This window comes from Embleya scabrispora (assembly GCF_002024165.1).
GTDB classification, from domain to species: domain Bacteria; phylum Actinomycetota; class Actinomycetes; order Streptomycetales; family Streptomycetaceae; genus Embleya; species Embleya scabrispora_A.
The window spans coordinates 805474-862397 of record NZ_MWQN01000004.1 but is presented as its reverse complement, the minus strand read 5'-3'; the positions used below and the strand labels follow the sequence as shown (position 1 = coordinate 862397).

Annotated in this window: 52 protein-coding genes (1 of these 52 running past the window's edge); 29 read left to right on the top strand and 23 right to left on the bottom strand. The window is 72.3% G+C overall.

All coding sequences use genetic code 11. The features are described 5' to 3' along the window. Positions 1-6: 6 nt before the first annotated feature. Positions 7-984, top strand: a complete 978-nt coding sequence (locus B4N89_RS44260) for a phosphotransferase family protein (protein WP_078982426.1) — start codon at positions 7-9, stop codon at positions 982-984. Between the two features lie 95 nt (positions 985-1079). On the opposite strand, the gene B4N89_RS50395 is transcribed toward B4N89_RS44260, so the two are convergent. Both B4N89_RS50395 and B4N89_RS44255 read right to left on the bottom strand, forming a co-directional pair. Next, positions 1080-1235, bottom strand: a complete 156-nt coding sequence (locus B4N89_RS50395; RefSeq protein WP_161501030.1) for a hypothetical protein — start codon at positions 1233-1235, stop codon at positions 1080-1082. A 10-nt stretch (positions 1236-1245) separates the two neighbouring features. After that, positions 1246-3453 (bottom strand): MMPL family transporter, encoded by a 2208-nt coding sequence (locus tag B4N89_RS44255; RefSeq protein ID WP_201261177.1) that lies wholly within the window; start codon positions 3451-3453, stop codon positions 1246-1248. A gap of 137 nt (positions 3454-3590) precedes the next feature. Between B4N89_RS44255 and B4N89_RS44250 the strand changes: the two genes are divergently transcribed. After that, positions 3591-3917 carry a PadR family transcriptional regulator gene (locus B4N89_RS44250; RefSeq protein WP_078982263.1) on the top strand — a complete coding sequence of 109 codons (327 nt, stop codon included), beginning with the start codon at positions 3591-3593 and terminating at the stop codon, positions 3915-3917. After that, on the top strand, positions 3914-4771 hold the full coding sequence (locus B4N89_RS44245; protein ID WP_078982262.1) for a hypothetical protein: 858 nt from the start codon (positions 3914-3916) through the stop codon (positions 4769-4771). Before B4N89_RS44250 ends, B4N89_RS44245 begins: the two co-directional genes overlap by 4 nt. A gap of 77 nt (positions 4772-4848) precedes the next feature. Here B4N89_RS44245 and B4N89_RS44240 read toward each other — a convergent pair whose 3' ends face one another. Continuing rightward, complete coding sequence (locus B4N89_RS44240) at positions 4849-5799, bottom strand: hypothetical protein (protein ID WP_201261176.1); 951 nt, start codon at positions 5797-5799, stop codon at positions 4849-4851. Positions 5800-6072: 273 nt separating this feature from the next. Here B4N89_RS44240 and B4N89_RS44235 point away from each other — a divergent pair, with 273 nt between their 5' ends. After that, entirely contained in the window at positions 6073-6927 is an 855-nt protein-coding gene (locus tag B4N89_RS44235) for a class I SAM-dependent methyltransferase (protein WP_078982260.1), read from the top strand. Between the two features lie 74 nt (positions 6928-7001). After that, the gene (locus tag B4N89_RS44230) at positions 7002-7589 is read left to right on the top strand and encodes a GNAT family N-acetyltransferase (protein WP_078982425.1); all 588 of its coding nucleotides are present in this window, start codon (positions 7002-7004) and stop codon (positions 7587-7589) included. A 73-nt stretch (positions 7590-7662) separates the two neighbouring features. Here B4N89_RS44230 and B4N89_RS44225 read toward each other — a convergent pair whose 3' ends face one another. After that, on the bottom strand, positions 7663-8073 hold the full coding sequence (locus tag B4N89_RS44225; protein ID WP_078982259.1) for a Fur family transcriptional regulator: 411 nt from the start codon (positions 8071-8073) through the stop codon (positions 7663-7665). A gap of 432 nt (positions 8074-8505) precedes the next feature. On the opposite strand from B4N89_RS44225, the gene katG reads away from it, so the two are divergent. After that, a complete protein-coding gene (gene katG, locus B4N89_RS44220; RefSeq protein WP_078982258.1) occupies positions 8506-10737 on the top strand; it encodes a catalase/peroxidase HPI in 2232 nt (743 codons plus the stop codon). 71 nt (positions 10738-10808) lie between these two features. On the opposite strand, the gene nadE is transcribed toward katG, so the two are convergent. Continuing rightward, positions 10809-11648 carry an ammonia-dependent NAD(+) synthetase gene (nadE, locus tag B4N89_RS44215; RefSeq protein ID WP_078982257.1) on the bottom strand — a complete coding sequence of 280 codons (840 nt, stop codon included), beginning with the start codon at positions 11646-11648 and terminating at the stop codon, positions 10809-10811. Positions 11649-11744: 96 nt separating this feature from the next. On the opposite strand from nadE, the gene B4N89_RS44210 reads away from it, so the two are divergent. Next, a complete protein-coding gene (locus tag B4N89_RS44210; RefSeq protein ID WP_078982256.1) occupies positions 11745-12326 on the top strand; it encodes a cysteine hydrolase family protein in 582 nt (193 codons plus the stop codon). 22 nt (positions 12327-12348) lie between these two features. On the opposite strand, the gene B4N89_RS44205 is transcribed toward B4N89_RS44210, so the two are convergent. After that, positions 12349-13620, bottom strand: coding sequence for a citrate synthase (locus B4N89_RS44205; protein WP_078982255.1), 1272 nt, complete (start codon positions 13618-13620; stop codon positions 12349-12351). Between the two features lie 112 nt (positions 13621-13732). Between B4N89_RS44205 and B4N89_RS44200 the strand changes: the two genes are divergently transcribed. Next, complete coding sequence (locus B4N89_RS44200) at positions 13733-14911, top strand: citrate/2-methylcitrate synthase (RefSeq protein ID WP_078982254.1); 1179 nt, start codon at positions 13733-13735, stop codon at positions 14909-14911. Between the two features lie 33 nt (positions 14912-14944). Here the strand turns inward: B4N89_RS44200 and B4N89_RS44195 are convergent, their stop codons facing one another. Next, positions 14945-15337, bottom strand: a complete 393-nt coding sequence (locus B4N89_RS44195) for a nuclear transport factor 2 family protein (RefSeq protein WP_078982253.1) — start codon at positions 15335-15337, stop codon at positions 14945-14947. A 118-nt stretch (positions 15338-15455) separates the two neighbouring features. On the opposite strand from B4N89_RS44195, the gene B4N89_RS44190 reads away from it, so the two are divergent. Then, entirely contained in the window at positions 15456-15899 is a 444-nt protein-coding gene (locus B4N89_RS44190; RefSeq protein ID WP_078982252.1) for a MarR family winged helix-turn-helix transcriptional regulator, read from the top strand. Positions 15900-15921: 22 nt separating this feature from the next. Here the strand turns inward: B4N89_RS44190 and B4N89_RS44185 are convergent, their stop codons facing one another. After that, entirely contained in the window at positions 15922-16440 is a 519-nt protein-coding gene (locus tag B4N89_RS44185) for a pyridoxamine 5'-phosphate oxidase family protein (protein WP_078982251.1), read from the bottom strand. A 466-nt stretch (positions 16441-16906) separates the two neighbouring features. Between B4N89_RS44185 and B4N89_RS44180 the strand changes: the two genes are divergently transcribed. Then, positions 16907-19609, top strand: coding sequence for an immune inhibitor A domain-containing protein (locus B4N89_RS44180; protein WP_078982250.1), 2703 nt, complete (start codon positions 16907-16909; stop codon positions 19607-19609). 147 nt (positions 19610-19756) lie between these two features. Further along, positions 19757-20602 carry an SAM-dependent methyltransferase gene (locus B4N89_RS44175; protein WP_414646478.1) on the top strand — a complete coding sequence of 282 codons (846 nt, stop codon included), beginning with the start codon at positions 19757-19759 and terminating at the stop codon, positions 20600-20602. A 31-nt stretch (positions 20603-20633) separates the two neighbouring features. Here B4N89_RS44175 and B4N89_RS44170 read toward each other — a convergent pair whose 3' ends face one another. Continuing rightward, positions 20634-22220 (bottom strand): phytoene desaturase family protein, encoded by a 1587-nt coding sequence (locus tag B4N89_RS44170; protein ID WP_235619343.1) that lies wholly within the window; start codon positions 22218-22220, stop codon positions 20634-20636. 278 nt (positions 22221-22498) lie between these two features. Between B4N89_RS44170 and B4N89_RS44165 the strand changes: the two genes are divergently transcribed. Further along, positions 22499-22726: a hypothetical protein gene (locus B4N89_RS44165; protein ID WP_078982247.1), complete on the top strand. Its 228-nt coding sequence runs from the start codon at positions 22499-22501 to the stop codon at positions 22724-22726. 89 nt (positions 22727-22815) lie between these two features. On the opposite strand, the gene B4N89_RS44160 is transcribed toward B4N89_RS44165, so the two are convergent. Further along, on the bottom strand, positions 22816-23418 hold the full coding sequence (locus B4N89_RS44160; protein ID WP_078982246.1) for a TetR/AcrR family transcriptional regulator: 603 nt from the start codon (positions 23416-23418) through the stop codon (positions 22816-22818). 111 nt (positions 23419-23529) lie between these two features. Between B4N89_RS44160 and B4N89_RS44155 the strand changes: the two genes are divergently transcribed. Further along, on the top strand, positions 23530-23940 hold the full coding sequence (locus B4N89_RS44155; protein WP_078982245.1) for an organic hydroperoxide resistance protein: 411 nt from the start codon (positions 23530-23532) through the stop codon (positions 23938-23940). Between the two features lie 14 nt (positions 23941-23954). On the opposite strand, the gene B4N89_RS44150 is transcribed toward B4N89_RS44155, so the two are convergent. Further along, positions 23955-24443 carry an Lrp/AsnC family transcriptional regulator gene (locus B4N89_RS44150; protein WP_078982244.1) on the bottom strand — a complete coding sequence of 163 codons (489 nt, stop codon included), beginning with the start codon at positions 24441-24443 and terminating at the stop codon, positions 23955-23957. A gap of 93 nt (positions 24444-24536) precedes the next feature. Between B4N89_RS44150 and B4N89_RS44145 the strand changes: the two genes are divergently transcribed. Further along, positions 24537-25424: an LLM class flavin-dependent oxidoreductase gene (locus tag B4N89_RS44145; protein ID WP_078982243.1), complete on the top strand. Its 888-nt coding sequence runs from the start codon at positions 24537-24539 to the stop codon at positions 25422-25424. 10 nt (positions 25425-25434) lie between these two features. Then, complete coding sequence (locus B4N89_RS44140) at positions 25435-25920, top strand: nucleoside deaminase (protein WP_078982242.1); 486 nt, start codon at positions 25435-25437, stop codon at positions 25918-25920. Between the two features lie 64 nt (positions 25921-25984). On the opposite strand, the gene B4N89_RS44135 is transcribed toward B4N89_RS44140, so the two are convergent. Together B4N89_RS44135 and B4N89_RS44130 are read right to left on the bottom strand one after the other, a co-directional pair. Continuing rightward, the gene (locus B4N89_RS44135) at positions 25985-26626 is read right to left on the bottom strand and encodes an NAD(P)-dependent oxidoreductase (RefSeq protein WP_078982241.1); all 642 of its coding nucleotides are present in this window, start codon (positions 26624-26626) and stop codon (positions 25985-25987) included. After that, positions 26623-27447 carry an SDR family NAD(P)-dependent oxidoreductase gene (locus B4N89_RS44130; protein WP_078982240.1) on the bottom strand — a complete coding sequence of 275 codons (825 nt, stop codon included), beginning with the start codon at positions 27445-27447 and terminating at the stop codon, positions 26623-26625. The genes B4N89_RS44135 and B4N89_RS44130 overlap by 4 nt, the downstream gene beginning before the upstream one ends. A gap of 145 nt (positions 27448-27592) precedes the next feature. Between B4N89_RS44130 and B4N89_RS44125 the strand changes: the two genes are divergently transcribed. Then, positions 27593-28183: a TetR/AcrR family transcriptional regulator gene (locus B4N89_RS44125; protein ID WP_161501029.1), complete on the top strand. Its 591-nt coding sequence runs from the start codon at positions 27593-27595 to the stop codon at positions 28181-28183. 38 nt (positions 28184-28221) lie between these two features. On the opposite strand, the gene B4N89_RS44120 is transcribed toward B4N89_RS44125, so the two are convergent. Beyond that, entirely contained in the window at positions 28222-29070 is an 849-nt protein-coding gene (locus tag B4N89_RS44120; RefSeq protein WP_078982238.1) for a TIGR02452 family protein, read from the bottom strand. Between the two features lie 184 nt (positions 29071-29254). Here B4N89_RS44120 and B4N89_RS44115 point away from each other — a divergent pair, with 184 nt between their 5' ends. From B4N89_RS44115 to B4N89_RS44095, 5 genes are all read left to right on the top strand, one after another. Continuing rightward, on the top strand, positions 29255-31657 hold the full coding sequence (locus B4N89_RS44115) for an ATP-binding cassette domain-containing protein (RefSeq protein ID WP_078982237.1): 2403 nt from the start codon (positions 29255-29257) through the stop codon (positions 31655-31657). 223 nt (positions 31658-31880) lie between these two features. Continuing rightward, positions 31881-32978: a winged helix DNA-binding domain-containing protein gene (locus B4N89_RS44110; protein ID WP_078982236.1), complete on the top strand. Its 1098-nt coding sequence runs from the start codon at positions 31881-31883 to the stop codon at positions 32976-32978. Between the two features lie 183 nt (positions 32979-33161). Beyond that, positions 33162-34190, top strand: a complete 1029-nt coding sequence (locus B4N89_RS44105) for a proline racemase family protein (RefSeq protein ID WP_078982424.1) — start codon at positions 33162-33164, stop codon at positions 34188-34190. 32 nt (positions 34191-34222) lie between these two features. After that, complete coding sequence (locus B4N89_RS44100; protein WP_235619342.1) at positions 34223-35104, top strand: ornithine cyclodeaminase family protein; 882 nt, start codon at positions 34223-34225, stop codon at positions 35102-35104. A gap of 102 nt (positions 35105-35206) precedes the next feature. Next, positions 35207-36706 carry an MFS transporter gene (locus tag B4N89_RS44095; RefSeq protein ID WP_078982234.1) on the top strand — a complete coding sequence of 500 codons (1500 nt, stop codon included), beginning with the start codon at positions 35207-35209 and terminating at the stop codon, positions 36704-36706. 101 nt (positions 36707-36807) lie between these two features. Here B4N89_RS44095 and B4N89_RS44090 read toward each other — a convergent pair whose 3' ends face one another. Together B4N89_RS44090 and B4N89_RS44085 are read right to left on the bottom strand one after the other, a co-directional pair. Continuing rightward, entirely contained in the window at positions 36808-37959 is a 1152-nt protein-coding gene (locus tag B4N89_RS44090; RefSeq protein ID WP_078982233.1) for a P1 family peptidase, read from the bottom strand. Continuing rightward, on the bottom strand, positions 37956-38636 hold the full coding sequence (locus B4N89_RS44085; RefSeq protein ID WP_078982232.1) for a TetR/AcrR family transcriptional regulator: 681 nt from the start codon (positions 38634-38636) through the stop codon (positions 37956-37958). The genes B4N89_RS44090 and B4N89_RS44085 overlap by 4 nt, the downstream gene beginning before the upstream one ends. Positions 38637-38737: 101 nt before the next feature. Here B4N89_RS44085 and B4N89_RS44080 point away from each other — a divergent pair, with 101 nt between their 5' ends. After that, positions 38738-40174, top strand: coding sequence for an APC family permease (locus B4N89_RS44080; RefSeq protein ID WP_078982231.1), 1437 nt, complete (start codon positions 38738-38740; stop codon positions 40172-40174). Between the two features lie 56 nt (positions 40175-40230). Here B4N89_RS44080 and B4N89_RS44075 read toward each other — a convergent pair whose 3' ends face one another. Genes B4N89_RS44075 through B4N89_RS44065 form a run of 3 tightly spaced genes read right to left on the bottom strand, consistent with a single transcriptional unit; the run spans position 40231 to position 44490 of the window. Further along, positions 40231-41343, bottom strand: a complete 1113-nt coding sequence (locus tag B4N89_RS44075; protein WP_078982230.1) for a C45 family autoproteolytic acyltransferase/hydolase — start codon at positions 41341-41343, stop codon at positions 40231-40233. Next, entirely contained in the window at positions 41340-43001 is a 1662-nt protein-coding gene (locus B4N89_RS44070) for an amidohydrolase (RefSeq protein ID WP_235619341.1), read from the bottom strand. The genes B4N89_RS44075 and B4N89_RS44070 overlap by 4 nt, the downstream gene beginning before the upstream one ends. A 55-nt stretch (positions 43002-43056) precedes the next feature. Further along, positions 43057-44490, bottom strand: a complete 1434-nt coding sequence (locus tag B4N89_RS44065) for a purine-cytosine permease family protein (RefSeq protein ID WP_078982229.1) — start codon at positions 44488-44490, stop codon at positions 43057-43059. Positions 44491-44578: 88 nt separating this feature from the next. Between B4N89_RS44065 and B4N89_RS44060 the strand changes: the two genes are divergently transcribed. From B4N89_RS44060 to B4N89_RS50390, 3 genes are all read left to right on the top strand, one after another. Then, on the top strand, positions 44579-45217 hold the full coding sequence (locus B4N89_RS44060) for a TetR family transcriptional regulator (RefSeq protein WP_201261175.1): 639 nt from the start codon (positions 44579-44581) through the stop codon (positions 45215-45217). Between the two features lie 79 nt (positions 45218-45296). Further along, positions 45297-45980: an RNA ligase family protein gene (locus tag B4N89_RS44055; protein ID WP_143658306.1), complete on the top strand. Its 684-nt coding sequence runs from the start codon at positions 45297-45299 to the stop codon at positions 45978-45980. Continuing rightward, positions 45968-46336, top strand: a complete 369-nt coding sequence (locus B4N89_RS50390) for a hypothetical protein (RefSeq protein ID WP_078982227.1) — start codon at positions 45968-45970, stop codon at positions 46334-46336. The genes B4N89_RS44055 and B4N89_RS50390 overlap by 13 nt, the downstream gene beginning before the upstream one ends. Before the next feature lie 81 nt (positions 46337-46417). On the opposite strand, the gene B4N89_RS44045 is transcribed toward B4N89_RS50390, so the two are convergent. The 3 genes from B4N89_RS44045 to B4N89_RS44035 form a co-directional block, all read right to left on the bottom strand. Further along, positions 46418-47581: a glycoside hydrolase family 19 protein gene (locus B4N89_RS44045; protein ID WP_078982226.1), complete on the bottom strand. Its 1164-nt coding sequence runs from the start codon at positions 47579-47581 to the stop codon at positions 46418-46420. Positions 47582-47871: 290 nt separating this feature from the next. Next, positions 47872-51759: a phosphodiester glycosidase family protein gene (locus B4N89_RS44040; protein ID WP_143658305.1), complete on the bottom strand. Its 3888-nt coding sequence runs from the start codon at positions 51757-51759 to the stop codon at positions 47872-47874. A 251-nt stretch (positions 51760-52010) separates the two neighbouring features. Further along, complete coding sequence (locus tag B4N89_RS44035; protein WP_078982224.1) at positions 52011-52517, bottom strand: VOC family protein; 507 nt, start codon at positions 52515-52517, stop codon at positions 52011-52013. 213 nt (positions 52518-52730) lie between these two features. Here B4N89_RS44035 and B4N89_RS44030 point away from each other — a divergent pair, with 213 nt between their 5' ends. Further along, positions 52731-54095, top strand: a complete 1365-nt coding sequence (locus B4N89_RS44030; protein ID WP_078982223.1) for a pyridoxal phosphate-dependent decarboxylase family protein — start codon at positions 52731-52733, stop codon at positions 54093-54095. A 236-nt stretch (positions 54096-54331) separates the two neighbouring features. On the opposite strand, the gene B4N89_RS44025 is transcribed toward B4N89_RS44030, so the two are convergent. After that, positions 54332-55000, bottom strand: coding sequence for a TetR/AcrR family transcriptional regulator (locus B4N89_RS44025; RefSeq protein WP_078982222.1), 669 nt, complete (start codon positions 54998-55000; stop codon positions 54332-54334). A 79-nt stretch (positions 55001-55079) separates the two neighbouring features. Between B4N89_RS44025 and B4N89_RS44020 the strand changes: the two genes are divergently transcribed. The 3 genes from B4N89_RS44020 to B4N89_RS44010 all read left to right on the top strand — a co-directional run. Further along, the gene (locus tag B4N89_RS44020) at positions 55080-55730 is read left to right on the top strand and encodes an O-methyltransferase (RefSeq protein ID WP_078982221.1); all 651 of its coding nucleotides are present in this window, start codon (positions 55080-55082) and stop codon (positions 55728-55730) included. A 401-nt stretch (positions 55731-56131) separates the two neighbouring features. Beyond that, positions 56132-56659: a hypothetical protein gene (locus tag B4N89_RS44015; RefSeq protein WP_078982220.1), complete on the top strand. Its 528-nt coding sequence runs from the start codon at positions 56132-56134 to the stop codon at positions 56657-56659. Positions 56660-56786: 127 nt separating this feature from the next. Beyond that, on the top strand, positions 56787-56924 hold the start of the coding sequence (locus tag B4N89_RS44010; protein WP_143658304.1) for a hypothetical protein. The gene runs 714 nt beyond the window's last position; the window shows 138 of its 852 coding nt (coding positions 1-138); the start codon lies at positions 56787-56789; its stop codon lies off the right edge, out of view.

Below are 56924 nucleotides of genomic sequence, written 5' to 3'. Positions count from 1 at the left end.
AGCAATGTGACACGGGATCAACTGGCGGGAGCGGTACGGGCCGCACTGGGCGGCGGGCGGCGGTTGGCGGGGATCGAGCGGCTCACGGGCGGTACCCGCAAGGGCGTGTACCGGTTGACGATGGACGACGCGACGTCGGTGATCGGGTATCTGTGGGCGGACTCGGAGAACTACTGGCCGGCGCACGAGGGCGACGACGACGTCGCCGATCCGTTCTCGCCGGGTGTCGGGCTCGACCTGTTCGAGGCGGCGCACGCCCGGCTGGACGCGCTGGGTCTGCGGGTGCCGAAGGTGTATCTGGTCGACCGCGACCGGGCGTACTTCCCGGCCGATCTCGCCATCGTGGAGGACTTCCCCGGCGAGGACCTGATGACCAGGTTCGAGCGCGACCCGCACGCGGCGGAGCCGACGATGGCGCGTCTGGTGGAAGGGTTGGCGGCGATGCGGGCGTATCGGGCGCCGACGTACGGCAAGGTGGCGCTGATCGACGGGGGCGGTACGGCGCGGGGCACCTCCTGCGAGGGCGTCGTGCTGGACTTCGCGCTGCGCAACCTCGCCGAGGCGGCCGGGCGCGACGCGAGGATCGCCGCGGCCCGGGACCGCCTGGAGGAAAGGCTGCGCGACCTCGCCTCGGCGGTACTGCCCCGCGCCGAATACTCGGTGATCCACGGCGAACTCGGCCTGGACCACGTCCTGGTGGATCGGGACGGCCATCCGGTGCTGATCGACATCGAGGACCTGATGTACTTCGACGTCGAATGGGAGCACGTGTTCCTGCGCATCCGCCTCCACGACGACTACCGCCGGGTGGCGGTGGACGACCTCGACGAGGCCCGACTCGCCCTGTACATGCTCGCCCAACGCCTGTCCCTGACGGCGGGCCCGCTACGCCTGCTCGACGGCGACTTCCCCAACCGGAAGTTCATGCAGGAGATCGCCGAACACAACCTCAACGAGGCCCTGTTGCTGGTCGCCCCCGCATAGGAGCCGACGCGCGTGGGCGGTCCTCCGGACCTCCGATCGCCCGGGCGTGGTGAGGTGTTTCGGGACTTTCGGGCCCCTCCGGCGGCGGGCCCGGGTCACCAATTGCTCGACGAGTTGCCGGGACGGGAGGTGTAGCGGCCGGTGCGCCGCCCCTCCCGTGCCCGGCGACCGAGCGTGGCGCCGAGCAGCGCGACGAAGGCGATCCCGATCACCATCGGCCCGACGACGACGAGGACCACCAGGAGCGGCATCGGCACGTGATCAGCCCGTTTCGGGTCGTGGGGGTTCGGCGTCGATCCGGTCCAGGGTACGGGCCGGGCCCGAGGCCACGCCAGGGTGCTCCGCGTGCTCCGGCCCGTCGACACCCCGGCCTCCGCGAGGGCCACCCGCGTGGTGTGGGAACCACCAGTTGGCCCGCCCCATCAGGGTCACCAGCGCGGGCGCGAGCACCCCTCTGACGATCGTCGCGTCCACCACGATGCCGACCCCGAGAGCGGTGGCCAGGATCTTCACGTCGGTGACCGGGACGGTGGACAACGCGACGAAGGCCAGGAACAGGATCAGCGCGGCCGAGGTGACCAGCCTGCCGGTACGGCCGATGCCGATCACGACGGCCTCCTCGGTGGTGTCCCGGACCCCTCGGGCGGCGAGGTCGAGGTGCGCCTCGCGGATCCGGGTCAGGATGAACACCTCGTAGTCCATGGACAATCCGAACAGGAACGCGAACACCGCCATCGGCACCCACACGGTGATCGCCCCCGTGGCCGGGGTGTCGAAGAGCAGTTCGCTGCCGTAGCCCTTCTGCCAGATCAGTACGACCGCGCCGTAGGCGGCGGCCACCGACACGGTGTTCAGCACGAGGGCCTTGACCGGCAGCCAGATCGAGCGCAACGACCGCATCAGCACGAGGAACGTGAACACCGCGATCGCCGCCAGGACCAGCGGCAACGCTCCGTAGACGGCGTCCGCGAAGTCGCGATCCTGCGCCGGGCCGCCACCCGCGTGCACCCCGGGCATGGCGCGCGCCGCGGCCAGGACGCGGCCCACCGCGGCGCGACCCGCGTCGGTGGCGGGGTCCTCGGCCGTCCACACGTCCACGACGCGCAGGCCCCCGCTGTTCCACCCGGCGGGGGCGATCGTGCCGGCCACGCCGGGTTCGGCCGCCAACCGCCGGGCCAATGCCTCCGGTTCGCCGTCGGTCGCCACCTCGATCGGCTGGGCGATCCCCGTGCCGAAGCCGGCACCGTCGATCGCGGCGAACACCCGCGCGGGTTCGCCGCCGCGGCCGAGCGCCGTCACCTGGGGCTGCCCCACCCGCATGGTCAGTGCGGGTGCGGCGAGGGCGAGCAGCAGCGCGCCGCCGAGCACCGCGGCCAGGACCGGCCGGCGCGTGGTGGCCCGGGCGATCGCCGACCACGCTCGGCCCTCCGGACGCCGGGTGCGGCGCGGCACGTCCAGCCGGGCGCCGCACACGTACAGCAGCACCGGCAGCAGGGTCAGCGTGACCGCGACGCTCACCAGCGGCATCAGCAGACCCGCGTAGCCGACGCTGCGCAGGAACGGAACGGGCAGTACGACCAGCGCGGCCAGGGACAGTGCGACGGTCGCGCCGCTGAGCAGGACCGCGCGGCCGGCGGTGGTCGCGGCGCGCACGATCGCCTCGACGCGCCCGGCCGGATCGGGACCGCCCGCGCGGTCGCGTTCCTCGCGCCATCGGGTCGCCACGAGCAGCGCGTAGTCGATCGCGATGCCCAGGCCGATCAGGGCGACCAGGTACTGCACGATGAACGACACGTCGGTGACCCGGGTGAGGCCGCCGACGAGCAGGAACGTCGTGGGGATGGCGATCGCGGCGGTCAGGAGCGGGATCAGGGCCAGGCCGCCGGCGAAGGTCAGGCCGAGTACGACCAACGCGCCCAGCGCGCCGAGCAGGGTCTCGGCGATCGGGCTGCGGGCGGCGCCGTTGTCGCGTCCGGACAGCAGCGGCCGGCCCGTGACCCCGACGGGCGCGCCGGCGATCCGGACCCCGGCCACCGCCGCCCGCACCCGGGCCGGCGCGTCGCCGTACGCCTTCGGGCCCTCGCCGCCGGGCGGGTAGACCAGGGCCACCGTGCTGCGCCCGTCGGCCGAGATCAGCGCCGGGTCGCCGGTGGACGCGAACGACGCGTGCCGGCCGCCGGGCGGGGTGGCGCGTCGCACGGCCGCGTCGAACGCGTCGCGCACCTCGGCCTCGTCGGCGCGGCGGCCGTCCGGGACGGTCACCTCGACGAGCAGCGGGGCGTTGCGGCCGCCGGTGCCGCCGAAGCGCTCCCGGATGAGGTCGTTGGCCTGTTGCCCGGGCCGGCCGGGCAACTCCGAGCCCTGGCTCAGCCGATCGACGGTGTCGCCGACGGTGGCGATGCCCGCCGCGGCGAGCACCAGCCAGACCAGGATCACCAGGCGCCGGTGTCCGAGGACCCAACGCGTCATCGTCTCCACGACGGACGCCCCCCGTTTCGCATGGATAGGCACGCTACTCATGCGGCGGGAGTCTATACATAACGTCGCTACCTATCGGCGAGGGGCGTGTAGTCTCGCTACGCATCGCCGGTGTAGCCTGCCGACCCATGAAGGCCGAAGTGCTCAAAGGGCATCTCGAAGGCATGCTCCTGGCCGTGTTGGAGTCCGGCGAGCAACACGGCTACGCGATCGTCGAGGAGTTGAAGTCCCGCAGCGGCGGGCACATCACGCTGCCGACGGGCACCGTGTATCCGGCGCTGCACCGGCTGGAGACGGCGGGTCTGATCGCCGGACGGTGGTCGGTGCACGGGGGGCGGCGCCGGCGCAGCTACACGCTGACTCGGGCGGGGAAGCGAGCGTTGAGCGAACAGCGCTCGTCCTGGCGGGAGTTCGCCGACGTCGTATCCGGCGTGCTGGGGGTCGAGCCCGCGTGAGTCCCGCTCCCGCGCCCGGCGATGGGTACGAGTCCGAGCCCGATGCCGCGCCGGCGGCCGTACACGCGGCCGAGCCGGACGCCGTGTCCGACGTCGCGCACGCGGCCCTGCCCGACGCCGTGCTCGGCGTCCGGCTCGCCGTCGCGTCCGACGCCGTACTCGGCGTGCGGTCCGCCGTCGTGTCCGACGCCGTGATCGACGACTATCTTCGCCGTGTCGCCGCCGAGTTGACCGGCACGCGGGCTCGGCGTCGGGCGATCCTCGACGAGGCGCTGGACGGACTGCTCGCGGCGGCCGAGGCGCACCTGGAGGACTGCGGCGACCCCGAGGAGGCCGGCCGCCGTGCCGTGGCCGAGTGGGGGTCGCCGACCACCGTGGCCGAGGCCTACAACGCCGCCACCGGCCGACGGCGGGCGCGGCGACAGGTCCTGACCGCGCTCGGAGCGCTGCCGGCGCTGGCGAGCGTATGGTCCACCGCCATGCTGACCGGTCCGGCCGGCCCCTGGGAGCGGCGGCCGCCCGTCCTGGACGCGGGTCTGGGGCTGCTCGCCTTCGGGACCGTCCTGGCCGCGGCCTCGGCGCTGTCCGGGCTGCGCGCGGCGACCGGTCCGCGGGCCGCCCTGCCCGACGCGGCCCCGCCGCTGCGCGAGGCGGCGACCGCCACGTTCGGCGTACTCCTCGTCCTGGCCACCCTGCTCATGCTGGTCGTCAACCGCGGCGTCACCGCCCCCGCCTCGCTCGCCTGGCCGCTGATCGCACCGGCCGCCGTGCTGAACATCGCCCTCGCCGCACACCTGACCGGCACCTGGCGCCGCCTACGCGCGCACCGCCCCGTGCGTCCCCGCCGGCCCTGACGGTTCACCGCCGAGGACGCGTGGGCCGGGGAGGGGCGGGCCACCGGGCGTCGGCCCTGTGACCCACCCCTACCGGCTCAGCGCTTGCGCTTGAACTCGTACACCGTCGCGCGCGCGGCGCAGTCGCGCGGCGGGATCATCTCGACGCGCAGCACACCGGTGTGCCGGTCGTAGTCGTTGCCCTCGGTCTCGAAGTCGACGGCCGTGCCGGGGCAGGCGCTGAGCTGCGGAAGCGCGCCGAGCGAGGTCACGTGCCCGGTGACGGTGCGACCGTTCAGCGCCTTCTTCAGGTCGATCTGCAACAGCGGCTTGGCCTCGGGGAACAACTTGCGGTCGGAGTCGTCCGACGCGCACAGCAGCCGCTTCGCGTCCAGGAACGTACAGCCCTGGATGTCCTTGACCGGACGGTCCAGTTCGATGGTGCCGGCGAGCGCGAGGTCGCCGCCGGTGCGCGCCGTGGCGGGGTTGAGCAGCGGGGTGGGGAAGACGAGCAGGCGGTTCATCGTGTCCCATTCGCCGGAGACCATCCAGCGGCTGTCGGGGGAGATCGCGGCGAACGAGTTGTTCATCGCCTCGCCGGCCGCGAGCGGGTGCACGTACTCGTAGGCCGCGCCCGACGGCGTGGTCACCCGGAACATCTTCGCCGTCGCGTCGCCGCCGCCCTGGTACGCGTCGAACAGGTAACCGCGAGAGGAGTCCGGGTCGCCGATGTGCGACCAGCCGCGCTCGCGCACCGGGGCGGGGATCGAGGTGTTGCCCGTGTAGTACAGGTACGGCTTGGCGCCGTGCGGACGCACGTTGGCCAGTCCCTGGGCCTGCGACGCGGCGTCGATCTCGTACCGCCCGATCGGCTGCCACCCCTTGATCGAGGACGGGAACGCCGGCTTCGCCCGCGCCGCCTGCTCGTCGGACGCCTCCGCCGCGTGCGCCGTGCCCGTGAGCCCGACCGTCGCACACAGCGCGACGCACGCCGCCCCGGCCGCCACGCCGCGTACCGCCGACCGCAAACCTCGGACCATCGACCTCATGTGCACCGAACTCCTCTGCCGTGCCAGTGCCGTACCGACAGGTCCGGCCGCCAAGACCCTGGCGCAACGCGATGGCCGCCGGGCACCGCACACCTGAACACCGGCCGACCAATGCCCCACGTTCCGGAATCCCGGCGTCCGCATATCGGCGGGACGCGCGCGGGTACGTTCGTCGAGGACGATGGGCAATCATCGAAGGAAGGCCCGGGTTCGGGGGGCGTACGGGGTGGGCAACCGGGGGGTGGGTGTGCTTCCTGTCGAGAGGTGGCGTCGATGACGGACGGGTCCGGTGGGACGCGGCATGGCATTCCGGCGGCGGTCGAGAAGACCTATGGGGCGGACGATCTCGGCGCGACGGGGTTGTTCGGCGGTGGGTTCATCAACTTCGGCTACTGGCACGGGATCGACCTCGATCGGGCGCTCACCGAGGAGGATCGCATCGCCAGTCAGCGGGCCCTGTACCGGCATGTGCTGGACGCGTTGGCGCCGGGCGAGGGGCTGCGGGCCCTGGAGGTGGGCTGCGGGCTGGGGGCCGGGAGCGCGGTGGCGCTGGAGGAGTACGGCTTCGCCCTCGTCACCGGCATGGACATCCATCCGGAGCAGTTGCGGCGGGCGGAACGGGCCACCGCCGAGTCGTCCGCCCGCCGGCCCGGGGGGTTGCGGTTCGTGCGCGGGGCGGCCGAGGACATGCCGTTCGGCGACGGCGGGTTCGACTGCCTGTACAGCGTCGAGGCGGCCCAGCACTTCCGTGACCTCGGGGCGTTCGCCCGCGAGGCCGCACGGGTGTTGCGGCCCGGGGGACGCATGGCCGTGGCCACCTTCCTCGTTCCCGACGCCGATCCGGCCCGGGCGCGGCGGCCGGCCGAGTTGTTGCACACGTTCGCCGAGGGCCTGGATGTACCGCACACCGTCCCGGAGTTGACCGGCGCCCTCGAACGAGCCGGGCTCGGCGACATCCGGGTCGACTCGATCGGGGCGTCGGTCTGGCCCGGATGGGACCGCTGGCTGGAGCGCACCTGGGCGCCCGGCACCTGGCCGCACAACTTCCTCCTGGCCTACCGCGAGGGCACCCTCGACTACTTCACCGTCACCGCCCGCCGCCCCGAGAGCGGGGCGACCGGTCGGTGATTCCGGCCGCCCGGCAGGCGCACCGCGCGATGCGCGGTTTCGCCTCGGGACGGATCAGCGGGCAGGATCGGGCCATGACCTCATCCCCCGCATACCTCCTGCCGAGCGAGATCCGCGTACAGGGCCACGGGCTGTGGCTGCGCGAGTGGACCGACGACGACGTGCCGGCCATGGTCGAGCTGTTCGACGAGCCCGAGATCGACCGATGGACACCGCTGACCTCGCCGTTCGACGCCGAGGCCGCGCGGGCGTACCTGGCGCGGGCCCGCGCGTCCCGCGCCCTGCATCGGGGCATCCAACTGGCCATCACCGTCGACGGCGGCGAACCGTGCGGCGAAGTCCTGCTGTTCCCGGTCGCCGACGGCCCCGGCATCGACCTGGGCTCCGAGGCCGCGCGGCCGAGTCGGGTGGGGGAGATCGCCTACGGAATCGGCGCACGGCACCGCCGCCAGGGCCTGGCCGGCCGCGCGGTGCGCCTGATGACCGCGTACGCCCGCGACGAACTCGGCATCGACGCGGTGATCCTGCGCATAGCCGCCGACAACGCCGCGAGCATCGCCGTCGCCCGATCCACCGGCTTCCACCACACCGACGCCGAGCCGATCACCCGCGACCGCCGCGACGGCCACGTCGTCCTGCACACCTGGCTGCACCGCGCCTAGCGCGTGTCTTCGAACTCCCGCCGAGCACCACTGATCCGGTGGGCTGCCGAGGCGGTCACCGGCCCCGGAAGCGCTACGCGCAGGATGGACACACGCCGCGGTATGTGACCTCGACCGCCGAGACGGTGAAGCCGAAGCGTTGGTCGGTGGGGAGGTCGGTCAGGGGGTCGCCGGCCGGCTGTACGTCGCGGATGGTGCCGCACCGGGAGCAGACCAGGTGCTGGTGTGGGCGGTGCGCGTTGGGGTCGTAGCGCTTGGCGCGGCCGTCGGTGGACACCTCGATGACCTCGCCCAGCGAGACCAGTTCGCCCAGCGCGTTGTAGACCGTGGCGCGGGAGATCTCGGGCAGGCGCGCCACCGCGCGCGCGTGGACCTCGTCGGCCGTCAGATGCACGTGGTCGCCGTCGAGGACCTCGGCCACGACACGCCGCTGCGACGTCATCCGCCAACCACGCGCGCGCAGTCGCTCCAGCAGGTCACTCATATCGGTTCACCTATTCAGGTTCGGTGGAAACCCGAGTTTACCGGCGGAGGTCCGGGTTCCGGTTGGATATGGAATTGGCGCACATCTTGACTTGGACTCTGTCCATCGTAGGATCGGTTCTGGCGCCGGCCAAGAGTCGGGAACACCCCACTACGGCAGGAGACGGAGACGTGACGGGACCACCGCCGTGGAACCGCGCGGTGCCGGCCTGACGAAGCCGGCCGCCGGCGCGGGACCCGTACCACGCGGTGAACCGACCGCGACGCGGTCCGGTTCCGCCGACCCGTCGTGTCGTAGCCGACGTGGACCGCACGACCGTAGAGGATTGTCGGCGTCCCCGGGCCGAGCACGTCCGGCGGGCCCGGCTTCCCCGACCGTTGCACCGCTCGCACTCCCCGAGTACCACGATCCGCCTGGTCCGGAAGGATTCCCATGCCCGAGAACAATGACGCAATCGTCGTAGACGCGAAGACGGAGGGCGAAGGGGGCTGCCCGGTCGCGCACACGCGCGCCCCGCACCCGACTCAGGGCGGTGGAAACCGGCAGTGGTGGCCGGAGCGACTGAACCTGAGGATCCTTGCCAAGAACCCCGCCGTGGCCAACCCCCTCGGCGCGGACTTCGACTACGCCGAGGCGTTCAAGGCGCTCGATCTTCCCGCGGTGAAGCGGGACATCGCCGAGGTGCTGACCACCTCGCAGGACTGGTGGCCGGCCGACTACGGCAACTACGGCCCGTTCATGATCCGGATGGCCTGGCACAGCGCCGGCACCTACCGGATCAGCGACGGCCGCGGCGGCGCCGGCGCCGGGCAGCAGCGCTTCGCCCCGCTCAACAGCTGGCCGGACAACGCGAGCCTGGACAAGGCCCGTCGCCTGTTGTGGCCGGTCAAGAAGAAGTACGGGCAGAGCCTGTCGTGGGCCGACCTGCTGGTCCTCACCGGCAACGTGGCCCTGGAGACGATGGGCTTCGAGACCTTCGGCTTCGGCGGCGGTCGCGCCGACGTGTGGGAGCCCGACGAGGACGTCTACTGGGGCCCCGAGAACACCTGGCTGGGCGACGAGCGCTACAGCGGCGACCGGGATCTGGAGAACCCGCTCGGCGCGGTCCAGATGGGCCTGATCTACGTCAACCCGGAGGGTCCGAACGGCAACCCGGACCCGCTGGCCGCCGCGCGCGACATCCGCGAGACGTTCCGCCGGATGGCGATGAACGACGAGGAGACCGTCGCCCTGATCGCCGGCGGGCACACCTTCGGCAAGACGCACGGCGCCGGCCCGGCGGACAACGTCGGCCCCGACCCCGAGGCCGCCCCGATCGAGCAGCAGGGCCTGGGCTGGAGGAACACGTTCGGCACCGGCAAGGGCGCCGACGCGATCACCAGCGGGCTCGAGGGCGCCTGGACCGCCACCCCGGTGACCTGGGACAACAGCTTCTTCGAGACGCTGTTCGGCTACGACTGGGAGCTGTCCAAGAGCCCGGCCGGCGCGCACCAGTGGAAGCCGAAGGACGGCGCCGGCGCGGGTACCGTCCCGGACGCGCACGACGCGTCGAAGACCCACGCGCCGACCATGCTGACCACCGACCTGTCGCTGCGCTTCGACCCGGCGTACGAGCAGATCTCGCGCCGCTTCCTGGCCGAACCGCAGGCGTTCGCCGACGCCTTCGCGCGCGCGTGGTTCAAGCTGACCCACCGCGACATGGGCCCGGTCGTGCGCTACCTCGGCCCGGAGGTGCCCACCGAGACGCTGCTGTGGCAGGACCCGCTGCCGGCGGTCGACCACGAGCTGATCGGCGCCGAGGAGATCGCCGACCTCAAGGCCCGGGTGTTCGCCTCCGGTCTGACCGTGTCCCAGCTGGTGTCCACCGCGTGGGCGTCGGCGTCCTCCTTCCGCGGCAGCGACAAGCGCGGCGGCGCCAACGGCGCGCGTGTGCGGCTCGAACCGCAGCTCGGCTGGGAGGTCAACGAGCCCGACCGGCTGGCCGCGGTCCTGCGCGGCCTGGAGGAGATCAAGGCGGCGTTCGACGGCGGCCGCAGCGACGGCAAGCGGGTCTCGCTCGCCGACCTGATCGTGCTCGCCGGCGGTGCCGCGGTCGAACAGGCCGCCAAGGCCGCCGGGGTCGACATCGAGGTGCCCTTCACCCCGGGTCGGGTGGACGCCTCGCAGGAGGAGACCGACGTCGAGTCGTTCGCCGCCCTGGAGCCGACCGCCGACGGGTTCCGCAACCACCTCGCGAAGGGCAACCGGCTGCCGGCCGAGTACCTGCTCATCGACCGGGCGAACCTGCTGACCCTGAGCGCGCCGGAGACCACGGTCCTGGTCGGCGGGCTGCGCGTGCTGGGCGCCAACTCGCAGGAGTCCTCGCTCGGCGTGTTCACCAGCACGCCCGGCGTGCTGAGCAACGACTTCTTCGTCAACCTGCTCGACATGGGCACGACGTGGAAGGCGACGTCGGAGGACGCGAACACGTTCGAGGGTCGCGACGCGGCCACCGGCGAGGTCAAGTGGACCGGCAGCCGGGTCGACCTGGTCTTCGGGTCCAACTCCGAGCTGCGCGCGCTCGCGGAGGTCTACGCGAGCGACGACGCCAAGGAGAAGTTCGTCGCCGACTTCGTCGCGGCCTGGACCAAGGTGATGGAGCTGGACCGGTTCGACCTGGTGTGACGACGACGTCCGGGTCGGCCCACACGGGCCGACCCGGACGATGTCGCGCACGCCGATCCGCTACCGCGCGCTCAGCGCCACCAGTCGTCGTCGGGCGTGACCGGCTGGGCCCGCTTGTGCCGGGTCGCGCGATGGGTCGACTCCAGGCGCGCCGCCACCTCCGGCGCGACGTCGCCACCCTCCAGGTACTCGTCGATCTGACTGTACGTCAGACCCAGCGCCACCTCGTCGGGCAGCGCGGGACGGTCGTCCTCCAGATCGGCGGTCGGCACCTTTTCCCACGCACTCGGCGGCGCGCCCAACTCCTGGAGCAGCGCCGCGCCCTGACGCTTGGTCAGACCGGTCAGCGGGGTGAGGTCGACACCGCCGTCGCCGTACTTGGTGAAGAAGCCCGTCACCGCCTCGGCGGCATGATCGGTGCCCACCACGAGCAGGCCCAGCTGTCCGGCGATCGCGTACTGGATCACCATGCGCTCGCGGGCCTTGAGGTTGCCGCGCACGAAGTCCCGCAGCTCGGACTCCCCGCCCGCCGACTCGGCCAGACCGCGGGCCACCTCGGCGGCCACCGCGTCGGCGCCCGGCTTGACGTTCACCGTGACCGAGCGGTCGGGCCGGATGAACCCCAACGCGATCTGCGCGTCGTGCTCGTCGGCCTGCACGCCGTAGGGCAGCCGTACCGCGACGAACTGTGCCTCGTGGCCCTCGGCCCGCAACTCCTCGGCGGCGAGTTGGCACAATCGCCCCGCCAGCGTGCTGTCCTGGCCGCCGCTGATCCCGAGCACGTAGCCCTTGGCCGGGGTCGACCGCAGGTAGTCCTTGAGGAAGTCGACCCGGCGCCGGATCTCCACCTTGGGCACGACGGCCGTCCGCACGCCGAGTTCGGCGAGAATCTGCTCCCTGGGGTTTGCCATCCCCGTACTGTACCGAGCGGGGCACGACCCGACGCCGGGGAGCGGTGTCGGCCGGCGCACGGGCCGCGCGGTCCGTGGTGGGAGGGGACGATACGCATGGGCAACGGCGCACTCCTCGTGATGGACGTACAGCGGGAGATCGTCGAGATGGCCGACGACGGTTCCGGATACCTGGACCGGCTCGGCGCGGCGATCGAGGGGGCCCGCGCGGCGGGCATGTCCGTGATCTACGTCGTGATCGGGCTGCGGCCGGGGCAGCCGGAGGTGAGCCCGCGCAACCGGGTGCTCACCAACTCGGCGGCGATGGGGCTGTTCACCGAGGGCGCGGCGGGCACCGCGATCCACCCCGCCATCGCGCCCCGCGAGGGCGACGTCGTGGTCACCAAACGCCGCGGCAGCGCGTTCTCCGGCAGCGACCTCGACCTGGTCCTGCGGGCCCGCGACATCGACCGTCTCGTCCTGGCGGGCATCGCCACCAGCGGTGTCGTGCTCTACACCCTGTGTCACGCACAGGACCTGGACTTCGGCCTGACCGTGCTCGTGGACGGCTGCCTGGACCTCGACCCCGAAGTGCACCGGTTCCTGACCGAGAAGTTGTTCCCGCAGTGGGTGGAGGTCGCGCTGGTCGAGGACTGGCTGAAAACCGTCGCCGACCCGGCGCAGGTGCAGGCGGAGTGAGCCCGCCCGTCGACGTCGCGGCTCAGCGGCTCGGCGGCCGGGTGCCCGTGTAGACGCCGATGGCCCGGTAGCGCAGACCGGGCTGTCGGTACTCCTCCATCGCGTGGGCGAGCCAGCCGATCGACCTGGCCATCGCGAAGACCGCCTCGCCGGCGTCCGGCCGCATCTGCATGGCGTGCGCCAACGCGGCCAGCGCCAGGTCCGCGTTGGGGAACACCTCGGCGCGCGCCGCCGGTTCGCGCGTCAGCGCGTCCACCGTGCGGATCACCCGGGCGACCCGCTCGTCGTGCTCGGCGTGTTCGCGGAGCAGGCCGAGCAACAGATCGGCGCGCGGGTCGTGTTCGGCGTAGAGCAGGTGGCCCAGACCGGGCAGGCGCTCCCCGGCGCGCAACCGGTCGGCGACCGCCGCGGTCGGGCCGCCGCCGGCCGGGTCGAGCGCGTCGCGCAGGAAGCGGTACGCCAGGCCGATCGCCGCGCCGTGATGCCGGCCGTCGAACACCCCGAGGCCGGCCGAGACCACCGCGTACACGTCCGCCCGGGCGCCGGCCGCCACCCGCGCGGCCAGCGTGGACACCGCCAGGTCGTGGTCGGCCTTGAGCACGAGCGCGGCGTTCAGCAACCGGATGTGCTCCGGGGTCGCCGCGCGAGCGGTCAGTTTCGGCCACAGCCGCGCCGCGAGGCAGGACCCGGTCGGCGGGGGCGCGCCCGGGCACGGGGGCAGCGTGTCCGCCATCATCGCGAGCAGCGTCTCGCCCGCGCGGACCACGGCCTGCTCCGACAGGTCGAAGCGCAACGGATCGGCGGTGCCCGCCGCGGCCACGATCATCCGGATACGGTCGGTGAGCCGGGCGCCGTCCGGCAGCAGACGCACCGTGCGCCGGACCAGGTCGGCCGGCCCGGCGGGGGCCTCGAACGGGGGCACCTCGGCGAGGTCGACGCCCCGCCACAACCAGTGCGCCACCGACTCCAGGCGATATCCGGTGAGTTCGGCCACGTCGCGGCCGCGGTAGTAGAGCCGGTCGTCGGCCAACAGGGTCACCCGGGTGTGGATGCGTTCGATCGAGCCGTTGGCGGGGCGGGCGCGCCGGCCGCCGGTCCGGCCCGCCAACTCCTCCACGTCCGCGGCGGCGAACCGGCTGCCGCGCTGTCGCGACTCGCGCACGCTCGTCAGCAGCCCGCGACTGACGTAGGCGTAGACGGTCTCGGGCTTGACCCCCAAGCGTTGCGCGACCTGAGCGGTGGTCAGGTAATCCCGGTCACTTTCGTCGCCCGGCACGGCCCGTCGACCAGCCATTTCGTCGCCGCCTTCCGCTGGTATTGAGGCAATCAACATTGACGATAGTTGATCGTCGGGACGACATTCGAGGTGGCCGAAGCGGAGCTGTGCGCAGAGCGGGAGGCGTGTCATGTCGGTCGTCGTCGACGGCGGGATCGAAGTACCCAGAGGGTTGAAGGGGGTGGTGGTCACCACCACCGAGCTGGGCGATGTGCAGGGCGCGAAGGGCTTCTACCACTACCGGCAGTACTCGGCGATCGAGCTGGCCGGCACCCGGACGTTCGAGGACGTGTGGTTCCTGTTCGTGTACGGCCGACTGCCCGAGGCCGACGAACGCGCGTCGTTCGCCGCCGAGTCGGCCCGGCTGCGGGTGCTGCCCGAAGAACTGCGCCCGGTGTTGCGCTCCATCGCCACGGCGGGCGAGCGCTTCGATCCGCTCGCCGGACTGCGTACGGCGCTGTCGTTGATCGGCGCCGCGCGTACGCTGCCGCCGCTGTGGGAGTCGTCGCCGGAGCGGCGCCGGGCGGACGCGCTCCTGGTGGGGGCGGTGACCCCGACGATCCTGGCGGCGCTGTACCGGATCCGGGCCGGGGCCGAGCCGTTGGAGCCCCGGGCGGATCTGTCCACGGCGGCGAACTGGCTCTACCTGGTGACCGGCGAGGAGGCCGAACCCGAGCGGGTGGCGGCGATCGAGCGGTACCTGATCGCCACCGTCGACCACGGCTTCAACGCCTCCACGTTCACCGCGCGGGTGATCGCCTCCACGGGGGCCGACCTGGTGTCCGCCGTGGTCGGGGCGATCGGCGCGTTCTCCGGTCCGCTGCACGGCGGTGCGCCGGATCGGGCGCTGGAGTCGCTGGACGCGATCGGCTCGCCCGACGCGGTCGACGCGTGGGTGCGGCCCAGGATCGCCGAGGGTGAGCGGATCATGGGATTCGGCCACCCGGTCTACCGCACCGAGGATCCGCGCGCGGTGATGCTGGCCGGATTGGCTCGCGAACTCGCCCCGCACACCGGCGCGCGGGGCGTCGCGCTGGTGGAGTTCGCGGGCACGGTGCACCGTCGGGTGACCGAGATCCTGGCCGAGCTGAAGCCGGGGCGGGAACTGCACGTCAACGTGGAGTTCTACGCGGGTGTGGTGATGGAGCTGTGCGGCATCCCCCGGAACATGTTCACGCCGACCTTCACGGTGAGCCGAGTGATCGGGTGGTGCGCGAACATCCTGGAACAGGCCGATGACACGAAGATCATCCGGCCGATCGCCCGGTACACCGGGCCGCCCGCGCCGCAGCCGGTACCCACCGGCTGAGGCCGGGCGGGGCCCGGGTCGAGCCGACCGGATTCAGCGGGCGCTGCCGAGATTCCGGTCGGCCTCGTCGCCCCGGAGCATGAGGGTGACCTCCTCGATGCGCCGGAAACGACCGTCGGGGGCCAGATCGGCGAAGACGTAGACCTCGGTGCGCACGGTCGAGCCGTCGTGCTTGGTGATGTCGACCGTGTGTCGGTCGGCGTAGCGCGTCCCCTCGCGGAGCTCGTCGTGGACCTCGATGGAACCGGCGGCCACGATCGTGCGCAAGTGGGCGATGTGCGCGAGGAATTCGGTGCGGTCGGCCCACTCCCCGTCGGTGCGCTGGCGGTAGTCCGGGGCGAAGTGCCGGTCGGCGGCCTCGGCGAGGGGGAGGTCGCGATCGAAGAGCAGGTCGGTGAGCGCGGCGGCGATGCCGGTGGGGGCCATGGGAGGTCCTACCTTTCGGGTGAGCGGCAGAGAGCAAGGAAACGCGTGCGCAACGCACGCATTTCCTTCGCGTACCGTAGCACCATATGCGTGCGCCGCGCACGCTATCCTCTGCGGTGTGGACAACGAGGTGGGATACGAGATCGCCGACGCGCTGGGCGTGTTGTTGCGGCGGACGACCAGGGAGCGTCTGCACCGGTCGCTGACCGAGGGCATGGGCGAGGGGGTGGACGAGGTGACCTATCCGGTCCTGAGCGCGCTGGCCCGCACGGGACCGCGCAGCGCGGCCGATCTGGCACCCGACGTCGGACTCGACCGCTCCGGCGTCACCCGCCGCGCCACCCGCCTGGAGGAGGCCGGACTGGTGCGGCGCGAACCGCACCCCACCGACCGGCGGGCGGCGCTGCTCGTGCTCACCGACGCGGGCGAGCGCGCGGTGGCGGAACTGCGCCGTCGACTGGCCGATCACATCGGCGCGAGTCTGGCCGCCTGGCCGCCCGGCGCGGCGGGGGAGTTCGCCCGATCGTTGCGTCGCTTCGTCACCGACGGGCCGTTCGCCTGACCGGGGCCGTCCGGGCGCGGCCTCAGACGGCGTCGAAGCGCCACCTGGTCTGGCTGTACGTGCCCTTGCCGAAGCCGAAGACGGTGGTCGGCGCCACGCGCAGGACCCGTGCCACGTTGCCCCCACTGCCGTGGAAGGCGCCGTCGCGGACCTCGAACCGCCAGTCGGGACCGTACTTGCCCGCGTAGGCGTCGGCGATGCGGCGCAGGGACGACTCGTCCGTCAGGGGGACGGCGCGACCCTCGACGACCACATCGAGGCCCCGGTCCAGGGCGTTGTCCCCGGTGGTCAGCACGCAGTTCGCGTTGGCGTGGAGGTTGTGCGACTTGCGTTCGTCCGCGCCGGTGCAAAAGTGCAGCGCGTTTTCCAGCCAGACCGCCAACAGCGGTGTCACGTGCGGTCGTCCGTCCGGCCGCACCGTACTCAGCCAGAACACCGGGGCGGTCGCCAGGCGGGTGACCGCCACCGACCACGGCACGGCCTCGGCGTCGGGGTGGCTGTAGCGCGCGTCCAGTCGGGTGCGCGGTTCGGGCTGGGACATCGGGCGTCCTCCGGGTGTCGGCGGTGCGCGGCCCCGGCCGGATCCGGGCGGGATCGCGCGGACCTTTGCGGTCCACTGCAAAGGACTGCCCCGGGTTCGTGAACTCATCGGTGCGTGCGATTTTCCCGGATATGCGGGCCTTTTCCCGAGGGTTTCGCGAATCTCGGGTAAAGGGTTCATAAAGAAATCTTTGCCTCCCCTGTCTCTGGTGTCACAGGCGCATCTAGGGTCCGGATGCCCGACGCGAAATCCCGTCTCCGTCGTGACCCGACGGTGACGGGAGGTGGGGGTCGGGCTCTGCCGAATCAGCTCGACGTCGTGGGCGCGTAAGGCACCACAGCACCCTGATCGGCGTCGCTTCGCGTCCGGGACCACCTTCCGGGCGGAAGGGGAGACCATCTTGAGTCGAGCGATACCCGGGCGCGGCGGTACGCCGCCGCGAGGCCTCCGGCGTTTTCGTGGCCCGGTGACTTTACTGTCGGCTTCCGTACTCGTGGCCGCGGGACTTTCCACGGCGACCGGCGCCGCGTCCGTCGCCGCGCCCGTGCGGGTGGACAACACCAGGGCGGTGTGGAACCCCGGACCCGAGGACACCTATCTCAACACCGTCGAAGCCGAGTTCCCCCAGGGCACCGGCGTCGACGGCGAAGTGACCGCCGCGGACAAGGCCCGCAAGGCCAAGGAGGGGCGCGGCAGCAAGGACCGCGAGGGCAATCCGCGCGCGGCGGGGCAACTGCGCCGACTGGAAGCCGAGTCCCAGCGCACGGGCAAGAGCCCGGAGCAACTGAAGGCCGAGAAGAGCGGTTTGGCGCCGGGCAAACAACAGAACGCCAAATTGCTGACCGTTCTCGTCGAGTTCAACGAGAACGCCAACGACGACTTCTCCGGGTTCAACCGCCGTGCGAGCGTCCTGGACCCCTCCTGCGTCGTCGAACCGCCGGGCACCATCAAGAACGGCCCGCTGCACAACACGATCCCGGACCCGGCGCTCGCCGGGAACGACAACAACACGCCGTGGGTCAAGGACTTCAGCCCCGAGCACTTCAACAAGATGCTCTACACCAAGCAGGGCATCACCGAGCGCATGCGCAAGGACCTGATCGGTCCCGACGGCAAGCCGGGCATCGACGTCTCCGGCTACACGATGAAGAACATGTACGAGGAGATGTCGAGCGGCAAGTACACCGTCTCCGGCACCGCCACCCCGTGGATCAAGGTTCCGCACTCCGAGGCGTGGTACGGCGCGGGTGCCTGCGGCAAGCGTCAGCAGGACATGAGCGGACACCCGAACAACCCGGGGGGCGCGGAAACGCTCGCGATCGACGCGGTGAACGAACTCGCGCGCAGCCAGCCGAACTTCCCGTGGGCCGACTACGACAAGGAGGACACCGGCGACGCCGACAACGACGGCAACACGCAGGAGCCCGACGGCGTGGTCGACCACCTGGTCCTGGTGCACTCGGGCAAGGACAAGTCCTCCGGCGGCGGCGCCGAGGGCACGTACGCCATCTGGGCGCACTCCAGCGCCGTGGCGGGCGGCTACACCGTGCCCGGAAACACCGTCAAGGTCGCCAACTACATCGTGCAGCCGGAGGACTCCGGCGTGGGCGTGTTCGCCCACGAGTACGGCCACGACCTCGGTCTGCCGGACCTGTACGACAACTTCAGCGGCGGCGAGTCCGACGTCAACTTCTGGGACCTGATGGCCAGCGGCTCCCACTCGGGCCCGCTGTTCCAGTCGATGCCGGCCAACATGAGCGCGTGGTCCAAGTACACGCTGGGCTGGCTGACACCGCAGGTCCTGAAGGTGGGTGACAAACCCACGATCGCCACCCTGGGCCAAGCGGCCAAGACACCCAAGGGCACCCAACAGGCGGTCCGGGTCAACCTGCCCGACAAGGTGTTCCGATTCTCCACGCCGCACAGCGGCACCAAGGCGTGGTACTCGAGCAACGACCAGCAGTGGGCGGACGTGAAACTCGTCCGCGACATCGCGGTCCCGACCGGCACCGACCTGAAGTTCCAGTGGTGGAGCGACTATTCCCTGGAGGTGGACTGGGACTTCGGATTCGTCGAGGTCTCCACCGACGGCGGCGCCACGTGGAAACAGCTGGAGGTCCGCGACGAGGCGGGCACGCTGGTGTCCACCCCGCCGGACTACCCGGACCCGAACGGCAACCTGCGCCGGTTCGGCAAGAGCACCGGGCTCACCGGTGACAGCAACGGTTGGCGCCACGACCACGTGGACCTGACCGCCTACGCCGGGCAGAACATCAAACTGCGCCTGGGCGTCGACACGGACGCCGCGACGCAGGAGAAGGGTTGGCTCGCCGACGACTTCTCGCTCACCAACGGTGGCGCCACCGTGTGGTCGGACGACGTCGAGCAGGGCGACAACGGCTGGACTCCGGTGGCCGGTTCGGTCGGTGCCGGCACCCGCGGCGCCGGTTGGGTCCGCTCCGACGGTACGTTCAACAAGGAGCAGTACTACCTGCTCGAATGGCGCAACCTGTCCGGCTTCGACCAGGGCCTGAAGTACACCTACACGTTCGGCGAGAACGGCAAGCGCTCCAAGCTCGCCTACAACGCGCCGGGCCTGCTGGTGTGGCTCCGGGACAACGAGTACCCGAACAACGGCATCCTCAACTTCCTCGACCGCAGCCCGTCGTTCGGTGCCAAGGGCGAGTTGTTGCTCGTCGACGCGAACCCCGAGCCGTACCGCTTCCCGCACCTGCCGTCGAACGAGGCGGCCAACGTGGAGGCCCGGGTGCAGTCGGCGAACGCGGCGTTCGGCTTCAAGGACACCCCGGGATTCCAGGCCTGCCTTCGGGCCGGCGACCACTGCGCGAACTTCGCCAAGACGGAACCGGTGCGGTTCTTCTCCGACGTGCTCGGCTACGCGCCGGGTGTCGAGGCGGGTCCGAACGGATTCGTGGGCAAGGACCGCGACGGTTCCACCGTGGTCCCGGCTCGGGCGCCGTACTCGACCAAGGTGACCAAGCCGGACGGCTCGCCGGACTTCGCGAACTACGGCAAGCCGTTCAACAATTCGGTGACCGGCAACGGCAACCCCGGGCTGGAGAAGGCATACGGCGTGACCGTGTTCCCGATCACCCCGCTGCCGCAGAACACCGGCGCCGTCGTCTGGATCGCCCCCGCACGGAAGTAACCGCCTCACCCGCACGACGTCGGCCCCCACGACGCAACTCCGGTCGTGGGGGCCGACGTACGTCGGCGGCGTGCCGGTTACCATGCAGAGCACGGCGTGCCGATGAGGCGGTTGGTTGCCTGGGTGACCCGAGGGAAGAGGCGAGGGATGTCGGAAGCGGAGTGGATGTCGCGGGATCCGCGCGAGGAACCCTGGCCGGTGGTCGATCTGCGGCTGGACGTCCCGCATTCGGCCCGCGTCTACGACTACCTCATCGGCGGGAAGACCAACTTCGAACCCGACCGGGTGGCCGCGAAGGCGTCGGTGGAGGCGTGGCCGGCCCTGCCGATCTCGATGCGCACCACCCGCACCTTCATGCAGCGGGCGGTGCGACACCTCACCGAGCGGTACGGCGTACGGCAGTTCCTGGACATCGGCACCGGGATCCCGACCTCGCCGAACGTGCACGAGATCGCGCAGGGCATCGCCCCCGAGGCACGGGTCGCCTACGTCGACAACGACCCGATCGTGCTGACCCACGCGAGGGCGCTGATGTCGAGTACCCCCGAGGGCCGCACCTGCTATGTCGACGCCGACCTGCGCGACATCGACTCGATCATCGACGCCCCGCAGTTGCGCGAGGTGCTCGATCTGTCGAAGCCGGTGGCACTGTCCCTGGTCGCGATCGTGCACTTCGTGCTCGACCGGGACGACCCGCAGGGCCTGGTGCGGCGCCTGATGGACGAACTCGCCCCGGGCAGCTTCCTGGTGCTGACCGTGTTCACCGGCGACACCGACCCGGTGGGCGTCGGCGGGGTCGGGCGCGAGTACAACGCGCGCGGCATCCCGCTCCAGATCCGGGACCGGAAGGAAACGCTCGCCTTCTTCGACGGCTACGAGTTGCTGGACCCCGGAGTGACGCTGGTGCACCACTGGCGCCCGGACCCGGACGCGCCCGAGATCCGCGACGCGGACATCGCGATGTACGGCGGAGTGGCGGTCAAGAACGCCTGACCGGGCACGGCCGGGTACTCGCCGTGCCGACCTACCTGGACGCGTCGCCCCGCCGACGCTCGCCCGGGGCGCGGGCCGGCCCGCGCAGTACCGCCATCGCCGCGTTGTGGCCGGGGACGCCGCTCACCCCGCCGCCGCGCCGGGCGCCGGCGCCGCACAGCAGGACGCGCTCGTGGGCCGTCTCGACGCCCCACGTCCCGGGCGGTTCGCCGTTCGGCGTGTACGGCCAGGACAGGTCGCGGTGGAAGATGTGCCCGGCGGGCAGCCCGAGTTCGTCCGCGAGGTCGAACGGCGTGTGCACCTCCAGGCACGGATCACCGTTCGCGTCGCGCAGCAGACAGTCCTCGATCGGCTCGGCGAGCACGTCGTCGACGGAGTCGAGCATCGCGCGCAGCGCCTTCGCCCGGGCGTCGTCGTGGTCGCCGGCGAACAGGCGGGCAGGCATGTGCAGGCCGAACAGGGTCAGTGTGTGCACCCCGGCGGCCCGGGGCCCGGGGCCGAGGATCGAGGGGTCGGTGAGGGTGTGGCAGTACATCTCGCCGGGCGGCAGCGTCGGCACGCGTCCGGCCGCGGCCTGCTCGTACGCGTCGGCGATGTGGGCATAACCCTCGTTGACGTGGAAGGTGCCCGCGAACGCCCGCCGCGGATCGGCCCGCGGATCACGCAGGCGCGGCAGCCGGGCCAGCACCATGTTGACCTTGAGCTGTGACCCCTCCGGCGCCGGGCCGTCGGCCGGCTCGCCCAGCAGTCGGCCCAGCGTCCGCGGCGCGACGGCGGCCAGGACGTGTCCGCCCGCCACGCGATACTCCGTGTCGCCGATCGTGTAGGACACCTCGCCGTCGGGGTTCACGGCGGTCACCGTCGCGCCCGTGCGCAGGTGTGCGCCCGCCGCCCGCGCCGCGTCGGCAAGGCTTGCGGTGACCGCGCCCATGCCGCCCACCGGGACGTCCCAGTCGCCCGTACCGCCGCCGATCACGTGGTAGAGGAAACACCGGTTCTGCCGCAGCGCGGGGTCGTGCATCGGGGCGAACGTGCCGATCAGGGCGTCGGTGGCGACCACGCCGCGCACCGTGTCGTCGGCGAACTCCGCCTCGATCAGGCCCGACAGGGGTTGTCCGAACACCGCGTCCCAGATCCGCTCATCGTCCACGAGGCGACGGAACTCGGCCTCGGAGCGCAGCGGTTCGGTGAGCGTGGGAAACACCCGCTCGGCCAGCCGGCCGGTGGCCGCGCCGAACCGCTCCCACGCGTCGGCGTCGCGTACGCCGGCGAACCGGGTCAGTTCGGCCCGGGTGCCCGCCCGGTCCTCGGTGTCCACGAGCAGGCCGTCGGCGCCGCGCGGGGTGTACGACCCGATCCGCCGACGCCGCGTCACCAGGGGCAGCCGCAGGTCCTCGACGATCTTTCGGGGCAGCAGGCTGACCAGGTACGAGTAGCGCGACAATCGCACGTCGACCCCGGGGAACGGCCGGGCCGACACCGCCGCGCCGCCGACCTCGTCGAGCCGTTCCACCACCACGACCGAGCGCCCCGCCCGCGCCAGGTAGGCGGCGGCGACCAGGCCGTTGTGGCCGCCGCCGACCACGACGACGTCGAATCTCCCACCGTCACGCACCACATTCGCCTCCGCGATTCCCGATCTCGCTCCGCACGGCCACGCCACCTGCAGGCAGCGTAGGTGTGTTCACCCGGGAGCGGCCCGCACACACGCACGGCGCGAAGCCGCGGAGGGTGCGGAGCGCAACCCCCGGCGCGGTTCGTGTCCGCGCTGCTCGGGGGCGGCTGGTGTGCGCCGATCTGTTGGAGCAGATGGTGGAGATGACGCCCAGCGACGATTAGGGGACGCGCTTCCACGGCCTGGGCCTGCGGTGCCGGGACCTGTCCTGCGGGATCCCGGTGTACGGGCGCACCGGGACCCTCCGGGGCTACTACACCTACGTGTTCACCACCCGGGACGGCGGTCGCGGTGTCATCTCGATGGCGAACACGAGCAACATCGGCACGGCCGACGCCGTGCCGGGCGACACCGTGGAGGCGGCGTTCCGCGGAAAGCGGGCGGCCGGCCCGAGGGCGCTGACCACCCGGGCGCCGCCGCCCGAGGAGGAGGCGTCGGCCGCGCGGTAGCGGCGGGCCCGCCCCGCGAACCCGGTCGGCCGATTTGCCCGTTGTCGCCGCGCCGCGATCGGCGTGGCGGCAACCGGCGTGGGGGCCGGCTATCGCGTCGGGTCGCCGGGCGTGCCCAGGACCCGGTCGAGCGCGTCGCGGACGATCCGGCGCATGGCGTCGGCGTCGTCCAGGTAGCAGCCGACCGCCAGGCCGTCGCGCAGCAGCATCAGGATGTCGGCGGTGGTGCGGGCACGGGCGTCGCCGGCGGCGGTCAGCAGGTCGGCCACCGTCGTGCGGAACCAGGCCCGGTGGTCCAGGATCGCGCCGCGGACCGGATGGGCGACCTCCGGGAATTCGGCGGCGGCGTTGATGAACGGGCAGCCCCGGAAGTCGGGTTTGCGGCCGACCTCGACGATCAGGTCGAAGAGCCGCACCAGGACCTCGCGCGCCGGCAGGTCGGCGGAGTCGGCGAGGAAGTCGGCGACGGTCCGGCGCTGCGCCTCGAACTGCTCGGTCAGATACGCGTGGACGAGCGCGTCCTTGGCCGGGAAGTGGTGGTAGAAGGTCGCCTTCGCGACAGCCGCCTCGGCGATGATCCGGTCCACCCCCACGGCATGCACGCCCTCCGCGTAGAAGAGCACGCTCGCGGTGTCGAGCACGCGGCGGCGGGCCGGGCTCTCGCGGGGTCGATCGGAGGTCGTCGTGGGCACGCCTTGACTTTACCAGACAGGTCTGTCTACCGTCGGATCCATCAACCGAACAGACAGATCTGTCTACCACTACTCGGATCTGTGCCATCACCTGGAGAAGGCGGGACCACCATGAGCCTGTACACCGCGATCGCGACCTCGGCCGGACGGGACGCCCGGGCGGTCAGCTCCGACGGGCAGCTCGACGTCAAGCTGGGCCTGCAGCGGGAACTCGGCGGCGACGGGATCGGCACCAACCCCGAGCAGTTGTTCGCGGCCGGCTACTCGGCCTGTTTCGCCAGTGCGATGCAACTGGTGGCCAAGCGCCAGGGAGTGGACGCCGCCGACGCGTCCGTCACGGCGGAGGTCGACCTGAACCCGAACGGCGACGGCGGCTTCGGGCTGGGTGTGACGCTGCGCGTGGAACTGCCGGAGCACCTGTCCGCCGAGCAGGGTCGGGCCCTGATCGAGGCCACCCACCAGGTCTGCCCGTACTCCAACGCCACCCGGGGCAACATCCCGGTCGAACTCGTCGTCGAGTAGCCGACCCCGGGACGTCAGTCCGCCGCGCGCTCCCCGTCCCGGTCGTCGCCGGGCGGGGTGGGGCGGGCGGGACCGCGATACGTGAGCGTCTGGCTGTAGACGATGTTCGTGGTGGTGCTGCCGAACTGCGCGAGACGGTTGACGATCGCCTCCAGGTGCGGCATCGACGTGGCCGCCACCTTGAGCGTGTAGCAGTCCTCGCCTGTGGTGCGCAGGCACTCCAGGATCTCCCGCCGCTCCTCGAGCAGGCGGTGCAGCGGGCCGTGCCGACTTCCGGGGTACTTCAGGCGCACCACGGCCAGCACGGCGAAGCCGGCCCGGGCGAGGTCGACCTCCGCCCGGTAGCCGGTGATCACGCCGACCGCCTCCAGGCGCTTGACCCGCTCGGTCGTGGCGGACGCGCTCAGGCTGACCCGACGCCCGAGTTCGGTCAGCGGGATGCGACCGTCGCGCTGCAACTCGCTCAGGATGGCCCAGTCGGTGGCATCGAGATCCTCGGTCATTCGGCCAGACTACCGGCGGATCCACGGCGATCCGGCCGGAAGGGCACGAATTATGTCTTCAGCCGACGGGTTGCCGCCGGATAGCCTCGATCCATGCAACTCGGTGTCAACGTCCCCAATTTCGGCCCCGGCACGGATCCCGGCATGCTGCGCGACTGGGCACAGACCGTGGAGGGGCTGGGATTCGACCTGCTGATGGTCTCCGACCACATCGCGATCACGCCCGACGTCGCGGAGCAGTACCCCGCCCCCTTCTACGAACCCTTCACCACGCTCGCCTGGCTGGCCGGCGTCACCCGGCGGGTTCGGTTGGGCACCACGGTGCTCATCGTCCCCTACCGACACCCCCTGCTCGTCGCCCGGATGGCCGCCAACCTGCACCGGTTGAGCGACGAGCGCCTGGTGCTCGGCGTGGGCGTCGGCTGGGCGCGGCAGGAGTTCGCCGCGCTCGGGCTGCCGTTCGAGCGCCGGGGCAGGACCACCGACGAGCACCTCGCGGCGATGCGCGCCGCGTGGGCGGGCGGCGAGGACGACTACCGCGCGGGCGGTATCCCGATCTGGGTCGGCGGCAACAGCGATGCGGGCATCCGCCGCGCGGTGCGCCTGGGCGACGCCTGGCACCCGCTGCGCCGCACCATGCCGTGGATGCACGCGGCGGTGGACCGGATGCGCGACATCGCCGAGGGGGAGGGGCGGGCGACGCCGGGGCTGGTGCCGAGGATCGCGCTGCATGTCACCGACGAGCCGCTGCCGGATGCCACACGGCTCGCGGGCGTGGGCACGATCGAGCAGGTTCTCGACGATCTGGACGGTTTGCACGGCCTGGGCGCCGAGACCGTCGTGCTCGATCCGCTCGACGGCGACCCGAACGAGACCCGGCACCCCGGCGCCGCGTGGCGCATGTTGGCCCGGGTGGCCGAGCGACTGCGTACCCCCAACGGCGATCGCACCCCGCCCGCCGATTCCACCGAAGCGAGATGACGGAGACGCGATGACCGTGTCGGACGACGAACTGATCCATCTGCGCCGCTGTGTGGACCTGGCCGCCGAGGCCGTGGCGGCCGGCGACGAGCCGTTCGGCTCGGTCCTGGTCGCCGCGGACGGCACCGTCCTCGCCGAGGACCGCAACCGCGAGCGCAGCACCGGGGATCCGACCCGCCACCCCGAGATCGAACTGGCCCGCTGGGCGGCCGCGCACCTGACGCCCCCGGAGCGGGCGGCGGCCACCGTCTTCACCTCCGGGGAGCACTGCCCGATGTGCGCGGCGGCCCACGGCTGGGTGGGCCTCGGCCGCATCGTCTACGTCAGTTCGGCCGAGCAGACCGGCGAGTGGCTGGCCGAACTGGGGGTGTCGGCCTCCCCCGTACGCGCCCTGCCGATCGCGGAGATCGTGCCCGGGCTCGTGGTGGAGGGCCCGGTCCCCGGACTGGCCGAGGAGGTCCGCGCGCTGCACCACCGCTTCCGGGGCGAGGGCTGACGCCGGTCGAGGGGCCGGTGGACGGCCGGCCCCTCGGCGGCTTTCCGGGCGTCGTCGGCGCGGGTCAGTACGAGATGGCGACCCGGGTCGCGAAGATCTCGCGGTCGTCGATGTGGCCGAGGATGAAGTCGGCCAGGTCGGCGCGGGAGAGCCGGGTCGGACGATCCAGGGGCCGCGTGTCGTCGGGGCTGTACCGGTAGGTGCCGGTGCGCGGTCCGTTGGTGAGCATCGGGACGCGGATCACGGTCCAGTCGAGCCGGTGGGCGTCGGAAAGGTCCTCCTCCATGCGGTGCATGTCGGCATACGCGTGCCGGTGCAGGGGCTTGACGACGAGCTTGGTGACCAGGCGCTGGGCCGCCGGCATCCCGGCGCCCGAGCCGAGTGCGCCGGAGGAGAGGCAGACCAGGCGCCGGACGCCCGCGGCGGTCATCGAGCGGCGCAGATTGCCCGTGCCCCGCGAGTAGATCGTGGTGGGCGAGCGGGTGGTGGCGCCGAGCGCGCTGAGTACGGCGGTGTGGCCGGGAACGACCGCGTCGATCGTGGCCGGATCCAGGGCGTCCCCGGCGACCACGTGCAGGTTCTCGTGTCGGGCGGTGATGCGTCCCGGATCGCGGGCGAGGGCGGTGACGTGGTGGCCGGCGACCAGGGCCTGTGCGACGAGCCGCATGCCCGTGCCGCCGGCGGCGCCCACGACGAGCAGGTTCACGGCGCGGTCGGGTTCGTCTGCGGCCGGCCGCCGGCGGGGCGGCGGAAGGGCGGTGCGCCCGCGAGTTTGCCGCCGTCGATCGGCAGGGTGGCGCCGGTGATGAACGAGGACTCGTCGGAGCACAACCACACCACGGCCGCGGCGACTTCGTCGGGCAGACCGATCCGGCGCATCGGCATGGCCTGGGCGGCGGCCTGCCGGGCCTGCTCTCCGGCGGCCTCCAGCTGCTCGGTGTGGATCGGGCCCGGCGCGAGCGCGTTGATCCGGATGCCGGCGTCGGCGTAGTCGAGCGCGGCGGTGCGGGTGAGCCCGATCAGGCCGAACTTGCTGGAGACATACCCCGCCAGCCCGCCGACCGCCTGGAGACCGGCGGTGGAGGACATGTTGACGATGGCACCGCCGTCGCCGCTCGCGAGCATGGCGGGAATCTCGTACTTCAGGGCGAGGAAGACGCCGCGGAGGTTGACGGCGAAGGCGCTGTCGAAGTCGGCCACGTCGACGTCGGCGAGCGGGGTGGGCGGGTGGCCGCCGCCCGCGGCGTTGTTGACCGCCGCGTCCAGCCGGCCGAAGCGGTCGACGGCGGTGGCGACCAGTCGCTCGACGGCGCCGGGGTCGGTGACATCGGTCGGTACGGCCAGCGCCCGGCCGCCGGCCGCGTCGAGTTCGTCGGCCAGGGCGGTCAGCGCGTCCGCGTCGCGGGCGGCGAGCACGACCCGTGCGCCGGCGCGGTGCAGGGCGCGGGCGGTGGCCGCGCCGATGCCGCGACTCGCACCGGTGACGATCGCGACGCGGTCGGCGAGGGGCTGCTGAGGGGTGGACATGGTGCACTCCCGGGTCGAGGTGATGTGGGGATGCGAATCCGGCGGACCGGGACGCCCGGGCAGGCCGGGGTATCCGCGATCCGCGAGGTCGCGTAGAATTCAATGGACAGACAGTAAATCCAAAATCATGGAAGGGGCAAGCCGCGTGAGTCCGCGTGAGTACAGGTCCGACAAACGCCAGGCCGCAGCCGAGGACACCCGACAGCGCATCCTGACCGCCGCCCGCTCGCTGCTCTCGGCCGCCACGCCCGCCCAGATCACGCTCGACGGCATCGCCAAGGCGGCGGATGTGTCCCGCCAGACCGTCTACAACGCCTTCGGCACCAAGGCCGGCCTGCTCGAAGCCCTCTTCGACGGGCTGGCCACGCGGGCGGGCGTCGACCTGTCCGAGGCGTTCGCCGCGCCCGACGCGGACGCGGCGCTGCGCCGGTTCACCGAGACCTTCTGTCGCTTCTGGGCCGCCGACCCGGTGGTGATCCGCAGGCTGCGCGGCATGGCGGTGCTGGACGCCGAACTCGACCGACTGCTGCGCGAGCGCGACGACATGCGCCGCACCGCGCTCGGCTCGCTCCTGGCGGCCCGGGGGGTGGAGGCCGGGGCCGAGACGGTCGACGTCGTCTGGCAGCTCACCGGCTTCGAGGTGTACGACGGCCTGGCCCGGCGCGACCCCGGGCGCGACCCGGCCGGCCCGATCGCCGACGCCGTCGCGGCCGTATACGCGGCTGCGAAGGGCTGACGGGCAGGCCCGCGCCGAGCAGGTCGCCCGGGACCGGCTCAGCTCCGGTCGGCCGCCGCGGCGCCGAAGCGTTCGGTGAACGCCGTGCGGTTCGGCGAGTCGGGGGAGGGGTCGTGGATGGCGAAGACGACGTGTTCGAAGGCCGCCGCGAAGGGGCCGTCGGGGGCGAGATGTTCGTGGAACGCGCCGGCGACCTCGCGCGGGTCGTTGCGGAATACCCCGCACCCCCAGGCGCCCAGGACCAGTCGGCGGGCGCCGTGATGGTGGGCCACCGTCAGGACGCGGCCCGCGCGGCGGCGCAGGGTCTCCCGGATGCGGCCGTGCGCGGCGGGGTCGCGTTGCAGGGTCTCGCCGGCGTTGGGGGCGGCGCAGGTCAGGAACGACACCGGGAACGGCTCGTCGAGGAGGCGGCCGTGCTCGTCGCGGTGCACCGGGACGTCGGGGGACCAGATGACCCGGTCGCTGTAGAGCAGATCGGGTCCGGCGCGATGGGCGGCGTAGTAGTCGGGGGCTCGCAACAGGCAGGGATACAGCAGGCTGTTGCGGCACAGGTCCTCCTCCTGGGCCCGGGCACCGCGCAGATAGCCGCCGCCGGGGTTGCGCGCGGAGGCGAAGTTGAGCACCGCGATCGGGCCGGTGCCCGAGCCCGACCCGGACAGGCGCCGCGCGGCCTGGAGGCTGCCCTCGCCGGTCACCCGGAACCGTGTCGACGGCCCGGCGCCGACCGGGTGCGGGGCGAGCGGGCCGTCCGGGGGATGGCCGACGGTGTTGGACATCGCCGCGTGCAGCGCGGGCCCCACCCGGACCGTGCCGTAGGGAGTCGAGTATTCGCCCGTGGCGACGATCCGGGCGTTTACGGCCGCGATGTCCCGCAATCTGCTGTTCACAGGCTCGTACGCTAGAGGTTTGCCACGCGAGGGCCCAATTCCTTTCGGTACGCGGCGCGTCGCTCGGTCCGTGATCGAATCGATCGGGAATGAAGAAGCACGGTCGCGGAGTCGGCGGCTAGCGTGATCGCCACGCACCGCCGACCCGCCGGCACAACGCCCGACCGTGAGCACAGGAGTCAGGATGAGCAAGGCACCCAGGACGAATCCGCGGTCGCCCGCGCCGCACGCCGCCGACACCCACGATCTGATCCGCGTGCACGGCGCCCGGGTGAACAACCTCAAGGACATCGACGTCGAGATCCCCAAGCGTCGATTGACCGTGTTCACCGGTGTGTCCGGCTCGGGCAAGAGCTCGCTCGTCTTCGGCACGATCGCCGCGGAGTCCCAGCGGCTGATCAACGAGACCTACAGCGCCTTCGTCCAGGGCTTCATGCCGACCCTGGCCCGGCCGGAGGTGGACGTCCTCGAAGGGCTGACCACCGCGATCCTGGTCGACCAGCAGCGCATGGGCTCCGACCCGCGCTCCACGGTCGGTACCGCCACCGACGCCAACGCGATGTTGCGCATCCTGTTCAGCCGACTCGGCAAGCCGCACATCGGCCCGCCCAGCGCGTACGCGTTCAACGTGCCCTCGGTCCGGGCGAGCGGCGCGATCACCGTCGAGCGCGGCGCCAAGAAGGCGGTGAAGGCGTCGTTCCAGCGCACCGGCGGCATGTGTCCGGGCTGCGAGGGCCGGGGCACCGTCTCCGACATCGACCTCACCCAGCTCTACGACGACTCCAAGTCGCTCAACGAGGGCGCGCTCACCGTCCCCGGCTACAGCATGGAGGGGTGGTACGGCCGGATCTTCGGCGGCTGCGGCTTCTTCGACCCGGATAAACCGATCCGCAGGTTCACCAAGAAGGAATTGCACGACCTCCTGCACAAGGAGCCGACCAAGATCAAGGTCGACGGGATCAACCTGACCTACGAGGGGCTGATCCCGAAGATCCGCAAGTCGATGCTGGCCAAGGACATCGACGCGCTCCAGCCGCACATCCGGGCGTTCGTGGAGCGGGCGATGACGTTCGGAACCTGTCCCGAGTGCGGCGGCACTCGGCTGAGCGAGGGGGCCAGGTCGTCGCGGATCAAGCGGGTGAGCATCGCCGACGCCTGCGCGATGCAGATCAGCGATCTGGCGGAGTGGATCCGGGGCATCGACGAGCCGTCGGTGGCGCCGCTGCTCGCCAACCTCGGGCACTCCCTCGACTCGTTCGTCGAGATCGGCCTCGGCTACCTCTCGCTCGACCGGGCGTCGGGCACGCTCTCCGGCGGCGAGGCGCAGCGGGTCAAGATGATCCGCCACCTCGGCTCCGCGCTCACCGACACCACGTACGTCTTCGACGAGCCCACCGTCGGCCTGCACCCGCACGACATCAGGCGGATGAACGACCTGCTGCTGCGTCTGCGGGACAAGGGCAATACGGTGCTCGTGGTGGAGCACAAGCCGGAGACGATCGGGATCGCCGACCACGTGATCGACCTCGGCCCCGGTGCCGGTTCGGCGGGCGGCACGGTCTGCTTCGAGGGCACGGTGGACGAGTTGCGCAAGAGCGACACCGTCACCGGCCGGCACTTCGACGACCGGGCCAGGCTCAAGGAGCGGGTACGCAAGCCCACCGGCGCGCTGGAGATCCGCGGCGCGGCCACGCACAACCTGCGCGACGTCGACGTGGACGTGCCGCTGGGGGTGCTCACGGTGGTCACCGGGGTCGCCGGCTCCGGAAAGAGTTCGCTCGTGTACGGCTCGCTGGTGGGCGGATCGTCGGCCGCCGGCGAGGGTGTGGTGTCGGTCGACCAGGGGCCGATCCGGGGTTCGCGGCGCAGCAATCCGGCGACGTACACCGGACTGCTCGACCCGATTCGCAAGGCGTTCGCGAAGGCGAACGGGGTGAAGCCGGCCCTGTTCAGCGCCAACTCCGAAGGTGCCTGCCCCACCTGCAACGGGGTCGGCGTGGTCTACACCGACCTGGCGATGATGGCCTCCGTGGCGAGTGTGTGCGAGGAGTGCGAGGGCAGGCGGTTCGAGGCCTCGGTGCTGGAATACCACCTGGGCGGGCGCGACATCAGCGAGGTGTTGGCGATGTCGGTGGACGAGGCGCGGGAGTTCTTCGGCGCGGGCGAGGCGCACACGCCGGCCGCGCACACCATCCTCGGCCGGCTCGCCGACGTCGGGCTCGGCTACCTCGGTCTGGGGCAGCCGCTGACCACGCTGTCCGGTGGCGAGCGGCAGCGGCTCAAGCTGGCCACGCACATGGGCGACAGGGGCGGGGTGTACGTCCTGGACGAGCCGACCACGGGCCTGCATTTGGCCGACGTCGAGCAACTGCTCGGGCTGCTGGACCGGTTGGTCGACGCGGGCAAGTCGGTGATCGTGATCGAGCACCACCAGGCGGTGATGGCGCACGCCGACTGGATCATCGACCTCGGGCCCGGGGCCGGGCACGACGGTGGGCGGGTGGTGTTCGAGGGCACGCCGGCGGATCTGGTCGCGGCCCGGTCGACGGTGACCGCGGAGCACCTCGCGGACTACGTGGGGGGCTGAAGGGGCGGGGGCCGGGTGCGTCCCGGCTCGGCACTGCGCCCTGGACCACGGACGCCCGGAGCAGGGAGGGCAGGCGGGCCGAGGCCTTGTACCCGGGGCCCTGTCGCCCTCGGGTCGCGGTCACAAGCCGACCGCTACCGATGGGAGGCTGTGGGCATGGGCGCGAGGAGAGGCGGGGATCGGTCGTGATCGTGGGTGGGGAAACGAAGGGCGGCCGGGTGCGATGACCGTTCTCGGCACGCGGGCGCTCAACCGGGCGACCCTGGCGCGGCAGTTGTTGCTCGATCGGGCCGACCTGCCGCCGGCGGCGGCCGTCGCGCACGTCGGCGGTCTCCAGGCGCAGGAACCGCAGGAGCCGTTCGTCGGGCTCTGGTCGCGGTTGCGCGCGTTCGACCCGGCGACGCTGTCCGACCTGGTGACCGGACGCGGCGTGGTGCGCACCCATCTGATGCGCCGGACCGTGCACCTGGTCACCGCCGCCGACGCGTTGGCCTGGCGGGCCCGCCACGATCCGATGTTGCGGCAGCGGGTGATGGGCGTGTACCGCCGTGAGCTGCACGGGATCGATCTCGACGAACTGGCCGCGGAGGGCCGGGAGGTGATGGCCGACGGGGTGGCGCGTTCGATGTCGGAGTTCGCCCGGGCGCTCGCCGATCGTCGGCCCGACGTGTCGCCGAGGGCGCTGGGGGAGATGCTGATCGCGCTCGTCCCGGTGGTGCAGCTTCCGCCGCGCGGGGTGTGGCGGACCCGGGCGGGCGTGCGCAACGCGCTCGTCTCCTCGTGGCTGGGGCGCGAGGTCGACCCGCCGGCCCCGGCGGACCTGGATCCGGTCGGCGAAGCGCTGGTACGGCGCTATCTGGCCGCGTTCGGCCCCGCCGCCTCGGCGGACCTGCGCGCCTGGTGCGGCCTCGCGGGCCTGCCGCGCGCGGTCGCCGCGGTACGCGCGGAACTGGTCTCGTTCCGGGACGAGCGGGGGCGCGAACTGCTGGACCTGCCCGACGCGCCGCGCCCCGACCCGGACACCCCCGCCCCGGTGCGCTTCCTCCCCGCCTTCGACAACGCGCTCCTCGGCTACGACGACCGCAGTCGCATCGTCGACGACGCGCACCGGGGCCTGTCGGTCGCCGGCGTGCGTGTGGTCCTGCTCGACGGCCGGGTCGGCGCGACGTGGGGCGTCGAGGGCGGGGCGGTGACGGTCACCCCGCTGCGGTCGTTGTCCCGGGCCGAACACGCCGGCGTGGACGAGGAGGGGCGGGCGTTGGCGTCGTTCCTGTCCGACGGCGAGCACGATCGGGTGCGGATCGGCCCGACGGCCGGCTGAGGCCGGGCGCCCCGGGCTCCCGCTGCCGGCCGCGCGGGGTCGGCTCGTGCGGGTGATGCCGGGGAGGTGCTTGCGGGCGTCTGGGATGTGTCAATACCATGTCACACCTTACCGGGGATCGATGGCGCGCCATCCGGCCGTGCCTCGCAACTCCCCAACCCCGCCCAGGAAGAAGGCGCCCGCATCGTGATCGCCGCCATCGAGACCGTCGACTACCACGCCGCCGGCGAACCCTTCCGGATCGTCTCCCAAGGGCTGCCCACCGTCGCCGGGGACACCGTGGCCGAGCGGCGGGCGATCGTGATCGGGGCGGGGGGCACCGCCACCGCGCCGCGACCAGGCCCGCTCGACGACATCCGCCGACTGCTCACCCGCGAACCGCGCGGACACGGCGGCATGTACGGGGGGTTCGTGGTTCCGCCGGACGACGGCGAGGCGCACCTCGGGGTGCTGTTCTGGCACAAGGACGGCTACTCCACCGCCTGCGGCCACGGCACCATCGCGCTCGGCGCGTGGGCGGTCGACTCGGGGCGCGTGGCGGCGCCGGCGGACGGAACGGCGCGGGTGTACATCGACGTTCCCTCGGGCCGGGTCACCGCCATCGTGCACCGCCGCGCCGGGCGCACCACCTCGGTGACCTTCCGCAACGTACCCACCGGCATCGCCGCCCGGAAGATCCCGGTGACCACCTCGCGCGGCCCGGTACAGGTCGACCTCGCCCACTCCGGGGCCTGCTACGCCTCCGTCTCGGCGACCTCGCTCGGCCTCGCCGTCACCCCGGAGCAACTGCCCGAGATCACCGCGATCGGCCGGGAGATCCGCGCCGCGCTCGCCGACGAGCCCGCCACCCGGCATCCCGACGACCCGCGCCTGTCCGGGGTCTACGGCGTCATCCTCCACGAGGAACTGCCGGACACCGGGACCGGACTCCACCAGCGCAACGTCACCGTGTTCGCCGACGGCCAGATCGACCGGTCCCCGTGCGGTTCGGGCACGTCCGCGCGGCTGGCGCTGCTCGCCGACAGCGGTCGGATCGCGACGGGCGACGAGTTGCGCCACGAGTCGATCATCGGCACGGTCTTCACCGGCAGGGTGGTCGGGACGCATGCCGCGGGGGTGGTCACCGAGGTCACCGGCACGGCGTACCGCACCGGCGAGCATCGGTTCCTGCTGGATGCCGACGACTCGCTCGGGACGGGGTTCCTGCTGTGACCGCCGCGGAGCAACCGCCCACGATTCCGGTCGTGTCGACCCCCGCCCAGGCGATCGGGACGATCGAGCGCACGCTGCTCGCCGGACTCGATCCGGAAGGAGCACCGCCCCGGTCGAGCGTGGCCGTACCCGCCGGGGAACTGCTTCTGATGCCCGCGGCCGGGTCGTCGCACGTGGGCGTCAAGATCGCGGGGGTCGCCGTCGGCAATCCGGCCCGGGGGCTGCCCCGGATCACCGGCAGCTACCTGCTCCTCGACGGGCCCACCCTGCGACCGTTGGCCCTGTTCGACGGCGCCGCGCTGACCACGCTGCGGACGCCCGCGGTCAGCGCCGTCGCCGTCCGGCGGCTGGCCGTCGCCGATGCCGCGCACCTGGTGCTCTTCGGTACGGGGCCGCAGGCGTACGGGCACCTGGCGGCCCTGCTCGCCGTGCGGCCGCTGAGCCGGCTCACGGTGGTCGCGCGACGCGTCGAGGCGGCCCGGGAACTGGTCGAGCACGCCCGCGCGTTCGGCCTCGCGGCGACGGTCGGGACGCCGGACGCGGTCGCCGACGCCGACATCGTGGTGTGCGCGACCACGGCCCGCGAGCCGCTGTTCGACGGCACGCTGATCCCCGCCCACGCGGCCGTGGTGGCGGTGGGCTCACACGAGCCGACGGCGCGGGAGGTCGACACCGCGCTGGTTCGGCGCTCCGCCGTGTACGTCGAGGCGCGCTCCGCCGCCGCGAAGGAGGCCGGCGACCTGCTCCTCGCCGGGTGGGACGGGACCCGCGACGCCGGGGTGAACCTCGCGGAGTTGGTCCGGGGGGAGGCGACGGTCCCGAAGGACCGGCCGCGGTTCTTCAAGAGCGTCGGGATGTCCTGGGAGGACCTGGCCGTCGCGGTGGACATCCATCGACGGCACAAGGGAAATTGACCCACGAATCCATGCTCCGAATGCACCATGTGACTGGTCGATCCGGCTTCTAGGTTTGTTCTTGCCACCAGGCAGACCACGCCGCACAGAACAGGCCACACCATGTCGCCCCGAGTCGCCACGCCAAGCCGCACGACCGCCGCAGCCGCCGAAACCGGCGGCGGCACCACCATCGCCCAGACGCCCTCCCGCCGTCGGCCGGGGCTCGTGCTCGCGCTGCTGGCGTTTGCCCAACTGATCATTTCGATCGACTACAACATCGTCTACGTCGCGCTCCCCGAGATCGGCACCGGGCTCGGCTTCTCGGCGCAGAATCTCCAGTGGGTGATCAGCGCCTACGCCGTGGCCTTCGGCGGATTCCTGCTCCTCGGCGGCCGGGCGAGCGACCTGTTCGGACCGCGCCGGATGTTCACGCTCGGACTGTCGCTCTACGCCGTCTCGTCCCTGCTCGGCGGACTCGCCGGATCCCCCGCGCTGTTGATCGCCGCCCGGGCGATCCAGGGCATCGGCGGCGCCTTCCTCTTCCCCGCCACGCTCACCCTCGTGTCCACGAGCTTCGCCGAAGGGCGGGAACGCAACCGGGCGTTCGCGGTGTGGGGCACCGCCGGCGGCAGCGGAATGATCCTGGGCTCGCTCCTGGGCGGCGTGCTGACCCAGTCCCTCGGCTGGGAATCGGTCTTCTTCGTCAACGTCCCCCTGGCCGCCCTCGCCGCCGCGCTCGCGTTCCCGCTGATCACCCCCGACGCCCCGCGCACCAGGGGCCGTTCCTTCGACCTGACCGGCGCGCTCACCTCCACCGTCGGCATCACCGCCGTCGTCTACGCCCTCGTCCAGGGACCCGAATCCGGCTGGACCGCCGCCCACGTGCTCGGCGCCGCGCTCGCCGGCCTCGCCCTGCTCGCCGCCTTCGTCGCCGTCGAACGCCGCAGCGCCGACCCGCTGTTGCCGCTGCGCCTGTTCGCCAACCGCAACCTCACCGTCGGCACCGGCGTCACCTTCCTCTACATGGCCACCTTCGGCACCCTGCTCTACTTCCTGACCGTCTACTTCCAGGGCGTGCACGGCTACAGCGCGCTGCGCACCGGCCTGGCCTTCCTCGTGCCGATGGCCGCCATCGCGGTCGGCTCGCAGACCGCGGGGCGGCTGGCCACCCGGTACGGCATCCGCCCGGTCCTGATCGCCTCGCTGCTGACCGGTGCCGCCGGCGCCGCGATCATCGCGCCGACCATGTCCGCCGACGCGTCGTACGCCGCCCTGATCCCCGGACTCGTCGTCCTCGGCATCGGCCAGGGCGCGGGCTACACCCTGATGTTCGGCGCCGCCTCGACCGGGGTGAACCCCACCGACCAGGGCATCGCCTCCGGTATCGCCTCCACCAGCCAGCAGATCGGCGGCGCCGTCGGCCTGGCCCTCCTGGTCGCCATCGCCAACGCCGGACTGGGCGGGCACACCGGCGAGGCGCTGCGCGTCGCCACCGCCGACGGCCTGCGCACCGCCGTCTACCTGGCCGCCGCCGGCATCGTGCTGACCGCCCTGGCCGCGCTCGCTCTGCGCAGGCCGGCCGCCCGCGAGGTCGCCGCTCACGCGCCCGCCCACGTCTGAGCACCACGCATCCACCCACGCCGCGCGGCGCCACCCCACCCGGGGTCGGCGCCGCGCGGCGTTGTGCGGGTGGCGTCACCCGCCGCCGCGAAGCGGCCGGGTCAGGTGCCGGTGGGGTGGCTCCGCTCTTCGAGCAGTGCGCGCAGGCGGGCGTGCGGTAGGGCCGGGGTGCGGTGGCCCTCGCGGCCGATGGTCTCCTCGGCGGTGACCAGGGCGTTGAGGACGGCCTCCTCGACCGCCTCGACGGTGGCCGTGTAGAAGGGGTCGATGCGGCCCCACGGGATGTGGCGCAGCGTGTCGTAGTCCTCGTCCGTGGCCGGGGACTGGGGGAAGCCACTGGCCAGGGCACCCCGGTTGGCGGTGGAGAAGGCCAGGAAGATGTCGCCGGAGAAGTGGCTGCCGGTGGTGCCGGTGCGGGCCAGGCCCATCGGGACCCGGCGGGCCAGCGCCGTGCACTGGCCCGGGAGCAGCGGCGCGTCGGTGCCGACCACCACGATGACCGAACCCGCCCCGCCGGGGGCGAACCAGTCGGTGTCCTCCATCGGGTTGTCCTCGGTCATCCGGCGGCCGACCGGTACGCCCGCGACGACGAGTTCGCGGCGCGCGCCGAAGTTGGCCTGGACGAAGGCCCCGACCGTGTAGCGGGCCGTGCCGTACTCGACCATCCGGCTGGCGGTGCCCGAACCACCCTTGAAGCCATAGCAGTTCATGCCGGTACCGCCGCCGACGCAGCCCTCTTCGACCGGGCCCGCGGCGGCCGCGTCGATCGCGGCGATCGCGTGTTCCGGGCGGACGTGCGGGCCGTTGATGTCGTTGAGGTAGCCGTCCCAGGTCTCGGCGACCACGGGCAGCAGCCACTGCCGGGCGAGGTCGGGCCGGTTGGCGACGGTCCAGTCGATCACGCCGCGGTGCACGGGGCCCACCGCGTGGGTGTTGGTGATCAGTACCGGGCCCGCCAGGCTGCCCGTCTCGTCGAGCCAACTGCTGCCGGTCATCTCGCCGTTGCCGTTGAGCGCATAGCGGCCCGCGGCACAGGGCAAGCCTACGCCCGTGCGCCCGCGCGGCAGCAGGGCGGTCACGCCGGTGCGTACCGACGCGCCCTCGACGAGGGTGGTGTAGCCGATCTCGACGCCGGGGACGTCGGTGAGCGCGTTGGCCGGCCCGGGGGTGCCGTCGAGGCGGATGCCCAGGGCTCGGGCGCGGGGCCGTCCCGACGGGGTGGCGGTGAGGGGGGATGCGGCGGGGACGTTCACGCGGTGCCTTCCGGGGTGTGCTGAGCAGCGGCGTCGGGACCGGTCGACTCCGGTTCCGGGACGACCCGGTCCGGTCGCAGATCCGGGCAGTTCGTGGCCTGGCGGGCGGACGCCAGGATCAGGGCCAGGGCCCGCTCGGGCGGCAGCGAGGAGTTGCGGCCGACGATGTGCAGGCCGTAACCGTCCTCCAGGGTGACCAGGTTCGCGGCCACGTCCGGGATCGGCTCGGTGAACCGGAAGTGGCCCTGCGCGCGCCCGATTTCCAGGATCGAGCCGTACATCGCCACCTGACGGTCGTACAGGCTCTGCGCCAGCGTGGCGTATTCGCTCTCGTCCCGGGCCGCGGCGCTGAACTCGTACAGGACCAGCGCGAGTTCGTCGTCCGGACCGGCCGGGAGCCCGAGCCGGGCGCAGGCCACCAGCTTGTCCCGGGCGTCGGGCAGCCGGGAGGCGGTGTCGGTGCGGGACGTGTAGAAGCGGTCCGCGGCCTGCCGGTAGACCTGCCGCAGCAGATCGCCCAGATCACTGAAGTAGTAGTTGACCGACCCTCGCGCGACGCCCGCCACCTCGGCGATGTCGGCCACCCGCAGCTGGGCCAGCCCGCGCCGGCCGACCGCCTCGGTGGCCGCGTGGACCAGCTGCTCGCGCCGCGCCGTCTGATTCCTCGGACGTGCCATGCACCGTTCCTTGTCTTCAGTGCCAAATTATTGTCAGCCTATTGACGTGGGACTCTTCCATATCGTTGACTCCGGCGTCAAAGAACTGACAAGGGAGCCACATGGCCGAATCCCAGGGCAGCCGGCCGCCCGCCGGCACCCCGCCGCCGCAGTCGCAGTCGCCGGCCTACGCCCAGGACCTGTCCCGTTCGCTGGGTCTGCGCGAGAACATGTTCATCACGCTGTCCGCCGTCACGCCCGCGTCGAGCGTCTTCATCATCATGCCGTCGGTGATCAGCGGGCTCGGCGGCGCGGCGGCACTGGCCTTCGCGCTCGCGGCCGTCGCCGGGATGCTGATGGCCTTCTGCTACGCGGAGTTGTCCAGCGCCTTCCCGATCACCGGCGGCGAATACGCCTTCGCGGCACGTACCCTGGGCCGCGCCACGGGCTTCGCGCTGTTCGCGCTGTCCCTGCTCGCCGGGGTCCTGACGGTGGCGGTGATCGCCCTGGGCACAGGCGACTACCTGGGCGTGGTCTGGGACTCGCTGGGCGGCAAGAGGACCGGTCTGGCCGTGATCGCGGTGGCCTCGCTCGTCTCGGTGCTCGGAATCCGCACCAACGCCTGGGTGACGGGGGTGTTCCTGGCCGTCGAACTCGCCGCCATCGCCGTACTGGCCTGGCTCGGCCTGGTCAACGTCGAGCAGCCGATATCCACGCTCTGGACGCCGCACGCGCTCGGCGAGGACGGCGTGCTCGTCGGCGCCTCCGCCGGGCTCGTCTCGTCCTTCGCCGCCAGTGCGCTGTTCGCCTACAACGGCTACGGCACGTCGGTGTACTACGCCGAGGAGACCCGGGAGGTCTCCTCGATCGGCCGGATCGTGATGTGGTCGCTCGGGATCACCGTGGTCGCGGAGTGCCTGCCGCTGGTGGCGGTACTCCTGGGCACGCCGAGCACCAGCGCCCTCATGGCGGCCCCGTCCCCGATGAACTACTTCCTGCTCGAACGCGGCGGCGACACGGTGAACACCGTCGTCAGCCTCGGCATCGCGATCGCCATCGTCAACGCGGTGATCGCGATCATGCTGCAGATCGGCCGACTGGTGTACTCGTCCGCCCGCGACCGTGCCTGGCCCGACGTGGTGGGCCGGCCGCTGGCCGCGGTGCACCCGCGCCTGCGCACCCCCGTCGCGGCCACCCTGTCGATGGGCGCCGCCGCGATCGTCGTCGCCTGGCTCGTTCCGCTGGACAAGCTGATCCTGGCCACCGGCGCCAATCTGGTGCTGCTGTACATCTTCGTCGCCGTCGCCGCGCTGTACGGCCGGATCTCCGGGGCGACCGCCCACGCGACGTACCGGATGCCCGCCTGGCCGTGGGTCCCGGTGGCCGCGATCGGCGTGATGGCCTACGTCCTGTACGAGGCGATCGACGCCGACTGGCGCCCGGCCGGCATCGCCGTGGCCATGGTCGCGGCGGGATACCTCTACTACTACGCCTACCTGTACCCCAGACGTGCGCACCGCTGGACCATGCCCGACCCGGTTCGGGACACGACCGAGTAACCGATCGCCCCCGGGGGCGGGTCGGGGCCGTCCCCCGCCGGCGCCGACCCACCCGCTCAGGCCGTGAGGCGGCGCCAGGGGCGGGAGTCCGCGTCGGCCGGGGTGCCGTCGAGGATGTGGGCGGTGCGGCCGGCCGGCTCCAGGGTGACGGTGGCCAGGCTCGCCCAGCGGGCGCCGAGGGGTCGGCCGGGATCCGGCACGCACGTCACCGGCGGCTCGCCCGGTCCGGTCACCAGGAGCCGGGCCAGCCCGGCCGGCGTGGCGGGCGGCTCGGTGCGGGCGAGACGGTCCCGGACGAAGTCGTAGCGCTGCCCCGAATCTGGCTGGTACAGCCGGGACTTCTCCGCCTCGGCGGGTACCGGGGTCAGGAAGTGGTTGGTGCGCAGCAGGTATCCCCCGACCGGCTCCGGCCGGATCTCGAACACCCCGACGGGGCTCAGGTCGAGCAACACGGCCTCGTCCTCGTCGAAGAGCGCGAACGACCCGGACGAGGCGACGGGCGCGCCGCGGATCATCTCGACGGCCTCCGCGACGCCCCCGGCCTCGCCGAGCACGATCGCGGCGAGGACGTGCATCGGCACGCCGCCGACGCCGTCGCGTTCGTGGCCCAGGATGTTGAAGTGCAGGGCGAGACCGGCACTGTTGACGCCGATCTTGCCGAGGATGCCGTGTTCGGTGATGCCGACGACGTCGTACCGGCCGCCGCGCGACTCCACCGTGTGCCACAGGTCGCGCAGTTCGACGTGCCAGTCCCACGTCTGCACGCCGAACGTCCGGGCCGCGCGCCCCGGCCCGCCCGCGACGCGGCGCACGATCGTGGTGCACTCGCCCGGGGGTACGGCCGCGCTGCGGGCCAGGATCTCGGTGCGCGCGTTCAGCGCGGCCACCCGCCACGGGTCGAGGCCGGCGCCGTGCGCGATGCCCTCGATCTCGGCCCGGGCCCCGGCGTGGAAGCGCCCGATCGTGTCGAGGGCGCGTTCGGCGTCGGCACGCACCCGGTCCGGCGCGATGCCGCCGAGCGCGAACAGGCGGTCGTACGCGTCGAGTGCGGCGGGGATGCCGTCGCGCAACTGTTCGCCGCGCGCGACGCCGCGGGTGTGCGGGTCCTCGGCGGTGACCGCGACGTGGCGACGGGGTCGAGGGGAGGGCGGGACTTCGAGCGTGGTCACGGGCGTCCTTCCGGGGAGCGCGGGTGGAGGCGGACCTCGCCGCCGACGACGGTGGCCAGTACGGCGTTCGCGGCCTGCGCCTCGGGCGCGAGGGCGAGCGGATCGGCCGCGAAGACGGTGAGGTCGGCAAGGAAGTCCGGGGCTATCCGGCCGAGTTCGGCGGCGGCGCCGGCGGCGTGGGCGGCGGCGACGGTCATCCCGGCGTAGCACTCGCGGGCGGTGAGCGCCTGATCGGGCTGTACGGGCGCGGAGTTCGGCTCTTCGACGGGGCGGCGCAGTTGGCAGTCGGCGAGGCCGACGCGCGGGTCGCCGGGTCCGATCGGCCAGTCCGAGCCGAGTGCCACCACCGCGCCGTGGTCGAGCAGGTCGCGGGTACGCCAGCCGTGCGCGACCCGGTCGGGTCCGATCCGGCGCGACCAGTTGTCGGTGCCGTCGGCGCGGGTGTGCCGGGTGGCGTGCGCGGGCTGGAGGCTTGCCACCACGTCGAGTTCGGCGAAGCGGCCGAGGAGGTCGTCGGGGATGGACTCGATGTGCTCGATGCGGTGCGGGGCCCGGTCGACCGGACCGACCTCCTCGATCACGTCGAGGGCGAATCGCACCGCCCGGTCGCCGATCGCGTGGGTCGCGGTCGGGATGCCGCGTTCGGTGAAGAACCGCATCGCGGCGCGGTACGCCTCGACGTCACGCCACAGCGGTTCGCGGTTCTCGCCGTGGGTGTCGGGGTGGTCGAACCACGCGGTGCCGTTGTCGGCGGTGCCGTCGAGCATGAACTTGGCGCCCGCCACGTGCCAGCGCCGACCGCGGCGACCCTGGAGGTCGGCCACGCGCTGCCAGACGTCCGGTCCGGAGTCGGCCGGCACGAGCGGGGAGCAGCGAATGCGCAGTGGCAGGTCGCCGTGGGCCTCGATGTGCCGGTACACCTCTTCGGACGGGTCGGCGAAGTCGAGTGCGTGCAGCCCGGTCAGGCCGCCGGCGGCCAGCAGTTCGAGCCGATCCCGGACGAACTCGGCGGCGGTGTCCAGGGGTACTTCGGGGTAGTGCGCGAACACCAGGTCCATGGCCTGGAGTTCGACGATGTAGCCGGTCGGGCGGCCGTCCGGGCCGACCTCGACGGACGAGGCGTCGGTGAAGGTCTCGCGGCCGGTCAGGCCGATCAGCTCGACCACGTGCGGGCTGACGACCAGGGCGTGCGCGTCGCGGGTCATCAGGGAGATCGGCACGCCGGGGAATCGTTCGCCGAGGACGAGTCCGGTCGGGTCGCCGGCGAAGACGTTCACGTCGAGGTCGTAGCCGGTGATCCAGGCGTCGGCGGGCCGCTCGCGCACGGCGCGGGCCAGTCGATCGCAGACCTGGTCGAGGGTGCCGGCGCCGAGCAGGTCCACGCCGCTGCCGATGGAGATCGAGCCCCAGACCGGATGGGCGTGCACGTCGACGAGGCCGGGCAGGATGGTCGCGTCCGGGAACCGGTGCACGACGGTGTCGGGGCCGCGCAGCGCGGCGATGTCGGCGGCGGTGCCGACGGCGACGATGCGGTCGCCGGTGATGGCGACGGTGTCGGCGCGGTCGAGCGGGTCGGGGGCCGCGGGTCCCTCGGGGACCGCGGGAGTGGCGGTGGGCTGTTCGAGGTGCCGGGCGAACAGGATGACGTCGGCGTACAAGCGGGTTCCTTCGGTCTTGCCGGGTGCTCGGGGGCTCGGTGTTCTCTTGGCGGGGTCATACCTTGGGGATCGAGCCGGTCGCGCGGGCGACGCCCCAGTAGATCGCCGCGGCCGTGATCATCCCGGACGGGATGGCCAGGTCCACGTCCGCCATCGCGGCGGCGATCGGCCCGGTCCAGAAGCTGGTGTTCACCCACATCGCGGAGACGAGGCCGCCGCCGATCAGCGCGAGGACGCCCGCCGGGTGCACGCCGCGGTGATACCAGAACGGCCCGCCGCGGCGTTGTTCGAGCAGGTCGGCCCCGTGGTATCGGTTGCGCCGCAGGACCAGGTCGGTCACCGCGACCGCCATCGCCGGACCGGTCGCCACGACCACGAGTTGCAACATCGTCTGCACGCTGTCGAGGAAGTCGACGACCAGGATCGCGTACAGCGTCATGGCGGTGCCGAGCACGCCGATGATCAGTACGGCCGGGATGCGGGCGAGCCGGACGCCGACGGACTGGATGGACAGGCTCGCGCTGTAGGCGGTCATGCCGTTGTTGGTCATCGTGTTGACCACGACCGCGATCACGAAGACGGGGATGAACCAGCCCGGCAGGATGCTTTCCAGCGCGGCCTCGGGGTCGCTCATGTCCAGGCCGGTGGCGGCGAGGGCGCCCACGGTGGTGAAGACGACGCTGGGCAGGTACGCGCCGACGGCGGTCCAGCCGGCGATGGCGTACGGGTTGCTGTCGCGCGGCAGGTAGCGGGCCAGGTCGGGGCTGTTGGCGTAGGACAGCGGGGTGGAGGCGATGACGGTGAACCCGGTGCCGAGCGCGGCGGCGAGGGCGGCGCCGTGCAGCGGTTCGGCCGGCGTGTACGACCAGTCGGTCTCGGTGAGGACGTAGCCCGTCACCACGATGAACACGACGGTCAGGAACACGCTGAGCCCGGAGTACAGGCGCACGATCGTGGCGTATCCGTAGATCGCGATCAGGATCGTGCCGGCCGCGATCGCGCAGATCACCGCGGCGTCGACGGCCGAGTCGTCGGGCAGGCCGTATCGTCCGGCCAGGCCGATGCCGGCGACCGAGGCGGCCGACCAGTTCAGCGCGAGGTAGGCCGCGGCGATCAGCCATCCGGTCAGGACCAGGACCACCTTGTTGCCGAGGACGCCGTACATGGCGCGTGAGATCACCGACCCGCTGGTGCCGGCGACCGGGCCGGAGGCGGCGATCACGCCGGTACAGATCCACAGCAGGTTGCCGGCGAGGATGAGCCCGATCGCCTGGGCGAGGGACAGGCCCATGATGATCAGCGTCGCGCCGACGACAAAGCTCAGATAGCTCACGTTCGGGGCGGCCCAGACCGCGAAGAGCCGACGCGGATGTCCGCCGCGCTCGTCGGCGGGGACCTGGTCGATGCCGCGCGTTTCCCGATGCCCGGCGGATCCGGAACCGGGTATGTCCTGCGGTCTCGCGTCGGGGGTGCGCTTGGTGGTGGTCATCGGGGCCTCTCGGGGGTCGGCCGGCCGAGCCGGTTATTGGTCGTATGGCCAACTGGCTAATGGTCGCACATCCAATAAGCTGTGGGCCATGGCGTCAAGACCTCAACCCACCCGCGTTCGCAAGCTGCCCGACGAGCGCCGCGCGGAGATCCTGCGCACCGCCGCGCGGATCGCGCTCGAAGAGGGCCTGGAACGCATCACGCTGCGCCGGGTCGCCGACGAGTTGGGGGTGCGGCCGGGGCTGATCGGCCACTACTTCCCGGCCGCGGACGCCCTGGTCGCCGAGGCGTTCACGGACGCGGCGACGAAGGAGCGCGACACGTTGTTGCCGGCGGACGAGGAGGGGCTGGCGCCGATCGACCGGCTGGCCCGGTTCCTGGTCCGGCTGGCCGACGGGACGTATCTCGACCTGAGCCGGTTGTGGTTGAACGCCCGGCACCTCAGCCGGTTCAAGGAGGGACTGCGCGACGCGGTCGGCGCCCAGGAGACGGTGACCCGTACCGCGCTCACCGCCCTGATCGAAGCGGGCGTCGCGGCGGGGGAGTTCGACACCGACGACGCCCTCGGCGCGGCCCTGCACATCCTGGTCACCGTGGACGGGCTCGGCTCCTACGCCAACGCCGACGCCGACATCAGGCTCGACCACCCGACGCTCGACGACATGGCGATCACCACGGCGGAGCGCGAACTCGGGCTGGACCGGGGCACGTTGCGGGCTCGACTCTGACCACGGCGGCGGCTGCCTCGGGCCGCGCCACCCGGAAACCCGGTTGCCGGGCGCCGTGCGGGCGGCGGAGGATCTCGCCATGTCACAGGCCATGTACGGGGGTTCCGCGCTGCGGCCGTACCCGAAGATGTCCGCGAAGGCGCGGCCCGGGGCGGGCGGCGGGCGGGAGTGGGTGGCGGCGGAGAAGGTGCACGGGGCACACTTCGCGGTGGTGTGCGACGGCTCCGGGGTGCGGCCGGCCAAGCGGCGCGAGCTGCTGTCCGACGAACTGCTCGACGACTTCTTCGGGGTCGCGAGGATCTGGCCGGGGTTGGCCGTGGGCGCGACGCGGTTCGCCGCGTCGCTGCGGGCGGTGTGGGGTGAGACGGCCTCGGTGACCGTGTACGGCGAACTGGCCGGTGGCTGCTACCCGCATCCCGACGTCCCGGCCGATCCCGCGTGCGAGCCGGTGCAGACCGGCGTCTGGTACGCCCCCGACCTGCACTGGTTGGTGTTCGACGCGGCGGTCGAGACGGCGGACGGGCGGTGCTGGATCGCGGACCGCGCGCTGCGGGCGAGCGCGGCCGAGGCGGGGCTGCGCTGTGTGCCGGTGCTCGGGCACGGGTCGGCGCACTCGCTCGGGATCTGTCGTGTGTGTTCGCGAGCCTGGTCCCGGGGCTGCTCGGGCTGCCGCGCATCGAGGGCAACCTCGCCGAGGGGTATGTGCTCAAGCCGACCGGGGAGTGGTGGGAGAACGATGGGGCCCGCCCGGTGGTCAAGGTGAAGCAGGACGGCTTCGCCGAGGACCGCCGCTTCGCCGGCTCCCGGCCGCACGTGGCACCGCCGGAGGGCGCGGCCGGGGTGCCGGCGTGGTTGCTGGTCCGGGCCGCGACGCTGCTCACGCCGGCCCGCGCGGCCGCGGCGGTGAGCAAGCTCGGGCCCCGGGCGGCCCTCGACGCGGTGGCCGAGGAGATCTCCCAGGACGCGGCGGAGGAGATCGCCGACGGGGTGGGCGGCCTGTCGGATACGCAACTGTGGAGCCTGGTCCGGGCGTTGGAGCCGGGAGCCCGCGCGCTCGCCCGCTTCGACGCCGCCGAACGCCGGGGTGCGCGTGGGGGGCGCGGGCGCGGTTCGGGGTGAGTGTGCCGCGCTGGTGTGCGTAGGTGTGCGGGCGGGGCGCGACGGGCCGATCGCCGGTCCGCCGCGCCCCGCCCGTCCGACTCAGCAGCTCAGGTTGTTCCCAGGTGTGGTGCCCAGGATCGACACGAACGACTGGTAGCTGTTGATCCGGCTCTGCACCTGCGCGGGATTGCCGCCGTTGCATTCCAGCGAGCCGTTGATGCTGCGGATGGTCTCGCCGAAGCCCGCACCGTTGACCATCGCGTTGTGCGGGGTCATGGTGCCCGGACCGTTCTGGGTGTTCCAGTACCAGAGGCCGGTCTGCCAGGCGACGGCCGGATCGTTCTGGACGAGGTTGGGATTGTGCAGCAGGTCGATGCCCAGCGCGTCACCCGCCGCCTTGTAGTTGAAGTTCCAGCTCAGTTGGATCGGGCCGCGTCCGTAGTAGGCGGCCTGGCCGGCGGGGCATCCGTAGGGCCGACCGGCGTCGCAGTAGTGCGGGTAGTTGGCGGTGTTCTGCTCGACGATGTGGACGAGGCCGCCGGTCTCGTGGTTGACGTTGGCCAGGAACGCCGCCGCCTCCTGCTTGCGCACCGTGTCGCTGCCGGTCTTGGCGAAGCCCGGGTAGGAGGCGAGCGCGGCGGTCAGGCCGGCGTACGTGTAGAACGGGTTGCGGTTCGGGAACATGCGCTCGAACTGCGCCTGGCTCACCACGAAGTCGCCGGGGTTGCCGCCGTTGCCGCCGGTGCTGCCGTCGGTGGTGCTTCCGGTGGTCGATCCGGTGGTGGTTCCGGTGGTGGATCCGCTGCACGAGTACGGCTCCCAGTACCAGGTGCTGATCACCGGGTCGTAGCCCGGGTTGGCGTTCTTGGCCCGGTAGTAGTTGCCGTTGGTGTAGCGCACCACGTCACCGACCGCGTAGGACCGGCCGGCTACCCAGTCCGGGTAGGTACAGGTGCCGCCACCGCCGGTCGTACCACCCGTGGCGCCACCCGTGGAGCCGCCGGTGGTGCCGCCGCCGCCTCCGCACGCGCCCTGGTCCGTCCATACGTCGGCGGTCCCGGGGGTTTCGCCCTGGGTCCACCACCTGGCACCCCAGTTGTGGCCGTTGTACGAGGCGGTGGCGCCGCCCGTGTAGACGGCCGACGCGTTCCATCCGGCCGCGCAACTCGCGGCGGCGGCGGTCGAGGTGAAGGGCAGCGCCGCCGCCCCCATGCCCACGATCGCGATGGCCAGCAGGAAGCCGATGATTCGTTTTCTCGCCATGGAAAGCCCACTCCCCGGCGCGCGAAAGCCGCCGCGCCTGATCGACGGAAGTACCGATGCGGGTACTTCGACTGCCGTGCCGGGACCGGCGCCTGCCTCGTTCGAGGCCCCTGGACGGGATGGTGCGGGGCTTACTCAATACCAGTGGTCTATACCAGTCAAGACTTTGCGCGGGATTGCCCGCCTACGTGGGAACGGCCGGGTCCCGCACGACCGTTGGGTGCGGTCGTGTGGGACGCGGTGATGGTGCCGTGTGTCCACCGGACCCGATGCGGCTGCGGGGGAGGGGGTTACAGGGCGCCGCACTGGTCGGACTTCGGTCCGGAGACCCTGTTGGGGATGGCGCCGTTGGTGGGCGGCGGGGTGTTGAGGCGGCAACTGAGCGGTCCGGCAACGGTGTTGCCGGCGACTACCGTGATGCCCCGGTTGAGGCTCAGGTCGGCCGGGCCACCGAGTCGGGACCACAGCAGCATGACCGGGCCGGTGGTGCCGCTTGCCGCGACCGGGCCGCCGACGGTGGTGTCGGCGAGGATGAGGGCGGTCGCGCCTCGGGAGGAAATCGGCCCGCTGACCGAGGAGTTGGTGGCCACCAGGCCGGCGCCGGGCTGGACCAGGATCGGGCCCTTGACCGTGGCGTTGTCCAGGCAGGTGATGCCCGACGTGACGGCCAGGGGCTTCGCGGTGGTGCCGCGGATCGTGGTGGTGCAGGCCGCCGGGTCGAAGTCGCCGACCTTGACCGACTGTTCGGCCTTGACGCCGCCGACCGTGACGGTGAGTGTGGCCACGCCGGGGCGCAGGCCGGTCAGGGTGCCGTAGGCCGGGTCGTAGGCCGCGATCGCGCCGCGCGGCGCGGAGGCCGGCGAGCCGATGTGTACGCCGGTGCCGGCCCACTGGGCGGTGACCGGCCAGGCGACCGGGACGGTGCGGCCGTCCTGGGCCATCGTGGTGGTGACCGGTTGGGTGTTCAGGACGCCCAGCGTAGCCGGCGCCCGGAGAGCGACCGACTCCGCGTACGGCCTGACCTCGGCGCGCAGCCACGCGGCGTCGTCGGTCGGCACCGCGAACGGGTCGGCGACGCGGCCCTTGGCGGGGTCGATGCCGAGCATGGTCCAGCCGACGAAGCCGCCGCGATCGGGCTCGGCGGCCGGGCCCTTGCTCGAGTTGCCGTTGATCAGGTACGGCACGCCGTCGACGCTCGCGGCGTGGAACGCGCCGACGTGACCGCTGACCATCGCCGCCGACTTGCCGCTGTCGGCCCGGAACGCACCGAGCCACTGCTCGACCATGCGGGCTTCCTTGCGGTCGCCGAGTTGGCTGCCCTTGTCCGGTAGGGGGTCGTTGGTGGGGTGGTGGTCGAACAGCAGCAGACCGGTGATGTTCGGATCCTTCGCCGCGTCGTCCAGCGCCTTGCGCAGCCGGGCGACCTGCTCGAAGCCGCCGCCGCGCAGCGTGCCCAGGGAACTGTCCACGGTGACGAAGCGGGTGCCCTTGTGGTCGAACACCTTCGAGGTCTCCCCGAAGGCGGCCTTGAAGTTGGCGATGTTCCCGGGGCCCATCACCTCGTGGTTGCCCGGCACGTAGTGCCACGGGATGGTGCGATTGGTGTACTGGTCGAACTCGTCGAGCAGCTTGCGGGCGAGCGCGAAGTCCTCGGGCGAGGCCTCGTCCATGAAGTCGCCGGTGATCACCATGAACTCCGGCTTGGCCGCCGCCACTTCGCGCAGTGTGCGGCGTGCGTCCCGCACCCGGTCGCTGTTCGGGTCGCGGGCCACGAACTGGGCGTCGGACATCACCGCCACGCGCAGCGGCTTGGCGTCGACGGTGCCGTTGGTGAGGATCACCGGATCCTTGACATACGGCTGCCTGGGCAGTTGTACGTCCGGCGGCACCTGGACCCGCAGGTCGCTCAGGCCGAGCCGGCCGGTGTACCGACGGTCCGCGTCGGTCTCCATCAGCCGGAACCGCTGGAAGGTGAGCGGGTATTGCACCCCGGCCGGGACCGGGAACTCGACCTTCCGCCAGCCCTTCCAGGTGACCATCGGGGCGTCGAGGTTGGACACCACGCCCGCCGCCGTCCGGTACTGGATGCGCGGCCAGGCGCCGTTGCCGTCGCCCTCGATCCACATCGTGACCGCGCGCGGTTGGCCGGGCAGGACGATGCCCTCGGGCGCGATGGCGTATTGGCCGCGTGTGCCGGTCGACTTGGTGAAGTCGTAGGCCAGGGACAGACCCGGCTTGCCGTCGGGGCCGGGCGCGGGGGCGACCGAGCCGCCGGGCGCGCGGTCGTTGCCCGACTTCCAGGCGGCGGCGTCGGAGAAGTCGGCGAAGGACTTCTCGGTCATGCCGACGGTGACCGCGACGGCGGCCTCCAGTGTGCCGACGGTGAGCTTGAGGGTGGCCGAGCGGCCGTCGGCGAGCGCCTCCAGGTTCAGCGTGCCGTCGGGGGCGGGGGTGACCTCGACGATGCCCTCGCCGCCGGTGACTTCGACGTCGGCGGCCTCTACGGGCGCCGCGTGGCCGGTGGCGTCGTAGCCGGTGACCGCCAGGTGCGCGGTGGCGCCGGGGGCGGCCAGGCCGACCGGGTCGTCGCCGGCGGTGACGCGCACGGGCTCGCCCAGCACGGTCAGCGGCAACTTCGCGTCCTCGGCGCCCTTGGCCTTGATCGTCACCGACGCCGGGCCGGACGCGCGCCCGGTCAGCACCGCCTCGGTGCCGTTGCCGGCCACGGTCAGCTTCGCGGCCGTGTCCGTCGACCACTTGGGCTTGGGTACCGCGCCCTTGACCGCTCCGAACGACTCGTCGTGCGGCAGCGCGCGTACGGTCCGGTGCAGCCCGGGGAACACCCGCACGCCCGTGTCGACCGTCGGGGCCGGTCGCAGCCGGAAGCCGCGCGTCTCGCCGGAGCCGGGGGTGGTGAACAGGCCCAGGCCGTTCGCCACCGGACGCTCGCCGCCGTTGTCCGAGGGGCTGCCCACCACGCCGGACCGCACCTGCCCGGGCAGGCGCGCGACCATGTCGGCGGAGCCGCCGCCGTCCATGTTGAGCGCGTTGTGTGCGCCCATGTCCCGCATCAACACGGCCAGGTTGGTCAGGTTGATGCCCGGGCTGTCGGCCTGGTGGCCGTCGATGGTGACCAGGTACATGCGCTTGCCGTCGGCCGAGAAGCCCACGGCGGTGCGGGCGTTCGGGTCGCTGCCGTCGCTCTCGCCGAAGTCGGTGGCGACCCCGTCGCGGACCAGAACCTGGCGGCCGCCGACCGCGACCGCGACCTCGCCGAAGGAGGCGCGCGGCCGGTAGCCGATGCCGACCGGGTCGCCGGCCTTCAGCTCGCGCAGCCGGTCGGCGCCGCCGTCGCGACCGACCAGCAGCGTGCTGCCGTCGGCGATCGGTCCGCCGCCGAGCCTGTCGCGCACCGCGACGACGCGGCCTTCGCGGATCTCGACCTCGACCACGTTGCCCGAACCGCCCGCGACCCGCGCCAGGGACGCGTTGCCCCACGCCGAGGTGAACACGCCGACGCCGCCCTCGGGCAGGCTGTAGGTGTTGACGCCCGACAGCGGCACCTCCCGGCCGCCGGGCAGCGTGGCCTTGCCCTCCAGGAACACCTGTGCCATCCGGGCCAGTCCGTCGGCACCGACGGTCACGGCCTGGTTCCACCCCTCGACCGGCGCGTGGATCAGGCCCTTGTCGCGCGAGACGCCGGCGCCGAGCGGGGCCTCGGAGGCGTTCATGTCGAAGTAGTCGCCGTTGATGGCGGCGACCGCCCCGGCGCTGCGGGCCTGCTCGGACACGGTCTGCCGGGTCGTCACCTTGCCCGAGGACAGGTAGTCGACGCTCAGGCCCTTGGTGTTCAGGTCGGCGACCAAAACGTTTCCGCGGATCCAGCCGGCCCGGCCGATGCGGTCGAAGGACGTCCGGGTCAGGCCGGGCGCGATCGGGGTGACCTCCCGGCGGGTGACGACGGACTCGCCGGGACGGTCGAGCACGAGGCCGTCGGCGGCGCCGCCGCCCGCCTGCGGCCTCGCGGCGGTCTGTGGCGCCTCGTCGGCCAGGGCCGCCGGGGCGGTCGCGGTGAGGCCGGCCACGAGCAGGGTGGTCAGGGCGAGCGCGGCCGCCGCCGGGCGGGGATGGGAGGGGCGGGGATGGGCCGGGCGTACGCCCATGGGGGGTGGTGACACGGGGACTTCAGCTCCTCGACGCATGCGAGGATCCACCGATCGGAGTACGGCGGCGGGACCTCGCGCAATGGCCGACCCGGTCGAGACCACCGGGCCACAGGCAGCCAATCGCGGTCGAGGGACCCGAATGCCACGTTCCGGTTAACCGGTTGTCGCCCCGGGGAGAACACCGTCCGCGACTGCGCAGGAATGGGGCGCATCGGCCGGAGCCGGGCGGGGCGGAGGGTGTGGAGCGCTCGGCGCGGGGCGGGTCAGGAGTCGGGCGGGGTCGTCGGCGCGGGGGCATCGGTTTCGGTGTCTTCGGAGTTTTCGGCGGTCTCGTCCGCGAGTTCCTGGAAGACGGTGATGTGCAGATCGGCGGGTGCGTCGAGCCTGGAGTTCAGGGACTGCCACGGCGTGACCGTCGGGGGCGCGACCTGGGTGGCGCCCGCGTCGACGAGGCGATCGGTCACGGCCCGGCCGTCGGCGACCTCGAAGGCGACCCGGATCCGGGGTGCGACCTGGCGGCCGACCTCGACGTCGTCGATCATCCGCTTCTGCTGCGGGTTCGCGATCTCCAACGTGGCCCGACCGGCGTCGAGGATCGCGACACGGGCCCCGCCGTCGCCGGAATAGGCGGCCTCCTCGGGCAGGCCGAGGGCGTCACGGTAGAAGGCGAGCGCGGCTTCGAAGTCTTCGGCCTCGACGACGAGACGGAGTTGGCGGACGGGGTGTGCCGGTGCCGGTGCCGGTGACCGTGGGATCCCTGGGTGCGTCATGGGTGTTCTCTCTCGGGGCGGAATGGGTCGAACGTCCCCACTATTGCGACACCCGTCTCGAAAGCCTCGGCAACGCGCCGAAAATACGATCTTCATCAAGATCCTTCATCGTGGTCCGCGGGCTCGGCCCGGGGCATATGTCGGGCGCCTTGACCGGGCTTTCGTGCGCGGCCTAGCTTGTTTGGCATCAAACAATCTCCGGAGGAGAACGGTATGGATCTGCGCCACTGGCTCGAGGCCGCCGTGACATCCAACGAGCATTGGGCCGCCGGGTTCGGGTCCTACCCGGGCCATCCGGCCCTGGACGTGGACGACGAACGGTTCGCCGAGGTCTTCGCCACATTCACCGAGCGGCTGACCGACAACTACCCCTTCTTCCACCCGCGTTACGCCGGTCAGATGCTCAAGCCCCCGCATCCGGCGGCGGTCGTGGGCTATCTCGCCGCGATGCTGATCAACCCCAACAACCACGCCCTGGACGGAGGGCCCGCGACCGCCGAGATGGAACGAGAGGTCGTACGGCAACTCGCCGACATGTTCGGGTACGACACCCACCTCGGACACCTCACCACCAGCGGGACCATCGCCAACCTCGAAGCACTGTTCGTGGCACGCGAACTCCACCCCGGCAAGGGCATCGCGTACAGCACCGAGGCCCACTACACCCACGGGCGGATGAGCCGCGTGCTCGGCGTGGAGGGCCACCCCGTACCGGTGGACGATCTCGGCCGCATGGACCTCGACGCGCTGGAGGAACTGCTGCGGACCGGTCGGGTCGGCACGGTCGTGCTCACCGCGGGCACCACCGGCCTCGGCGCCGTCGAACCGATCCACGAGGCCTTGGAGTTGCGCGAGCGCTACGGCGTACGGATCCATGTCGACGCCGCCTACGGGGGATTCTTCACCCTGCTCGCCGGGCTGGACGGCCCCGAGGGGCTGCCGGCCGCGCCGTGGCGGGCCATCGCCGAGTGCGACTCGATCGTGGTGGATCCGCACAAGCACGCGCTCCAGCCGTACGGGTGCGGAGCCGTGTTGTTCCGCGACCCGTCGGTCGGGCGGTTCTATCTGCACGACTCGCCCTACACCTACTTCACCTCCGAGGAGTTGCACCTCGGCGAGATCAGCCTGGAGTGCTCACGCGCCGGCGCGGCGGCGGCCGCGCTGTGGCTGACCTTCCAACTGCTGCCGCCCACCCGCGAAGGCCTGGGGCGGTCACTGGCGGCCGGTCGACGTGCGGCGCTGCGCTGGGCGGAGTCGATCGAGGCGTCCGACCGGCTGGAGCTGTACCAGCCCCCGGAGTTGGACATCGTGAGCTACTTCCCGATCACCTCGCCGTACACCCTCGCGCGCGTCGACGAGGCCGCCGTCCGCGTCCTGCACGAGGGCATGCGCGACGGCGACGACCCGATCTTCCTGAGCACACTCCGCATCGACGCCGACCGCCTGACAACCCGCCACCCCAAACTCACCGCCGACGCGAACGGAGCCAGAATCCTCCGCAGCGTGCTGATGAAGCCGGAGTCGGAAGACTACGTAGCCCACCTCCACAGCCGCGTGGAGCAACTCGCCGGCCCATGACCCGGGGACCCGGCCACGTTCCCTCGCCGACCTCCCCACGCCGCGTGTCCCGGGCCGCCCCGGTTGTCCGCACGACGCACCACGTCGCCACGCCACCGCTCCGCGCTTGGCCGAGCCCTCCCGAGCGGGCCGGTGTTTCCGGCGGGCGGTCGGCGTGTGGCGGTCTTCCCGCCGGTGTGGGGGGGGGAGCGCGCGAAATCGGTGCTCGACGCCCGGCTTTCCGCCTCGACGAGCGGTCAGGGGGTTGCGGGGCGTGCGTGGTGGTCGAGGAAGGCTTCGACGAGGGCGTCGGTGTAGGGGGCGTCGATCGGCTCGTCGGTGACCAGGACGCGGTAGTAGAGCGGGCCCACCAGCCGGTCGGCCTCGCCGGCGGTGTCGAGGTCGGCGGGCAACCGGCCGTCGGCGATGGCGCGTTCCAGGGCGAGGCGATCGCGTCGGCGTTGCGCGTCGAGCCATCCGGCGCGGAAGTCGCGGCCGAACGCCGGATCGTGCTGGGCCTGGGCGATCAGCGCGCGGAAGACGGCGCCGGAGTCGGACTTCGCGAGGAAGTACGCGAGCCGGCGCAGGTAGTCGCGCAGGTCGCGGGCGAGGTCTCCGGAGTCGGGCACCGTCAGGTCCTCGGCGGCATCCTCGAGGAAGGCGTCCATCAGCACGTCGGTCTTGGTGCTCCACCACCGGTAGACCGTCTGCTTGGCCACGCCGGCGCGGGCGGCGATGCCCTCCATCGTGACGCCGGCGAAGCCCTTCTCGGCGAGCAGGTCGTCGGCCGCCTCGATCACCGCCCGGCGTGCCTGTTCGCTGCGCCCGTGTCGGTTGCCGTGGTGCTGTCGAGTCGATCCGCCGGGGGCGCCCGATCCGCCGACGGTGGTGGTGCGGGCGTCGGCGCCCGGTGTCCTCGATGTCATCTCGCCTCCTCGGGTCGAGGGTATTGCATCCGGAAAGAGGCGCTAGTGTAGACGCGACGTTGCGTCTATTCTAGGTGCCATGACATTCACCCACACGCTTGCCGACCCCCGCATCCGTACCGCCCTCGACCGGATGTTCGGACTGGCCGAGCGCGACGACGCCATTGCCGCGACGCTGCCCGCCGGTTACGCCTCGATGTCGGCCCACGAGAAGGCCGACGCCGCCGCGGCGATCCACATGCCGATCTCCGCCGCGGGCGGTGTGCTGCTCTACAACCTGATCCGGGCCACGCGCCCGACGACGGTCGTCGAGTTCGGCATGTCGTTCGGGATCTCCACGCTGCACCTGGCCGCGGCCCTGCGGGACAACGGCGCCGGACGCGTGTTCACCACGGAACTCAGCACGGAGAAGATCGCCGCGGCCCGCGGCACGTTCGCCGAGACCGGCGTGGACGACCTGATCACCGTGCTGGAGGGGGACGCCCTCGACACCCTCGCCGCACTGGACGCACCCGCCGACTTCGTGCTGCTCGACGGCTGGAAGGACCTGTGCCTGCCGGTGCTGCGCCTGCTGGAGCCGCGCCTGCGGCCGGGCACGCTCGTGGTGGCCGACGACATCGACCAGAGCTCGATGCAGCCGTACCTGGACTATGTACGCGACCCGGGCAACGGCTACGAGAGCGTGAGCTTTCCCGTCGAGGACGGGATGGAGATCAGCTGCCGCCTCTGACCGGGCGGCACCGCGTGGGTGGGGGATCAGCCGGATCGCGTGTCAGCGGGCGGGTCGTCGCGCGGAAATCGGCCTATCGGTCGCGCCGGGCGGTTTCTACACTTCCCATGGGTTCCACCGGGATCGTGGGGCGTCGGGCCGACGGTCGGTCGCCGCCCCGGGCGTCGACGCGGGTGTTCGACCCGCTCACTCGCCAAGCCATCCAGGGGGACACCGTGCGCGTCCGGAGGTCGGATCGCACATCTCGACGGGCGGTCGCACCGCCGCCGATCCCGCTCGCACCGGGAACACCGGCGGGGGAGGACCTGCCGTTCGGGTATGGCCGACCTACGGCTCCGGACGAACGGGGCCGCCACGGCGAGGAGTTCGCCGATCGGGAGTGGGGGTCTCGGGGGAGACTCGTGCTCGCGGCATTGCTCCTGGTCGGCGGCGCCGTCGTCGCCGCCGTTGTGTTGACCGGTGGTGACGACTCCGCCGACGAGGCGTCCCCCGCGCGGTCGACGTCTTCCGGGCCGGGCACCTCGGGGGCGCCCGGCTCGGAGGCGTCCGGCACCGTGAGTCCGGTGACCGGCGAACTGCTTGCCGCCTATCAGCCGCGACAGGTGACCAGACACCCCGTCGAGGGCGGGATCCGGGTGACCTGGCGAGCGCCCACGCGTACCGACGGAATCGCGGGATATCTGGCCATCGCGCAGAGTCCGTCCGGCACTTACCAAAAGACCGCGTTCCCGGCGACGGACACGATGGACGCCGTGCTCTCGGGGGATCCCGTGACCGCCGATTCATGCGTGCTCGTGGTGACCGTGATCGACGGAACACCCGGGATGAAGGTGGCACCGGGCGGGCTGGTGTGCGCGACCGGCGGGCCGGGCGCGCCCGGGTCGTTGCCGCCGTCCGCCGCGGCGCGGAAGCCGGAATCGAAGCCCTGACCGAAATCGCGACCGAAGCCGATGTCGACGCCGCGATGCCGATGCCGACTCCCGGATCGGCCCCGCCGGACCGTGCCGCCCGCGCCGCGCCCCGCCTACCGCGCTTCGCCCGACCGAAGGAGCCCTCGTGACCGGTCCTTCCCCGGTGCCCGCGTGGCCCGTCGTCCGCATCGAACTGTCGACGGACGGCAGGGTCCGGGTGGACGGGACCGAGGTTCCGGTGCCGCCGGGCGTCGACCCGCGCGCGGCCGCGTTGGAGGCCGCC

Bases quoted from the DNA above. Each gene is read 5' to 3' on its own strand.
- B4N89_RS44250 (WP_078982263.1), top strand. From the start codon at position 3,591: ATGAAGGCCGAAGTGCTCAAAGGGCATCTCGAAGGCATGCTCCTGGCC.
- B4N89_RS44110 (WP_078982236.1), top strand. From the start codon at position 31,881: ATGACCGTTCTCGGCACGCGGGCGCTCAACCGGGCGACCCTGGCGCGG.
- B4N89_RS44225 (WP_078982259.1), bottom strand. From the start codon at position 8,073: ATGAGTGACCTGCTGGAGCGACTGCGCGCGCGTGGTTGGCGGATGACG.
- B4N89_RS44230 (WP_078982425.1), top strand. From the start codon at position 7,002: ATGACCTCATCCCCCGCATACCTCCTGCCGAGCGAGATCCGCGTACAG.
- B4N89_RS44195 (WP_078982253.1), bottom strand. From the start codon at position 15,337: ATGGCCCCCACCGGCATCGCCGCCGCGCTCACCGACCTGCTCTTCGAT.
- B4N89_RS44030 (WP_078982223.1), top strand. From the start codon at position 52,731: ATGGATCTGCGCCACTGGCTCGAGGCCGCCGTGACATCCAACGAGCAT.
- B4N89_RS44255 (WP_201261177.1), bottom strand. From the start codon at position 3,453: ATGACGCGTTGGGTCCTCGGACACCGGCGCCTGGTGATCCTGGTCTGG.
- B4N89_RS44205 (WP_078982255.1), bottom strand. From the start codon at position 13,620: ATGGCTGGTCGACGGGCCGTGCCGGGCGACGAAAGTGACCGGGATTAC.
- B4N89_RS44145 (WP_078982243.1), top strand. From the start codon at position 24,537: ATGCAACTCGGTGTCAACGTCCCCAATTTCGGCCCCGGCACGGATCCC.
- B4N89_RS44025 (WP_078982222.1), bottom strand. From the start codon at position 55,000: ATGACATCGAGGACACCGGGCGCCGACGCCCGCACCACCACCGTCGGC.
- B4N89_RS50395 (WP_161501030.1), bottom strand. From the start codon at position 1,235: ATGCCGCTCCTGGTGGTCCTCGTCGTCGTCGGGCCGATGGTGATCGGG.
- B4N89_RS44185 (WP_078982251.1), bottom strand. From the start codon at position 16,440: ATGTCCCAGCCCGAACCGCGCACCCGACTGGACGCGCGCTACAGCCAC.
- B4N89_RS44065 (WP_078982229.1), bottom strand. From the start codon at position 44,490: ATGACCACCACCAAGCGCACCCCCGACGCGAGACCGCAGGACATACCC.
- katG (WP_078982258.1), top strand. From the start codon at position 8,506: ATGCCCGAGAACAATGACGCAATCGTCGTAGACGCGAAGACGGAGGGC.
- B4N89_RS44175 (WP_414646478.1), top strand. From the start codon at position 19,757: ATGTCGGAAGCGGAGTGGATGTCGCGGGATCCGCGCGAGGAACCCTGG.
- B4N89_RS44235 (WP_078982260.1), top strand. From the start codon at position 6,073: ATGACGGACGGGTCCGGTGGGACGCGGCATGGCATTCCGGCGGCGGTC.
- B4N89_RS44020 (WP_078982221.1), top strand. From the start codon at position 55,080: ATGACATTCACCCACACGCTTGCCGACCCCCGCATCCGTACCGCCCTC.
- B4N89_RS44200 (WP_078982254.1), top strand. From the start codon at position 13,733: ATGTCGGTCGTCGTCGACGGCGGGATCGAAGTACCCAGAGGGTTGAAG.
- B4N89_RS44240 (WP_201261176.1), bottom strand. From the start codon at position 5,799: ATGAGGTCGATGGTCCGAGGTTTGCGGTCGGCGGTACGCGGCGTGGCG.
- B4N89_RS44035 (WP_078982224.1), bottom strand. From the start codon at position 52,517: ATGACGCACCCAGGGATCCCACGGTCACCGGCACCGGCACCGGCACAC.
- B4N89_RS44140 (WP_078982242.1), top strand. From the start codon at position 25,435: ATGACCGTGTCGGACGACGAACTGATCCATCTGCGCCGCTGTGTGGAC.
- B4N89_RS44080 (WP_078982231.1), top strand. From the start codon at position 38,738: ATGGCCGAATCCCAGGGCAGCCGGCCGCCCGCCGGCACCCCGCCGCCG.
- B4N89_RS44150 (WP_078982244.1), bottom strand. From the start codon at position 24,443: ATGACCGAGGATCTCGATGCCACCGACTGGGCCATCCTGAGCGAGTTG.
- B4N89_RS44095 (WP_078982234.1), top strand. From the start codon at position 35,207: ATGTCGCCCCGAGTCGCCACGCCAAGCCGCACGACCGCCGCAGCCGCC.
- nadE (WP_078982257.1), bottom strand. From the start codon at position 11,648: ATGGCAAACCCCAGGGAGCAGATTCTCGCCGAACTCGGCGTGCGGACG.
- B4N89_RS44085 (WP_078982232.1), bottom strand. From the start codon at position 38,636: ATGGCACGTCCGAGGAATCAGACGGCGCGGCGCGAGCAGCTGGTCCAC.
- B4N89_RS44055 (WP_143658306.1), top strand. From the start codon at position 45,297: ATGTCACAGGCCATGTACGGGGGTTCCGCGCTGCGGCCGTACCCGAAG.
- B4N89_RS44210 (WP_078982256.1), top strand. From the start codon at position 11,745: ATGGGCAACGGCGCACTCCTCGTGATGGACGTACAGCGGGAGATCGTC.
- B4N89_RS44130 (WP_078982240.1), bottom strand. From the start codon at position 27,447: ATGTCCACCCCTCAGCAGCCCCTCGCCGACCGCGTCGCGATCGTCACC.
- B4N89_RS44155 (WP_078982245.1), top strand. From the start codon at position 23,530: ATGAGCCTGTACACCGCGATCGCGACCTCGGCCGGACGGGACGCCCGG.
- B4N89_RS44115 (WP_078982237.1), top strand. From the start codon at position 29,255: ATGAGCAAGGCACCCAGGACGAATCCGCGGTCGCCCGCGCCGCACGCC.
- B4N89_RS44045 (WP_078982226.1), bottom strand. From the start codon at position 47,581: ATGGCGAGAAAACGAATCATCGGCTTCCTGCTGGCCATCGCGATCGTG.
- B4N89_RS44060 (WP_201261175.1), top strand. From the start codon at position 44,579: ATGGCGTCAAGACCTCAACCCACCCGCGTTCGCAAGCTGCCCGACGAG.